Source organism: Pseudomonas sp. NPDC090201 (assembly GCF_044746825.1).
Lineage (GTDB): Bacteria > Pseudomonadota > Gammaproteobacteria > Pseudomonadales > Pseudomonadaceae > Aquipseudomonas > Aquipseudomonas putida_AD.
The window spans coordinates 332,749-390,419 of the sequence record NZ_JBIVCX010000002.1 but is presented as its reverse complement, the minus strand read 5'-3'; the positions used below and the strand labels follow the sequence as shown (position 1 = coordinate 390,419).

38 protein-coding genes (1 of these 38 running past the window's edge) are annotated in these 57,671 nt (G+C 62.3%); 19 read left to right on the top strand and 19 right to left on the bottom strand.

Annotated elements, in window-relative coordinates; all coding sequences use genetic code 11:
• From yccS to ACIPOO_RS07910, 12 genes are all read right to left on the bottom strand, one after another.
• On the bottom strand, positions 1 to 626 hold the beginning of the coding sequence (yccS, locus tag ACIPOO_RS07965; RefSeq protein ID WP_400605701.1) for a YccS family putative transporter. Its footprint begins 1,582 nt before the window's first position; 626 of the gene's 2,208 nt are visible here — the first part of the coding sequence; the start codon lies at positions 624 to 626; its stop codon lies beyond the left edge, outside the window.
• A gap of 224 nt (positions 627 to 850) precedes the next feature.
• Positions 851 to 2,029: an NAD(P)/FAD-dependent oxidoreductase gene (locus tag ACIPOO_RS07960; protein ID WP_400605698.1), complete on the bottom strand. Its 1,179-nt coding sequence runs from the start codon at positions 2,027 to 2,029 to the stop codon at positions 851 to 853.
• A gap of 145 nt (positions 2,030 to 2,174) precedes the next feature.
• Positions 2,175 to 3,554: an ATP-dependent RNA helicase DbpA gene (gene dbpA / locus ACIPOO_RS07955; RefSeq protein WP_274131761.1), complete on the bottom strand. Its 1,380-nt coding sequence runs from the start codon at positions 3,552 to 3,554 to the stop codon at positions 2,175 to 2,177.
• A 206-nt stretch (positions 3,555 to 3,760) separates the two neighbouring features.
• Positions 3,761 to 5,203, bottom strand: coding sequence for a multidrug transporter subunit MdtD (gene mdtD / locus ACIPOO_RS07950; RefSeq protein ID WP_274131760.1), 1,443 nt, complete (start codon positions 5,201 to 5,203; stop codon positions 3,761 to 3,763).
• Positions 5,204 to 5,339: 136 nt separating this feature from the next.
• Entirely contained in the window at positions 5,340 to 6,665 is a 1,326-nt protein-coding gene (locus tag ACIPOO_RS07945) for a TldD/PmbA family protein (protein ID WP_400605693.1), read from the bottom strand.
• On the bottom strand, positions 6,665 to 8,107 hold the full coding sequence (locus ACIPOO_RS07940; protein ID WP_400605691.1) for a TldD/PmbA family protein: 1,443 nt from the start codon (positions 8,105 to 8,107) through the stop codon (positions 6,665 to 6,667). Before ACIPOO_RS07940 ends, ACIPOO_RS07945 begins: the two co-directional genes overlap by 1 nt.
• Positions 8,108 to 8,339: 232 nt before the next feature.
• Positions 8,340 to 10,043 carry a choline dehydrogenase gene (betA, locus tag ACIPOO_RS07935; protein WP_400605689.1) on the bottom strand — a complete coding sequence of 568 codons (1,704 nt, stop codon included), beginning with the start codon at positions 10,041 to 10,043 and terminating at the stop codon, positions 8,340 to 8,342.
• Positions 10,044 to 10,180: 137 nt separating this feature from the next.
• Positions 10,181 to 11,653, bottom strand: coding sequence for a betaine-aldehyde dehydrogenase (gene betB, locus ACIPOO_RS07930; protein WP_400605687.1), 1,473 nt, complete (start codon positions 11,651 to 11,653; stop codon positions 10,181 to 10,183).
• An 85-nt stretch (positions 11,654 to 11,738) separates the two neighbouring features.
• Positions 11,739 to 12,338 (bottom strand): transcriptional regulator BetI, encoded by a 600-nt coding sequence (betI, locus tag ACIPOO_RS07925; protein ID WP_274131754.1) that lies wholly within the window; start codon positions 12,336 to 12,338, stop codon positions 11,739 to 11,741.
• A 267-nt stretch (positions 12,339 to 12,605) separates the two neighbouring features.
• Positions 12,606 to 13,787 carry a choline ABC transporter ATP-binding protein gene (choV, locus tag ACIPOO_RS07920; RefSeq protein ID WP_274131753.1) on the bottom strand — a complete coding sequence of 394 codons (1,182 nt, stop codon included), beginning with the start codon at positions 13,785 to 13,787 and terminating at the stop codon, positions 12,606 to 12,608.
• Positions 13,784 to 14,632 carry a choline ABC transporter permease subunit gene (choW, locus tag ACIPOO_RS07915; protein ID WP_274131817.1) on the bottom strand — a complete coding sequence of 283 codons (849 nt, stop codon included), beginning with the start codon at positions 14,630 to 14,632 and terminating at the stop codon, positions 13,784 to 13,786. Before choW ends, choV begins: the two co-directional genes overlap by 4 nt.
• A gap of 66 nt (positions 14,633 to 14,698) precedes the next feature.
• Positions 14,699 to 15,646, bottom strand: a complete 948-nt coding sequence (locus tag ACIPOO_RS07910; RefSeq protein WP_274131752.1) for a choline ABC transporter substrate-binding protein — start codon at positions 15,644 to 15,646, stop codon at positions 14,699 to 14,701.
• A gap of 495 nt (positions 15,647 to 16,141) precedes the next feature.
• Between ACIPOO_RS07910 and ACIPOO_RS07905 the strand changes: the two genes are divergently transcribed.
• Positions 16,142 to 17,518 carry an L-serine ammonia-lyase gene (locus ACIPOO_RS07905; protein ID WP_400605683.1) on the top strand — a complete coding sequence of 459 codons (1,377 nt, stop codon included), beginning with the start codon at positions 16,142 to 16,144 and terminating at the stop codon, positions 17,516 to 17,518.
• A 687-nt stretch (positions 17,519 to 18,205) separates the two neighbouring features.
• Positions 18,206 to 19,309 carry a GlxA family transcriptional regulator gene (locus ACIPOO_RS07900; RefSeq protein WP_274131748.1) on the top strand — a complete coding sequence of 368 codons (1,104 nt, stop codon included), beginning with the start codon at positions 18,206 to 18,208 and terminating at the stop codon, positions 19,307 to 19,309.
• A 118-nt stretch (positions 19,310 to 19,427) separates the two neighbouring features.
• Here ACIPOO_RS07900 and ACIPOO_RS07895 read toward each other — a convergent pair whose 3' ends face one another.
• A complete protein-coding gene (locus ACIPOO_RS07895) occupies positions 19,428 to 19,691 on the bottom strand; it encodes a hypothetical protein (RefSeq protein ID WP_400605681.1) in 264 nt (87 codons plus the stop codon).
• 328 nt (positions 19,692 to 20,019) lie between these two features.
• Here ACIPOO_RS07895 and ACIPOO_RS07890 point away from each other — a divergent pair, with 328 nt between their 5' ends.
• The gene (locus ACIPOO_RS07890; protein WP_274131744.1) at positions 20,020 to 20,862 is read left to right on the top strand and encodes a 23S rRNA (adenine(2030)-N(6))-methyltransferase RlmJ; all 843 of its coding nucleotides are present in this window, start codon (positions 20,020 to 20,022) and stop codon (positions 20,860 to 20,862) included.
• A gap of 188 nt (positions 20,863 to 21,050) precedes the next feature.
• Here the strand turns inward: ACIPOO_RS07890 and msrA are convergent, their stop codons facing one another.
• The 4 genes from msrA to aceE all read right to left on the bottom strand — a co-directional run bounded on the left by msrA (position 21,051) and on the right by aceE (position 29,391).
• Positions 21,051 to 21,710 carry a peptide-methionine (S)-S-oxide reductase MsrA gene (gene msrA / locus ACIPOO_RS07885; RefSeq protein WP_274131742.1) on the bottom strand — a complete coding sequence of 220 codons (660 nt, stop codon included), beginning with the start codon at positions 21,708 to 21,710 and terminating at the stop codon, positions 21,051 to 21,053.
• 123 nt (positions 21,711 to 21,833) lie between these two features.
• The gene (locus tag ACIPOO_RS07880) at positions 21,834 to 24,527 is read right to left on the bottom strand and encodes an EAL domain-containing protein (protein ID WP_400605678.1); all 2,694 of its coding nucleotides are present in this window, start codon (positions 24,525 to 24,527) and stop codon (positions 21,834 to 21,836) included.
• 427 nt (positions 24,528 to 24,954) lie between these two features.
• On the bottom strand, positions 24,955 to 26,598 hold the full coding sequence (gene aceF / locus ACIPOO_RS07875; RefSeq protein WP_400605675.1) for a dihydrolipoyllysine-residue acetyltransferase: 1,644 nt from the start codon (positions 26,596 to 26,598) through the stop codon (positions 24,955 to 24,957).
• 144 nt (positions 26,599 to 26,742) lie between these two features.
• Positions 26,743 to 29,391 (bottom strand): pyruvate dehydrogenase (acetyl-transferring), homodimeric type, encoded by a 2,649-nt coding sequence (gene aceE / locus ACIPOO_RS07870; protein ID WP_400605673.1) that lies wholly within the window; start codon positions 29,389 to 29,391, stop codon positions 26,743 to 26,745.
• Between the two features lie 387 nt (positions 29,392 to 29,778).
• On the opposite strand from aceE, the gene glnE reads away from it, so the two are divergent.
• The 8 genes from glnE (at position 29,779) to ACIPOO_RS07830 (ending at position 40,089) form a co-directional block, all read left to right on the top strand.
• Positions 29,779 to 32,730 (top strand): bifunctional [glutamate--ammonia ligase]-adenylyl-L-tyrosine phosphorylase/[glutamate--ammonia-ligase] adenylyltransferase, encoded by a 2,952-nt coding sequence (glnE, locus tag ACIPOO_RS07865; RefSeq protein ID WP_400605671.1) that lies wholly within the window; start codon positions 29,779 to 29,781, stop codon positions 32,728 to 32,730.
• A gap of 234 nt (positions 32,731 to 32,964) precedes the next feature.
• The gene (waaF, locus tag ACIPOO_RS07860) at positions 32,965 to 33,999 is read left to right on the top strand and encodes a lipopolysaccharide heptosyltransferase II (protein ID WP_400605669.1); all 1,035 of its coding nucleotides are present in this window, start codon (positions 32,965 to 32,967) and stop codon (positions 33,997 to 33,999) included.
• 1 nt (position 34,000) lies between these two features.
• Entirely contained in the window at positions 34,001 to 35,065 is a 1,065-nt protein-coding gene (gene waaC / locus ACIPOO_RS07855; RefSeq protein ID WP_400605667.1) for a lipopolysaccharide heptosyltransferase I, read from the top strand.
• Positions 35,065 to 36,189, top strand: a complete 1,125-nt coding sequence (locus tag ACIPOO_RS07850) for a glycosyltransferase family 4 protein (RefSeq protein ID WP_400605665.1) — start codon at positions 35,065 to 35,067, stop codon at positions 36,187 to 36,189. Before waaC ends, ACIPOO_RS07850 begins: the two co-directional genes overlap by 1 nt.
• Positions 36,186 to 36,992 carry a lipopolysaccharide core heptose(I) kinase RfaP gene (gene rfaP, locus ACIPOO_RS07845; RefSeq protein WP_400605662.1) on the top strand — a complete coding sequence of 269 codons (807 nt, stop codon included), beginning with the start codon at positions 36,186 to 36,188 and terminating at the stop codon, positions 36,990 to 36,992. The genes ACIPOO_RS07850 and rfaP overlap by 4 nt, the downstream gene beginning before the upstream one ends.
• Entirely contained in the window at positions 36,992 to 37,726 is a 735-nt protein-coding gene (locus tag ACIPOO_RS07840; protein ID WP_400605660.1) for a lipopolysaccharide kinase InaA family protein, read from the top strand. The genes rfaP and ACIPOO_RS07840 overlap by 1 nt, the downstream gene beginning before the upstream one ends.
• Positions 37,723 to 38,478, top strand: coding sequence for a lipopolysaccharide kinase InaA family protein (locus tag ACIPOO_RS07835; protein WP_274131731.1), 756 nt, complete (start codon positions 37,723 to 37,725; stop codon positions 38,476 to 38,478). The genes ACIPOO_RS07840 and ACIPOO_RS07835 overlap by 4 nt, the downstream gene beginning before the upstream one ends.
• Before the next feature lie 171 nt (positions 38,479 to 38,649).
• Positions 38,650 to 40,089 carry a lipopolysaccharide kinase InaA family protein gene (locus ACIPOO_RS07830; RefSeq protein ID WP_400605657.1) on the top strand — a complete coding sequence of 480 codons (1,440 nt, stop codon included), beginning with the start codon at positions 38,650 to 38,652 and terminating at the stop codon, positions 40,087 to 40,089.
• A 40-nt stretch (positions 40,090 to 40,129) separates the two neighbouring features.
• Here ACIPOO_RS07830 and ACIPOO_RS07825 read toward each other — a convergent pair whose 3' ends face one another.
• Entirely contained in the window at positions 40,130 to 46,207 is a 6,078-nt protein-coding gene (locus ACIPOO_RS07825; protein WP_400605655.1) for a dermonecrotic toxin domain-containing protein, read from the bottom strand.
• A 270-nt stretch (positions 46,208 to 46,477) separates the two neighbouring features.
• On the opposite strand from ACIPOO_RS07825, the gene ACIPOO_RS07820 reads away from it, so the two are divergent.
• The 6 genes from ACIPOO_RS07820 to ACIPOO_RS07795 all read left to right on the top strand — a co-directional run bounded on the left by ACIPOO_RS07820 (position 46,478) and on the right by ACIPOO_RS07795 (position 53,914).
• The gene (locus ACIPOO_RS07820) at positions 46,478 to 48,235 is read left to right on the top strand and encodes a carbamoyltransferase (RefSeq protein ID WP_274131727.1); all 1,758 of its coding nucleotides are present in this window, start codon (positions 46,478 to 46,480) and stop codon (positions 48,233 to 48,235) included.
• On the top strand, positions 48,219 to 49,349 hold the full coding sequence (locus tag ACIPOO_RS07815; protein WP_400605653.1) for a glycosyltransferase: 1,131 nt from the start codon (positions 48,219 to 48,221) through the stop codon (positions 49,347 to 49,349). The genes ACIPOO_RS07820 and ACIPOO_RS07815 overlap by 17 nt, the downstream gene beginning before the upstream one ends.
• Complete coding sequence (locus ACIPOO_RS07810; protein WP_400605650.1) at positions 49,349 to 50,245, top strand: antimicrobial resistance protein Mig-14; 897 nt, start codon at positions 49,349 to 49,351, stop codon at positions 50,243 to 50,245. Before ACIPOO_RS07815 ends, ACIPOO_RS07810 begins: the two co-directional genes overlap by 1 nt.
• Entirely contained in the window at positions 50,242 to 51,651 is a 1,410-nt protein-coding gene (locus ACIPOO_RS07805) for a PIG-L deacetylase family protein (protein WP_400605647.1), read from the top strand. Before ACIPOO_RS07810 ends, ACIPOO_RS07805 begins: the two co-directional genes overlap by 4 nt.
• A gap of 64 nt (positions 51,652 to 51,715) precedes the next feature.
• Positions 51,716 to 52,672 carry a glycosyltransferase gene (locus ACIPOO_RS07800; protein WP_400605645.1) on the top strand — a complete coding sequence of 319 codons (957 nt, stop codon included), beginning with the start codon at positions 51,716 to 51,718 and terminating at the stop codon, positions 52,670 to 52,672.
• Between the two features lie 138 nt (positions 52,673 to 52,810).
• The gene (locus ACIPOO_RS07795; protein WP_400605643.1) at positions 52,811 to 53,914 is read left to right on the top strand and encodes a glycosyltransferase; all 1,104 of its coding nucleotides are present in this window, start codon (positions 52,811 to 52,813) and stop codon (positions 53,912 to 53,914) included.
• Between the two features lie 18 nt (positions 53,915 to 53,932).
• Here ACIPOO_RS07795 and ACIPOO_RS07790 read toward each other — a convergent pair whose 3' ends face one another.
• Positions 53,933 to 54,541 carry a toluene tolerance protein gene (locus ACIPOO_RS07790; protein ID WP_274131816.1) on the bottom strand — a complete coding sequence of 203 codons (609 nt, stop codon included), beginning with the start codon at positions 54,539 to 54,541 and terminating at the stop codon, positions 53,933 to 53,935.
• A 145-nt stretch (positions 54,542 to 54,686) separates the two neighbouring features.
• On the opposite strand from ACIPOO_RS07790, the gene ACIPOO_RS07785 reads away from it, so the two are divergent.
• Positions 54,687 to 55,832, top strand: a complete 1,146-nt coding sequence (locus ACIPOO_RS07785) for an O-antigen ligase family protein (protein WP_400605641.1) — start codon at positions 54,687 to 54,689, stop codon at positions 55,830 to 55,832.
• Positions 55,833 to 55,840: 8 nt separating this feature from the next.
• Positions 55,841 to 57,649 carry a lipid A export permease/ATP-binding protein MsbA gene (gene msbA, locus ACIPOO_RS07780; protein WP_274131720.1) on the top strand — a complete coding sequence of 603 codons (1,809 nt, stop codon included), beginning with the start codon at positions 55,841 to 55,843 and terminating at the stop codon, positions 57,647 to 57,649.
• Positions 57,650 to 57,671 lie beyond the last annotated feature (22 nt).

Here is a 57,671-nt window from a genome sequence, read left to right as displayed (position 1 = left end):
AGGCGCCGGGCCTCGACGTCCAGCGTGCGGATGGGTTCGAACAGCTCGGATTTGAGCTTGAGGTACAAGCCCAGTTCGCGGAACAGCCGGGCGAGCGCCTGTTGCACCGGCTGGTTGGAAAACAGCATTTGCCACAGCACCGAGAGCAGGCCATACCAGGCCGCGCCCGCCACCAGCAGCATGGGTTCGTGCCAGAAATCGGTCACCTCGCCGCCGCGCTGGTCCACGCCGATCATGGTGTAGACCGAGAGAATCAGGGTGGCGTAGGCGATGGCGCCGTAGCGTTCGCCCAGGGCGCCGAGCATCGTCAGGCAGAACGCTGCGAGGGCGAAGGCGCAAATGAAGATGACGGGGTAGGGGAACAGCAGTTCGACCGACAGCGCGGCGATGCTGAAGCACACCAGGGTCACGGCCAGCGCGTTGAGACGGCCCTGCCAACTGTCATCGGTCTCGGCCAGGGCGCTGGCGATAATCCCCAGGAACAGCGGGATGACCAGCGACATTTCGTTCTGGTACCAGCACAGGGCCATGCTGCCGGTGAGTGCGATGAATACCCGCACGCTGTAGGAAAACTTGTCCAGCGCCCAGAGGCGGCGGAAGGTGTTACGCCACGATTTCGATGCCATGTACGCCGACGGCCTGTTCGCTAGTCAATCTGCACAGAGATATGTACAGCGCCAGATGAGCGCTGTACATCTGCTTAGCAAAATTTATTCCGTGTCGCGATCCTCTGCGCACCGAAATCGTAGGAGCGCGCTTGCCCGCGACGGCGGCGTGTCAGCCAACCCATCTGTCACAGGCACACCGCAGTCGCGGGCAAGCGCGCTCCTACAGAATTTCGCCGCTTGAATCAGACGTACTGCGCCGCCGCGTACGCCGAGGCCCAGGCCCACTGGAAGTTGAAGCCGCCCAGGTGACCGCTGACGTCCAGCACTTCGCCAATGAAATATAGCCCCGGCGATTTCAGCGATTCCATGGTCTTGGATGACACTTCACGGGTATCGATGCCGCCCAGCGTCACTTCGGCGGTGCGATAGCCCTCGGTGCCGGCCGGAACCACCTGCCAGCTCGCCAGTTTTTCGGCGATGTCGGCCAGTTCCGCGTGGGTGTACTGCTTCATCGGCTTGGATACGAACCATTGCTCGGCAATCAGGTTGGCCATCTTCTTGGTGAAGATCTCGCCGAGCAGGGTTTTCAGTTCGCTGTTGGGGCGCTGGGCCTGTTGTTCGGTCAGCCAGGCGTGGGCATCGTGGTCGGGCATCAGGTTGATTTCAACCGCGTCACCCGGATTCCAGAACGAGGAAATCTGCAGGATCGCCGGGCCGCTCAGGCCGCGGTGGGTGAACAGGATGTTCTCGCGGAAGCTGATCTCGTTGCAGCTCACCAGGCAGTCCACCGAAGTGCCGGTCAGCTCGGTGCACAGCTCCTTCAACTGATCGGTGATGGTGAACGGCACAAGCCCTGCGCGGGTCGGCAGCAGGGTGTGACCGAACTGCTTGCCAACCTGATAGCCGAATCCTGTGGCGCCCAGTGTCGGAATCGACAGCCCGCCGGTGGCGATCACCAGCGACTGGCAACTGATGTCGCCCAGCGTGGTTTGCAAAAGGTAACCGGCTTCGGTTTTCTCGATGGTCTGCACCGAGGTGTCCATGTGCAGTTTCACGCCTGCGTCATCGCATTCGCTGAGCAGCAGGCCGAGGATGTCGCTGGACTTGTTGTCGCAGAACAGCTGGCCGAGTTTCTTCTCGTGGTACGGCACGCCGTGCTTGGCCACCAGTTCGATGAAATCCCACTGGGTGTAGCGGGCCAGTGCCGATTTGCAGAAGTGCGGGTTCTGCGAGAGGAAGTTTGCAGGCTCGGTGTACATGTTGGTGAAGTTGCAGCGACCGCCACCGGACATGAGGATTTTCTTGCCCGGCTTGTTGGCGTGATCGATCAGCATCACCTTGCGGCCACGATTGGCGGCGGTGAAGGCACACATCAAACCGGCGGCGCCGGCGCCGATGATCACAACGTCAGTAACGGGCAAAGCGGTGTCCTCGGGGTATGAAGGGTATTGAGGCTGGACGTGTAGGAGCGCGCTTGCCCGCGACGGGGCAGGTCAGACACATCGAGGGCGTCTGGCACTACGTCGTCGCGGGCAAGCGCGCTCCTACAAGGGAAAGGCGGTGTGCTTAGAGAATCCGCACCCGCAACGACTTGCCCTTGATCTTGCCGTTGTTCAGACGCTCCAGCGCCTGTTTGGCGATGCTGCGCTCCACGGCCACGTAGGCCTGGAAGTCGAAGATCGCGATCTTGCCGACCTGGGTGCCGGGGATGCCCGCCTCGCCGGTCAGTGCGCCGAGGATATCGCCTGGGCGCAGTTTGTCCTTGCGGCCCGAACCGATGCACAGGGTGGTCATCGGCGGGAGCAGCTTGCCGCCTTCCTTGCGCTTGAGGTCGTCGATCTGCTGCCAGTTCAGCGAGGCTTTCTGCAGTTCTTCGATGGCGCGGGCGCGTTGGCTTTCGCCGGGTGCGACGAGGCTGACGGCAATCCCGGTTTCGCCTGCGCGACCGGTACGGCCGACGCGGTGGATGTGGATTTCCGAGTCCCGGGCCAGCTCGACGTTGATCACCATGTCCAGCGCGTCGATGTCCAGGCCGCGGGCGGCCACGTCGGTGGCGACCAGCACCGAAGTACTGCGGTTGGCGAACATCGCCAGCACCTGGTCGCGATCACGCTGCTCCAGATCACCGTGCAGGCCGACAGCCGACATGCCTTTGGCGGTCAGGTGATCGACCACCTCCTGCACCTGCTGCTTGGTGAAGCAGAACGCCACGCAGGACTGCGGACGGAAATGGTCGAGGACCTTGACCACCGCTTCCAAGCGCTGCTCAGGGGAGATTTCGTAGAAGATCTGCTCGATCTGGCTGTCGGCGTGCAGCGCTTCGACCTTCACGGTCTGCGGGTCACGCATGAACTTGGACGCCAGTTGCTTGATGCCCACAGGGTACGTGGCCGAGAACAGCAGGGTCTGACGGCGCTCTGGGGTCTGCTGGATGATGTCTTCGATGGCGTCGTAGAAGCCCATGTCGAGCATGCGGTCGGCTTCGTCCAGCACCAGGGTGTTGAGGCCGTCGAGCACCAGCGAGCCTTTGCGCAAATGCTGCTGGATGCGCCCCGGCGTGCCGACGATGATGTGCGCGCCATGCTCCAGCGAGCCGATCTGCGGGCCGAACGGCACGCCGCCGCACAGGGTCAGCACCTTGATGTTGTCTTCGGAGCGGGCCAGACGGCGGATTTCCTTGGCGACCTGATCCGCCAGCTCGCGGGTCGGGCACAGCACCAGGGCCTGACAGCCGAAGTAGCGCGGGTTGATCGGGTTGAGCAGGCCGACACCAAAGGCTGCGGTCTTGCCCGAGCCGGTCTTGGCCTGGGCAATGAGGTCCATGCCCTTGAGCATCACCGGCAGGCTCTGCGCCTGAATCGGCGTCATCTGGGCATAACCAAGGGACTCCAGGTTAGCCAGCATGGCGGCGGAAAGGGGCAATGAGTTGAACGCGGTGTTAGTCACAAGGGTGGCCTGCAAAACAAAATGTCGCGCAGTGTATCAGGTCGCAGCCCCTGTCTTGGGGCCGCGGGCGATAAATGGTTGGACTGACAGTTCCGGCGATACTCCCGTAGGAGCGCGCTTGCCCGCGACGGCGGTGTGTCAGGCACCGTGGGCATGTCTGACACACCACCGTCGCGGGCAAGCGCGCTCCTACAAAAGCAACAGCATTACGCTTCGATCTCGGGCTCGGTCTGTGGCTTGCGTGGCGGATTTTCCGGGGGCATGCGCGGTGACAGTTGCAGGAAGATCGACGCGGCCAGCATCGCCAGCACGCCCACGCAAAGGAAGGTCAACTGGAACGCACCGAGCACGCTGCTGACTTCGCCGGTGGCGACGTCATCGGTAAAGCCACCCAGCAATGCCGCCGCACAGGCGACGCCCAGGCTCAGGGACAACTGCGCGACCACCGACAGCAGGCTGTTGCCGCTGGCGGCGCTGGCGTCATCGAGGTCGATCAGGGTCACGGCGTTCATGGCCGAGAACTGCAGCGAGTTGACCCCGCCCAGGAACGCCAAGTGAATCAGCAGCACCCAATAAGGCGTATCGGCATCGATCAGCGCCATGCTGGCCAGCAGCGCACCCAGCAGCAGTGTGTTGCCGGTGAGCACGATGCGATAGCCCAGGCGCTCGATGGCGCGGGTCGCCAGCGGTTTGGCGAACATGGCCGCCAATGCCAGCGGGATCATGCTCATCCCGGCATGGGACGGCGAATACCCCAGCGCCACTTGCAGCATCAGCGGCACCAGAAACGGCAGCGCGCCGCTGCCAAGGCGGGCGAACAGGTTGCCCATGATGCCCACCGCGAAACTGCGGGTACGAAACAGCGAAGCGGAAAACAGCGGCGACTCCACGTGCCCGGCTCGCAGCCAGTAGGCCGCCAGGCACGCCATGCCGCCGAACAGCAGCATCACCACGCGCAAATGCGGCAGGTGCAGTTCGCCCAGGCCTTCGAGGGCGATAGTGATGAGCACCATCGACGCGCCGAACAGCGTGAAGCCGACCAGATCGAACGGCGTGCGGCCGCCGCCTTGCAGGTCCGGGATGAACTTGCGCACGGCAAAGCAGCCGAGGATGCCGACCGGGATGTTGATCAGGAAGATCCAGTGCCAACTGAGGATTTCCACCAGCCAGCCGCCCACGGTGGGGCCCATCAGCGGGCCGAGCAGGGCAGGCATGGTGATGAAACTGAGGATGCGCACCAGCTCGGTTCGCGGGTAGGCGCGCAGCACGATCAGCCTGCCGACCGGCATCATCAATGCGCCGCCCAGGCCCTGGACCACTCGCGCCGCGACCAGCATGCCGAGGGAATTGGCCGCCGCGCAAAGCAGCGAGCCGAAGCTGAACAAGAGGATGGCGCTGAAGAAAATCCGCTTGATCCCGAAACGGTCGGAGATCCAGCCCGAGGCCGGGATCAGCAGGGCGATGGTCAGCATGTAGGCGATGATGACCGACTGCATGCGCAGCGGGTCTTCGGACAGCGAACGGGCCATGGACGGCAGCGCGGTATTGAGGATGGTGCCATCCAGGCTTTGCATGAAAAACGCGATGGCGATCACCCAGGGCATCCAGCGCAGGGTGCGGGCGTCCAGTTGCGGCGTCGAGGTCGGCATGTGAGTCCTGGGTCCTTGTGATTATATTTGGCGAACGCAGCCTTGTAGGAGCGCGCTTGCCCGCGATGGCGGTGTGTCAGATAACGCAATGTCGCATGACACACCGCGGTCGCGGGCAATCGCGCTCCTACGGGTTCTACAACGTCAACGTCAGCTTGCTGACCAGCGCCCCCGGCAGCAGGTTGGAGGCTGTCTGACGTTGACTGTAGGTACTCGTCGACAGGATGAGTTCCCTCTGCGTGGTCAATTGTTCCAGTGCGCTGCCCAGCAGGCTGTAGACGCTGTCGTCGAAACGCATGGTGCTGACCGGCGCCTTGATCTTGCCGTCTTCGACCCAGAACGTCGCGAAGCGGGTCATGCCGGTCATGCGCCCGGCCGTGCGGTCGGAGAAGTTCAGGTACCACAGGTTGCTGATGTACAGCCCCGTGCCCAACTCCTTGAGCACGTCGTCCAGTGCCAGCGAGCCACCGCTCATGCTCAGCGCGCTGGGCGATTCACCCCAACCGGCGCCGTTGGCGGTCAGGCCGTATTCGGCGGCGCTGCGCGAGTCCACCAGGCGATCACGGGCTGCGCCTTCGGCCACCAGCGCAAGGTCCGAGCGCGGGTAGCCCTCGCCGGAGAACGCAGGCGACAGCGAGCCGCTGACCTGTTCGTCGATGCTCACCAGCGGGCTGAGCGCGGCCTGACCGTCGTACAGGCGCTGCAAGGGGCTGGTCTTGTCGGCCAGCGACTGCGCCGAGAAACCGCCCCAGCACAGCATGCCGGTCACTTCTTCCAGTGCAGCCGGGGCCAGGTAGGCGCGGTATTGGCCGGGTGCCAGGGTGCGGGCTGGCTGACCGAGAAAGGTCAGTTGCTCGCGGGCCAGGGCAAAGCGGCTGCTGAACGCGGCGTCATCCCACTGGTGGCCGGCGTAGTTGGCTTTCACCGCCTGGCCGTTCTCGTGGAACAGGCTCCAGTCGAAGTTGAAGCTGTTCGCCTGATGCCAGCCCAACGCGCCGCTGGAACTGGCGAAGCCGCGATAGATCGGCCCGGCGGCGTAGATGCCCACCAGATCCAGGCCTTCGCCCAGATGCGCAATCTGCTCGACCACATGGGCGCTGTCAGGCAGCGGCAGGTCCTGCACGTTGCTGCTTTGCCAGGCGTCGTCGTTGAGCAGCAGGTAGGGATCGGCCGGCAGCAGCGGCAGGGTTTCGCGCAGTTGCTTCAGGGCATCGCCCAAGCGTTGGCGATCCACTTCGCTGTCGCCCGACAGCGTCAGGTTCAGGTCGGCATGGCGGCCGTCTTCGATCAGCTTGAAGTACACGCTGGCCTGCTGCACCTGCCCGGCCTGCCGCACCTTGGCGTGGTTGAAGCGGATGAAGTCCGATGCCTCGGCGTTGTAGCTGAGGGTAAAGCGCTCTGTTGCGGTGACCGCGCTGCGCAGCCATTCAACCAGGCGGTGGAACTGATCTTGATGGGACATCAGGCGTCACCTCCGAAAACGTCGACACGGGAGAACACGCACGCAGGCGAGGCGTGCCCCACGCGTACCACCTGGTTGGGCTCGCCCTTGCCGCAGTTCGGCGTGCCGAGCACCTTGAACGTGCTGGCATCGCCCACGGCGCTCAGGTTGCGCCAGAACTGCGCCGAGATGGCGCGGTAGTTCGGGTTTTTCACCACGCCCTTGAGTTCGCCATTCTCGATCAACTGACCCCACTCGCAGCCGAACTGGAATTTGTTGCGGGCATCGTCAATCGACCACGAACGATTGGTGCTCATCAGAATGCCGTGTTCGATGCCGCCAATCAGTTGCTCCATCGACCGGTGACCCGGTTCGATGTTGAGGTTGGCCATGCGGTCGATCGGCGCGCGGTTCCAGCTGCAGGCGCGGCTGTTGGCGACGCCGTCCATGCCGCTGCGGTACTGCGACAGCGCACCGCCCAGCGGACGTTCGAGTACGCCGTCCCTGATCAGGAACTGCTTGCTGGCCTGGGTGCCGTCGTCGTCGAAAGCGTAACTGGCCAGTTGTTCGGGGATGTCCGGGTCGAAGGTCACGTTGAGCAGGTTCGAGCCGTATTGCAGGCTGCCGAAGTCGCTGGCCTTCACGAAACTGGTGCCCGCGTAATTGCGCTCGTCGCCCAGGATGCGGTCCAGCTCCAGCGGATGGCCGATGGACTCATGGATCTGCAGGATCATCTGGTCCGGGGTCAGCAGCAGGTCACGGGCACCGGTCGGCGTGTTGGGCGCCATCACCAGTTGCAGCGCCTGATCGGCCACGTGGGTCGCCGCGCCGATGATCCCGCAGGAGGTGATGACTTCCGCGCCACCTTGCTGGCCGAAGTTTTCCCGGCCCAGGCTGCGGGTCTGGCTGTCCTGGCCGTCGTAGGCGGTCACGCTCAATCCCGGGAAGACGAAGCGCTGGGCCTGACGCAGTTCGGCACCGGCGCTGTTGAGGTAGATCTGCTCGACGTTTTCCAGCCCCAGGCTGACTTGCCAGTTCACCAGCCGCTCATCCTTGGGCACCGCCGCCGACTCGCTGCCGAGCAGGGCATAGCAGTCGCCGAGGGAGGCGAAGGCGCTGTCCAGGTTGGGTGACAGGTAGTCGGCGCGAGCGGTGGCCACCGGCTGCTCGCTCAGGTCGAGCAGTGCGTGGGGCGCCAGCATGCGCGCGAGGGTTTCGGCGCGTTCAAGGGCCGCTTGCAGGCCGCGCTGGGAGATGTCGTTGGTGGCGGCGTAGGCTTCGACCCCATTGACCCGCGCCGTCAGCATCGCGCCTTCGTCGCTGCTCAGTTGCGGCGGTTCGGCGACGTTCTTGCGCACCGAGAGGTGCTGGCTGGTCTGTTTGACGTAACGCAGGGAGAAGAACTGTGCGCTGCTCTTCAACGCAGCGAACCGCTGCTTGAGCTGAGCGGAGAAATCGAACATGCGCGAAGGCTCCTGGCTGAATTCGGACGGGCAATGGGCCGAATCATAGCGCGGATACACCGACTAGCGCGGCCCTTGGTAACGCATCGTGGGGCGACGCGCAGCGCGGGAACGATCATCACTCTGTAGGAGCGCGCTTGCCCGCGACGGCGGTGGGTCAGACATGAAGACGGTGCCTGACACGACGCCATCGCGGGCAAGCGCGCTCCTACGGGCGGAGGTGTTTGCGGGATCAGCGAGCGTTCTCGCCAACCTCACGCATCGGCTTGCCACGCACCGGTGCATCGCCTGCCACGTAATACCTGGCCGTGCTGCGCGGCAATGGGGTGCGGCCGCGGATCTTGTCGGCAATTTTCTCGGCCATCATGATCGTCGGTGCATTCAGGTTGCCGGTGGTGATGATCGGCATGATCGACGCATCGACCACCCGCAGGTTCTGCAACCCGTGAACCCGGCCCTGACCATCGACCACTGCCATCTCATCGGTGCCCATCTTGCACGAGCACGAAGGGTGGAAGGCGGTCTCGGCGTGTTCGCGCACAAAGGCGTCGAGCTGCTCGTCGGTCTGCACGTCCAGGCCCGGGCTGATCTCCCGGCCACGGTACTGGTCCAGCGCGGGCTGGGCCATGATTTCGCGGGTCAGGCGAATGCCGTCGCGAAACTCCTGCCAGTCCTGCTCGGTGGCCATGTAGTTGAAGAGGATGCTCGGGTACTCGCGCGGGTTCTTCGACTTGAGCTGCACGCGACCACGGCTCGGCGAGCGCATGGAACCGACGTGGGCCTGGAAACCGTGTTCTTTCACGCCATTGCTGCCGTTGTAGTTAATCGCCACCGGCAGGAAGTGATACTGAATGTTCGGCCATTCGAACTCCTCGCGGGAACGAATGAACCCGCCGGCCTCGAACTGGTTGCTTGCGCCGATGCCCTTGCCCAGGAACATCCACTTGGCGCCGATGGCCGGCTGGTTCCACCACAGCAGCGACGGATATAGCGACACCGGCTCCTTGCAGGCGTATTGCAGATACATCTCCAGGTGGTCTTGCAGGTTTTCACCTACGCCTGGGAGGTCGTGTACCAGCGGGATGTCCATCTTCTTTAGGAGATCGGCAGGGCCGACGCCGGAGCGTTGCAGGATCTGCGGCGAGGCGATGGCGCCGCTGCACAGCAGCACTTCCTTGCGGGCACGGGCCTCGATGCGGGTGTCGCTGTCGCCTACCAGATAGGCCACGCCGACCGCGCGCTTGTTGTCGAACAGAATGCGGTCGGTCAGGGCGTGGGTGACGATGGTCAGGGTGTCACGCTGCTTGGCTTCATCCAGATAACCGCGCGCGGTGCTGGCGCGACGGCCCGCCGGGGTGACAGTGCGGTCCATCGGGCCGAAGCCTTCCTGCTGGTAGCCGTTGAGATCGTCCGTGCGTGGGTAACCGGCCTGTACGCCGGCTTCGACCATGGCGTGGAACAGCGGGTTGTTGCCGGCCTTGGGCGTGGTCACGCTGACCGGGCCTTCGCCGCCGTGGTAGTCGTTGGCGCCGATGTCGCGGGTTTCGGCCTTGCGGAAATACGGCAGGCAATCCAGGTAGGACCAGTCCTCAAGCCCCGGGTGTTTCGCCCACCCGTCGTAGTCCATGGCGTTGCCGCGGATGTAGCACATGCCGTTGATCAGCGACGAGCCGCCCAGGCCCTTGCCCCGGCCACATTCCATGCGGCGGTTGTTCATGTGCGGCTCGGGCTCGGTTTCGTAAGCCCAGTTGTAGCGACGCCCCTGCAGCGGGAAGGCCAGCGCGGCGGGCATTTGCGTGCGGAAGTCAGCGCGGTAATCCGGCCCGCCGGCTTCGAGCAACAGCACGGTGACGCCCGCGTCTTCGGTGAGACGGGCTGCCAGGGTGTTACCGGCCGAGCCGGCGCCGATGATGATGTAGTCGAATTCCTGAGGCATGAGATCCTCCGTTCAGAAAAGGGGTGGCGACTGTAGGAGCGCGCTTGCCCGCGACCGCGTCATGTCAGCCACCTCCATGTTGAAGGTGCTGACGTCGTCGCGGGCAAGCGCGCTCCTACAGGGGAGAGTGGGGCGGGTTAGAACACCGAGGCGTAATCGCCCAGCTCGACCTGTACCGATTTGATGCGCGTGTACTGCGCCAGCGAGCTGATGCCGTTTTCGCGGCCGACGCCCGACTGCTTGTAGCCACCGACCGGCATCTTGGCGTCGGACTCGCCCCAGGCGTTGATCCAGCAGATACCGGCTTCCAGTTGATGAATGACCCGGTGCGCGCGGTTGATGTCGCGGGTGACCAAGCCTGCTGCCAGGCCGAACTCAGTGTCGTTGGCGCGGCGGATCACTTCTTCTTCGGTGTCGTAGGTGAGGATGCTCATGACCGGGCCGAAGATTTCCTCTTTGACGATGGTCATCTCGTCGGTGCAATCAGTGAACACGGTCGGCGCCACGAACGCGCCGTTGGCGAATTCACCCTCGGTCATGCGATCGCCGCCGATCAGCAGGCGTGCACCTTCTTCCTTGCCCTTGGCGATGTAGCCCAGCACGCTTTCCATGTGCGCGAAGCTCACCAGTGGGCCGAAGTTGGTGTTGTCGTCCTGCGGGTTGCCGACGCGGATGCGCTTCGTGCGCTCGACAATCTTCGCTTCGAACGCGGCCTTCAGTGCGGTCGGGACGAACACCCGGGTGCCGTTGGTGCAGACCTGCCCGGAGCTGTAGAAGTTGGCCATCATGGCGATGTCGGCGGCGCGGTCCAGATCGGCGTCGTCAAAGATGATCAGCGGCGACTTGCCGCCCAGTTCCATGGTCACTTCCTTGAGGGACGAGCTCGAAGCGCTGGCCATGACTTTCTTGCCGGTGTCGGTACCGCCGGTGAACGAGACTTTCTCGATGCGCGGGTGCTCGGTCAGCCAGGTGCCGACTTCGCGGCCGCTGCCGGTCAGCACGTTGAACACGCCGTCCGGCAGGCCAGCCTGGGTGTAGATTTCAGCGAGTTTCAAGGTGGTCAGCGAAGTGACTTCGCTTGGCTTGAAGATCATCGCGTTGCCTGCGGCCAGTGCCGGGGCGGATTTCCACAGGGCGATCTGAATCGGATAGTTCCAGGCACCGATACCGACGGTCACGCCCAGCGGCTCGCGGCGGGTGTAGACGAACGAGGAGTTGCGCAGCGGAATCTGCTCGCCTTCGATGGCCGGCACCAGGCCTGCGTAGTATTCGAGTACGTCGGCACCGGTGACGATGTCCACGTATCTGGTTTCGGAAATCGCCTTGCCGGTGTCCAGGGTTTCCAGTTCGGCCAGTTCATCGTTGCGCTCGCGCAGGATGTCGACGGCGCGACGCAGGACGCGGGAGCGTTCCATGGCGGTCATGGCGGCCCAGATTTTCTGGCCTTTTTCCGCACTCTCCACGGCGCGTTCGACGTCAGCCTTGCTGGCGCGCTGAACCTTGGCGAGGACTTCGCCGGTGGCCGGGTTGATGGCTTCAAAGGTTGCGTCGCTGCTGGCGTCGACGTAACCACCGTCAATGTAGAGTTTTTGCAGTTCGAAACGGGCCATAGAGTCCTCGCAGTTGTCTGTGATGGGCGTTGATCCCGGGCGCCGGGCGCTGTCGGGATCGATGTTCGGCGGCCTGCCGTCTGTATCAGGAGCAGCGCGCCGCTTTTGCCAGTTGCATGTCCATGTATTCGTAGGCGATCTGTTGCGCCTGTTGGGTGTCGAAGCCGTCGCCTGACAGCGCGCCGCGCAGCCACAAACCGTCGATCAGCGCGGCCAGGCCGCGGGCTGCGGTGCGTGCCTGATCCAGCGGCAGTACGCGGCGGAACTGGCAGCACAGGTTCGAGTACAGGCGGTGATCGTTGATGCGCTGTAAACGATGCAGCGACGGCGAGTGCATGCTGGTGGCCCAGAAGGCCAGCCAGGTTTTCATTGCCGGGCCGTTGACCTGGCTTGCATCGAAGTTGCCCTCGATGATGACCATCAGGTGCGCCCTGGGGCTGTCATCGCCCAACGCCTGACGGCGTTCGGCGACATTAACGATCAGTGCATTCATCAGATGGCGCATGGTCGCTGCGATCAGGCCGTTCTTGTCCTGAAAGTAGTGACTGATGATGCCGTTGGAGACTCCCGCCAGCTTGGCGATCAGCGCGATGCTCGCGTCCCCCATCCCGACCTGATCGACCGCCGTGAGGGTGGCCTGGATCAGCTGTTGACGACGAATGGGTTGCATACCGACCTTGGGCATCTGTGAGTCTCCTTGGCTCGCCGGGTGATCGTGAACGACTGAAAAACGGCCTTCAGTCTAGTGCTTTTTAATTGAACGTTCAATCAACAAAAAATCATGGGCGTGCGGAAAAGCCACTAACACCACCGATTTAAAGGTTGAAAACGGTCACCTGTAGGAGTGCGCTTGCCCGCGAATGCGTTGTGTCAGACACCTTCGTATTGAAGGTCTGACGCCGTCGCGGGCAAGCGCGCTCCTACAGGGATTGCGTTGAAGCGTGAGCTGCGTTTAGCCGTGGTTCTTGCCCAACAGCGCGTGATACAGCTCGCTGTCGCCAAGAATGCCGACCAGCTGGTTGTTCTCTTGCAGCACCAGCTTGTTGCCGGTGTGGTAACGGATCTGCAGGGCTTCGCGCATGCCGATGTTCGAGTGCACGACCGTCGGTTTGCGACCCAGGTTTTCCACCGCCTGGCCCGGTTCCCAGCTTTGCAGGTCAACAGGCGCGCCGTGCTGATGCAGGCCTTTGATGGTGTTGCCGTCGGCCAGATCGATCCACGAATCGTTGCCCGGGTCCAGGCACACCTGGGAGCCGTTGATGCGGGTGCAATCGTTGATCGGGCGCATCAGGCTGCGACCGCACAGCACGTTCAGCGGGTTGGTGTGGGCCACGAAGGTACGCACGTATTCGTCCGCCGGGTTGAGCACGATTTCTTCCGGCACACTGTACTGGATGATCCGGCCGTCCTTCATGATCGCGATCCGGGTACCGAGCTTGAGGGCTTCGTCCAGGTCGTGACTCACGAACACGATGGTCTTGCTGAGTTTCTTCTGCAGTGCCAGCAGTTCATCCTGCAGGCCCTGGCGAATCAGCGGGTCGAGTGCCGAGAAGGGTTCGTCCATCAGCAGGATGTCGGCGTCCATCGCCAGCGCACGGGCCAGGCCCACACGCTGCTGCATGCCGCCGGACAGCTCGTCGGGCTTCTTGTTGCGCCATTGGGTCAGGCCCACCAGTTCGAGTTTCTCGTCCACCAACTGGCGACGCTCCTTCTCCGGGCGACCCTGCATTTCCAGGCCGAAGCTGATGTTCTCGCGAACGGTCAGCCAGGGCATCAGCGCGAACTTCTGGAACACCATGGCGATACGCTTGGTGCGCATCATTTTCAGCTCTGCCGGTGTGCAGTTGGCGATGTTGATCTGCTTGCCTTCGTGCTCGACGAACAGCGATCCGCGGCTGACGGTGTTCAGGCCGTTGATGCAGCGCAGAAGGCTGGATTTGCCCGAGCCGGACAAGCCCATCAGTACACAGATTTCACCCTTGTTGATTTCCAGGCTGGCTTTTTCCACGCCAACGATCTGGCCGGTTTTCTTCAGGATTTCTGGCCGCGCAAGGCCTTGATCCAACAGCTTGAGTGCCTCACGCGGGTCTTTGGAGAAGACAACGTCTACCTGGTCGAATTTGATGATGCTCATGCGTCAGCCCTCACTTTAGCGTCGGGTTGTTTGCAGATACGGTCGAGCATGATCGCCAGCAATACGATCGCCAGGCCCGCTTCGAAGCCCAGAGCGATATCAGCAGTGTTCAGTGCGTTGACCACGGGTTTACCCAGACCGTCGGCGCCAACCAGTGCTGCGATCACCACCATCGACAACGACAGCATGATGCACTGGGTGATACCGGCCGCGATGCTTGGCATGGCGTGGGGCAGTTCGATACGGGACAGCAGTTGACGACGGGAGCAGCCGAAGGCCTTGCCGGCGTCGAGCAGTTCTTGCGGGACATCGCAGATGCCCAGATACGTCAGGCGGATCGGCGCTGCAATCGCGAAGACCACAGTCGAGATCAGGCCTGGCACCACGCCCAGCCCGAAGAGGGTCAGGGTTGGAATCAGGTAAACGAAAGTCGGGACGGTCTGCATCAGGTCAAGGACCGGGCGGATCGCGGTGTAGAACCACGGCTTGTGCGCCGCGACGATGCCCAGCGGCACGCCGATGACCACGCACACCAGGGTGGCGAACAACACCTGGGCCAGGGTTTCCATGGTTTCCTGCCAGTAACCCAGGTTCAGGATCAACAGGAAGGAGGCCACGACGAAGGCGGTCAGGCCCCATTTGCGCTGAATGAAATGAGCAAGCAGAGCAATCAGGCCGATCAGGACGAAAGGATTGAACCAGGTCAGACCTGCGGTCAGCCCGTGGATCATGGCTTCCAGTGACGAAGCGATGGCGTCGAAGGTGCTGGCGCCGTGTTGGGTCAGCCATTCGACAAAGCCGGCAATGTACTGGCCTAAGGGGATTTTATGATCAGTCAGCATGATATCGATTGTCCGCGTGCGGGATGAAAAGAGGACAGCAGGCGGGCGCGAACCCGCCTGGGTGTCTGTTTACTTAGTCAGCTCGGCTTTAGCGGCTTCCAGGCCAGGTTTACCGTCCACTGTGGTGACACCCGCCAGCCAGGTGTCGAGGATTTGCGGGTTCTTCTTCAGCCACGCCTTGGCGGCTGCATCAGGCTTCATCTTGTCGTCCAGGATGTTGCCCATCAGAGAGCTTTCCATTGGCAAGGTGAAGGACAGATTCTTGAGCAGTTGGCCAACGTTCGGGCACTCTGTGGCGTAGCCTTTGCGTACGTTGGTGTAGACCGTGGCCTGGCCGAAGTTGGGGCCGAAGGAGTCGTCGCCGCCGGTCAGGTATTTGATCTTGAAGCGGGTGTTCATCGGGTGCGGTTCCCAGCCCAGGAACACGATGGCCTGATTGCGCTTGATGGCGCGGTCGACCTGCGCCAGCATCCCGGCTTCACTGGATTCGACGACCTTGAAGCCTGCATCCTTGAGGCCGAACTGGTTCTTGTCGATCACGCTTTGAATGGTGCGGTTGCCGTCGTTGCCTGGCTCGATGCCGTAGATCTGGCCTTTGAGCTCGTCCTTGAATTTGGCGATGTCAGCGAAGTCTTTCAGACCCTTGTTGTAGAGGTCTTCGGGAACGGCGAGGGTGTACTTGGCGTTTTCGAGGTTAGGACGGATGGTTTCGACGGTACCGGCATCGCGATAGGCCTTGATGTCGTTTTCCATCGTCGGCATCCAGTTGCCGAGGAACACGTCCATGTTCTTGCCATCGGCCAGCGACTTGTAGGTCACGGGCACGGAAATCATCGTGGTCTTGGTCTTGTAGCCCAGCGACTGGAGCACGGCGCTGGTAACGGCGGTCGTTGCGGTGATGTCGGTCCAGCCGACATCCGAGAAATTGACCATCTTGCATGCTGCCGGCTCTGCGGCCTGTGCCAGCATCGGCAGACTCAACGCGACGCCCAGCAACAGCTTTTGTGAACCTTTCATGGTTGGGACTCCTCAGGTGTTTTCTTCTCGTCATCAACCTTTTTGGCTGATGCGCTTTCTTGGTGTCGGCGAGTCAAAAGGGAAAACAGCTCTATCACTGCGTTGGCGATCGAGTCGCTAACGATCATGGAACAGCGAAAACCAAACGCCTACAGGGTGCGTCGTAACCAGTACAGAGGGAGTCGCATCCAGTGTGTGTGACGTCGCTTCCAGCTTTTTTCCCCGTTTGTCGACCGGCAGTTGGGCTAGAGAGCCGAGTGGCTTTACGGCAAAAAGTGTCGAAAACAGTGACAGGTTTTGTGGGGGACGTGCTCCTGTGCGCCAGCGTCGGGGCGCGGCGTTTGTGGGCATGATTGAGTCGGTTGTAGACGCCGCCCCTCGCGATAAAAGGCTGATGATGCCCCTATCTCGACGGACCGCAGCTAGAAGCGTAGCAGCTCCGTCGCCGGCCGCCTGGCGCGCCGGAAACCCCCTGTTTTCGGAGGCTTGCGGTTAATGGCTATCAGCGTTTTCGACCTGTTCAAAATCGGTATCGGACCTTCCAGCTCACACACCGTCGGCCCCATGCGTGCCGCAGCGCTGTTCGTGCAGACCCTGCGTGAGCGCGACCTGCTGGCGCAGGTCAATCGTGTCGAAGTGCGGCTGTATGGCTCGCTGTCTGCCACCGGCGTCGGGCACGGCAGCGACAAGGCTGTCGTCATGGGCCTGATGGGTGAGTGGCCGGACGCAATCGACCCGACCCAGATCGACCAGCGCATCGCCGAGCTGCGTGAAACCGACACCCTGAAACTCAGCGGCGATCACCGCGTGACGTTCATGTGGCAGCGCGACATGCTGCTGCTCGACGAAAACCTGCCGTATCACCCCAATGCCATGCGCCTGATTGCCTTCTCCACCGAAGGCGAGATTCATCGCGACACCTATTACTCGGTCGGCGGCGGTTTCGTCGTCGATGAAGCCCAGGCCGCCAGCGGCGTGCTGGATGCCGACACCACCGTGCTGCCTTATGACTTCTCCAGCGCCGACGAACTGCTGCGGTTGTGCAAGCAACACGGCTTGCGGGTGTCGGAACTGATGCTGGCCAACGAGAAAGTGTGGCGCAGCGAAGAGGAAATTCGCGCAGGCCTGATGCGCCTGTGGCGTGCGATGCAGGATTGCGTGGACCACGGCCTGAAACATGAAGGCACGCTGCCGGGTGGTTTGAATGTACGTCGCCGTGCGGCGCGTCTGCATCGCAGCCTTCAGGAACTGGGCAAGCCGAACGTGATCGGCTCGACGCTCAACGCCATGGAATGGGTCAACCTGTTCGCCCTGGCGGTCAACGAAGAGAACGCCGCCGGCGGGCGCATGGTCACCGCGCCGACCAATGGCGCGGCGGGGATCATCCCGGCGGTGCTGCATTACTTCGTCAAGTTCAGTGATGAAGTCAGCGAAGCCAACGTGGTGGACTTCTTCCTTGGCGCGGCAGCCATCGGCATCCTGTGCAAGAAGAACGCCTCGATTTCCGGCGCCGAAGTGGGCTGCCAGGGTGAAGTCGGTTCGGCCTGTGCCATGGCTGCGGCCGGGCTGGCGGACATCCTGGGCGCCACGCCTGCACAGCTGTGCAACGCCGCCGAGATTGGCCTTGAACACAACCTGGGCCTGACCTGCGACCCGGTCGCGGGGCTGGTGCAGGTGCCCTGCATCGAGCGCAACGCAATTGCGGCTGTGAAAGCCATCAACGCCGCCCAGATGGCCCTGCGTGGTGACGGTGAGCACTTCATCTCCCTGGACCGGGTGATCCGCACCATGCGCGACACCGGGGCCGACATGCACGACAAATACAAAGAAACGTCGCGCGGCGGGTTGGCGGTCAGCGCGGTGGAGTGTTGATCCCTTAAACTGATGGTGACTGGTCTGGCGCCTTCGCGGGCAAGCCCGCTCCCACAGAAGATATGTGTCGTGACCGGAACTTGCGAACGCCCCCAATCCTGTGGGATCGGGCTTGCCCGGTCCTACTGTGGATATGTGTCGTGACCGGAACTTGCGAACGCCCCCAATCCTGTGGGATCGGGCTTGCCCGGTCCTACTGTGGATATGTGTCGAGACCGGAACTTGCGAACGCCTCCAATCCTGTGGGAGCGGGCTTGCCCGCGAATGGGTTTCACAGCTCTGCTCGCTTTTAGCTCACGGCCTAGAGCCTTCGCCACGTTTTGGCGCGTGAACCCTGTGGCATAGCGCAACGCCATGCCACACCTGTGTAACCCCCACGACCGCCCGTCACCTGTGCATAGGGTGACACTCTCCTGTTGGCAAATATTTCGGCGTGTCACACAAGTGCTACCGATTTGCTCACCTCTCCAATGCCTGCGCGGCTTTTGAATCGATAGGTCGCTAACTGAACGGCCATGTCGCTCCCGAATAGACGCATCACGACGTCGCAAACGAGAGTAATTGAATGCTCATTCAACTTTAGGCATGGCATTTGCGTTGCAATAGGCATAGCTCTCCAGTGAGAGGGCAGAACAACAAGAGCCCTGATTGGGGCCATCAGCCGCTTTCGTGTGAGGAGATACCGTGATGACTTCGTTCAACTCCGGGGCCCAACCCCAGAACCGTGCGCCTCAATCCATCGGCTTTCTGCTGCTGGACAATTTCACACTGATTTCCCTCGCATCTGCGGTAGAGCCACTGCGCATGGCGAACCAGTTGTCCGGTCGCGAGCTGTATCGCTGGACCACCCTGAGTGTCGACGGTGGCCAGGTCTGGGCCAGCGACGGCCTGCAAATCACCCCTGATGCGGCCATGCACAAGGCGCCGGTGCTGGACACCGTGATCGTCTGCGGCGGCGTCGGCATTCAACGCACCGTGACCCGCGAGCACGTGAGCTGGCTGCAAAGCCAGGCCCGTCAGTCCCGCCGCCTGGGCGCGGTGTGCACCGGTAGCTGGGCGCTGGCGTGCGCAGGCCTGCTGGACGGTTTCGATTGCAGCGTGCATTGGGAATGCTTGGCAGCGATGCAGGAAGCTTTCCCTCGCGTTGCCATGAGCACCCGTCTGTTCACCCTGGACCGCAACCGTTTCACCAGCTCCGGCGGCACCGCGCCGTTGGACATGATGCTGCACCTGATCAGCCGCGATCACGGCCGTGAACTGTCCGCTGCGATCTCGGAAATGTTCGTGTACGAGCGCATCCGTAACGAACAGGATCACCAGCGCGTGCCGCTCAAGCACATGCTCGGCACCAACCAGCCAAAACTGCAGGAAATCGTCGCGCTGATGGAGGCCAACCTCGAAGAGCCGATCGACCTCGACGAACTGGCTGTCTATGTCTCGGTTTCCCGCAGACAGCTCGAACGTCTGTTCCAGAAGTACCTGCACTGCTCGCCGTCGCGCTACTACCTCAAGCTGCGCCTGATCCGCGCGCGTCAGCTACTCAAGCAGACGCCGATGTCGATCATCGAAGTGGCGTCGGTCTGCGGCTTCGTGTCCACGCCGCACTTCTCCAAGTGCTACCGCGAATACTTCGGCATTCCGCCACGTGACGAGCGCGTAGGCTCCAACACCGCGCAACAGGTGGCGATGCTGCCGATTCCGCAGGCCATGGTGCTGGCGCCGCTCTCAGGCCCGCTGTCGGCGTTGAGCCAGGCGCGCAATGAGTCGACGTTTGCGAGTGTGAGGTTGTAAGAGAAGGGAAGCAGCGCCCTCTTGTAGGAGCGCGCTTGCCCGCGACAGCGAAGTGTCAGTCACCAACGATGTTGGACATGGCGACGCCGTCGCGGGCAAGCGCGCTCCTACAGGGGAGTCAGTGAGTCTTGCTTTTGTTGTAGGTCGCCAACGCCGGCAGCAACTGCTGGTCAATGGCCTGGCGCACGGCCGGAAGGATGGTCGCGCCGCCGCTCAGCAGTCTCTCCACCAGTTGGCGCAATGCTCGGGCACGGTCGTCGTTCAGGCCGCACACGGCCTGGGCGCAGGCTTGTTCGGCGGTGGCCCCTGATGGCATTTCAAAGCCGATGGATCTGAGTTGACCGAGAAGATCGTCCTGGTCGATCAGGTCTGCATGCATCATGACGCTCGCTCCTTTTATTGGGGTTGGGCCGATTCTGGTAGCGCGCCGCACGCTCGGCAATACCTGCCGTCGGCAATGTCTGGGATGCACATCAGTGTGTCGGTTTTGGCTATGTAACCGTTTAGTTAACTGGGCATAATGGCCTCATTCATACTTGCGCGGGCCATGGTTTGGTCACCCTCTAGCCCACGCAACTCCCTCAACCCCGGTTTTGTAACGGCTTAACCGGGGATTTTTTTGCCCGGGTTTTTTGTCAGGCCCAAGGGGCATGAGCGGTCTGCGCAGGCGCGGCGGTTTTGTTAAACTGCCCGGCCTTCCAGGAGCCGCCATGAACTACCGTCACGCCTTCCACGCCGGCAACCACGCCGACGTCTTGAAACACATCGTCCTGACTCGCCTGATCGCACTGATGTCGCGCAAGGAGCAGCCGTTCGCCTACCTCGACACCCACGCAGGGCTGGGGCTGTATGACCTGCAGGGCGACCAGGCCACGCGCACCGGTGAGTGGATCGAAGGGATCGGCCGCCTGTGGGACGCCGAAGATGTGCCGGCCATGGCCCAGGGCTATCTGGACGTGCTGCGGCACATGAACCGCAAGACCGGCGAGCTGCGTTACTACCCAGGCTCCCCGGAGCTGGCCCGGCGCCTGACCCGCGAGCAGGACCGCGTGCTGCTCAACGAGAAGCACCCCGAAGACGGCGCGCTGCTCAAGGACAACATGAAATACGACAAGCGCGTGGCCGTGCACCTGGGCGAAGGCTGGCACGTGCCCCGTGCCTTGCTGCCGGTGCAGGAAAAGCGCGCCGTGATGCTGATCGACCCGCCGTTCGAGCAACTGGACGAGATGAAGCGCTGCTCGGTGGCGCTCAAGGAAACCATCGGCCGCATGCGCCAGACCGTCGCGGCGATCTGGTACCCGATCAAGGACCAGCGCGCGCTCAAGCGTTTCTATCAGGAACTGGCCGAAACCGGCGCGCCTAAGCTGCTGCGTGTGGAGCTGCTGGTGCATCCGGTGGATACGCCCAACACCCTGACCGGCTCGGGCCTGGCGATTGCCAACCCGCCGTGGGGGCTGGAAGAGGAGCTGCGCGAGTTGCTGCCGTGGCTGGCCAAGACATTGGCGCAGACCGGTGGTGACTGGCGGCTGGATTGGTTGATTGCCGAGGCTTGAGGCTGTGGCGGATTGGAGGGCGCTGTCGCCGGCAAGCCGGACTGCTACGGGTATTTGGATGTATGAAAGGTTTGAATGCACCCCGCTGAATCTGTAGGAGCGCGCTTGCCCGCGACAGCGCAGTGTCAGTCGCCGACGATGTTGGATATGCCGACACCGTCGCGGGCAAGCGCGCTCCTACAGGATAATCAGGGATTCAGGCTCGGTGGCATGCACACGCCGGTGCCGCCGATGCCGCAATAACCCTGCGGGTTTTTCGCCAGGTATTGCTGGTGATACGCCTCGGCGAAGTACACGGTCGGGGCCTGGTCGATTTCGGTGGTGATGTCGCCCAGGCCGGCCTTGGTCAATTCGGCCTGATACACCTGGGCGCTGGCTTTGGCCGCTTCCAGTTGTTCCGGGTTGGTGGCGTAGATCACCGAGCGGTACTGAGTGCCGATGTCATTGCCCTGGCGCATGCCCTGGGTCGGGTTGTGCAGTTCCCAGAACATCGCCAGCAACTCTTCGTAACTGACTTTCGCAGGCTCGTACACCACCAGTACCACTTCGCTGTGGCCGGTCAGGCCGGAGCACACTTCTTCATAAGTCGGGTTCGGCGTGAAGCCGCCCGCGTAGCCGACGACTGTGCTGACAACGCCATCACGTTGCCAGAAACGACGCTCGGCGCCCCAGAAGCAACCCAGGCCGAAAATCGCGAATTCGACGTCTTCAAAGAAGGGGCCGAGCAGCGGGGTGTCGTTGACGAAGTGCTTCTCCGGCAGGGCCATCGGTGTTTCGCGGCCCGGCAAAGCCTGCTGGGCGTTAGGCAGTTCAGTTTTGTTCACAAGAATTTCCGAGCGCAAGACCATGGGGCAAATCCTCAAGGGGCAGGATGACCGACAGGGTTTGTCAGTGAAAAAGGTATATGGGGGCAGCGATGACAAATCAAAGAACGGCAGTGTGCCGCACATCGCCTGGGTGGGGAAGGGGCGTCAGGCCTGGGAGGCTTTCGGGTAGCGGCGCAGCTTGCTGATGAGCTCTTCGCCGGGAATCGGCTTGTCGAACAGGTAGCCCTGGCCCACGTCGCAACGGTGGCGGCGCAGGAATGCCAGTTGCTCGGCGGTCTCGATGCCTTCGGCGACCACCGTCAGCTTGAGGTTGTGCGCCATGGCGATGACCGCCGAGGTGATTTCCATGTCGTCCTGGTCATCCGGAATGTCGCGGATGAAGCTGCGGTCGATCTTGATCACGTCGATGGGGAATTTCTTCAGGTAGCTGAACGACGAGTAGCCAGTACCGAAGTCGTCCATGGCCAGGGTCAGGCCCAGGGTTTTCAGCGATTCGAGTTGCAGGCGCGTGTCTTCGGTCGCCTCCAGCAACAGGCCTTCGGTCAGTTCCAGCTCCAGCAGCGACGGGTCGAGCTGTTCTTCGCGCAGGATATTGGCCAGGGAGCTGACCAGCTCGGGGTCGGAGAACTGCTTGGGCGAGACGTTGATCGCCACGTGCAGCTTGCCGTAACCGGCGGCGGTCAGCTGCTTGCTCATGCGGCAAGACTGGCGCGCCACCCACTTGCCGATCGGGATGATCAGGCCGGTTTCTTCGGCGACGCTGATGAACTGGTCCGGGCGGATCATGCCCTTTTCCGGATGGTTCCAGCGCAGCAGCGCTTCCATGCCCAGCAAACGGCCCGTACGAAGGCACAGTTTGGGCTGATAGAAGACTTCCAGTTCGTTCTGGGTCAGGGCCCGGCGCAGGTTGTTCTCGACGAACAGCTTGTAGCTGGCTTCGGCGTTGAGCGCTTCGGTGAACACCTGTACCTGATGCTTGCCGTTGGCCTTGGCCTTGTGCAGCGCAAGGCCTGCGTTTTTCATCAGGGTCTGTGGATCGCGGCCGTGCAGGGGCGCGCAGGCCAGGCCCACGGAGCCAGTCACGCTGATCAACTGGTTATCGACGAACATCGGCTTGTCGAGGGTGGTCAGCACCTGGCTGGCAATGCGCTGGCCGTCTTCGGGGCCGGTGTCGTCCAGCAGCACGGCGAATTCGTTACTGGCGAAACGCGCCAGAATGCCGGTCGGGCTCAGGCTGTTGCGCAGGCGCCGGGCCAGGCTGATCAGTAGCTTGTCGCCGGTCTGGTGGCCGAGGCTGTCGTTGATGCGCTTGAAGTTGTCGATGTCGACCAGCAGCAGGCTGATGGGCGTTTCGATGTCCCGGGCAAAGTGCTCGTCCAGGGTGCGAATGAACGCCGGACGGTTGCCCAGATTGGTCAGGTTGTCGGTGTACGCCAGGCGCTCGATCCGCTGCTGGGAGAGCTTGGCCTGGGTGATGTCTTCGTAGATGCCGATGTAATGGGTCAGCTCGCGGTTGTCACCGTAGACCTTGGAAATCGACAGCTGGCCCCAGTAGGGCTCAAGGTTCTTGCGCCGGCTCTTGAATTCGCCCTGCCAGCTATTGCTGGTCGCAAGGCTCGAGTTGGCATCGAGCAGCAAGGAACTCAGGTTTTCCAGCGCCGGCAATTCCGACAGGCGGTGGCCGTGGACTTCGTCGGCGCTGTACTGGGTAATCTCGGTGAAGCTTGGGTTGACGTATTCCACCACGCCGTCGCAATTGACTAGCAGAAAGGCGTTGGCGCTTTGCTCGACGGCCCGCTGGAACAGGTGCAGGGCGCTGGTGGCGGTACGGCGGTTGTGGTTGTTGATCGCGTGGGCGAACTGGTCGGCCAGCTCACCGGCGAAGGCGATCTCGTCCGCCTGCCATTCCCGTGGCGTGCCGGTCTGTTCCAGGCACAACACGCCCACCACGTGGCCATCGATGCGCACGCTGGCGTCGAGGATGGCGTTGATGTCACGCGGCAGCAGGCGTTCGGCCAGCTCCCGGGTGCGCGGGTCCTGGGCCACGTCGTTGGCATCGATGGCGCGGCTGGTGTGCAGCGCGTCCAGGTAGCTGGGGAAATGGCTGATGTCGATCGGCGCGGGCTTGAGGTATTCGTCGGTCTCTCGCCGGTACTCGGCGATGGGCTCGAGGATCTTGCCGTTGAGGTTCCAGATCGCCGCCCGGGCAATGTCGTAGATTTCGCAGGCGTTCTTGGTGATCAGCTCGGCGGCTTCCTGCAGCGAGTTGCTCGAACTATAGCGGTGCCGCGCCAGGCGCAGGATCAGGCTCTGCTGGGCACGTACTCGCTCCAGGTGCTGCAACTGTTCGTACTGGGCGCGCTGGTTCAACTCAAGCGCCATTTGCAGGCGCGAGTTCTGGATTTCCAGGTCAGGTGTGAAGCTCAGGCCACTGGCTTCGAACACATCGTCGACCACCATCAGGTAGCCGCGCAACAGGTCGCGATTGTGCTGGCGATAGCCCTCACCGATTTCCATCAGACCCAAGGGGCCACGGGCGGTGTGCAGGGTGTAGCGGATCACGTAATGGGAATTGCTGGCCAGTTGCTGCGCGATGGCGTCGTGCAACTGGTAGCGGGCCTCGGGCTCCATCAGGCTGGCGTAGGGCGCACCAATGAGGGCGCACAGCTCGATGGCGGGCATGTCGAACTGCTTTTCGCAACTTGGGTCCAGGTACAGCATGGCCCAGCTGGGTTCATTCAGCCGCTCGAAACGCAGCATGCCGAGCCGCGAGGGCACCGGCAATTGCGTCACGACCTCGGCTGCCGATCGGGCGGCAGCATCAGGTTGGCTTTTCATGAAGGAACTCGCTTTAAGAGTACGGTCGCGCGTGGGCAAGGAGCCCATCGTTAAATCGCGTGTCGCAAGGTTGCATCATGGCGAACGGGCTGACAAGTGAGCGCGATGGCTTAGTGCTATAAATCTGTCGGCAAATCGGGGATTAACTGAAGGTTATTGGTCGGATTTGTCGGGAAAGAGGTGTAAGTGGTTGTTTTTGGCGCTTCTGGTTATCGGCAGCGACGCCATTCTCTGTAGGAGCGCGCTTGCCCGCGACGGCAGGGTGTCAGTTGCCAACGATGTCGGATTGGCCGCCGCGGTCGCGGGCAAGCGCGCTCCTACAAAAAAAGGCAAAAAAAGCCCCGCCATATAAGCGGGGTTGAGGTACGAGCGTGGCAGCTCGAAAAACAGCGAAGGCCCGTCTCGCGAGAAACGGGCCTTGTACGGCTTACAGCAGGATGGTGCGGATGTCGGCCAGCAGGTCGCCCAGACGCTTGGTGAAGCGAGCAGCTGCGGCGCCGTTGATCACGCGGTGATCGTAGGACAGCGACAGCGGCAGCATCAGGCGTGGCTGGAAGGCCTTGCCGTCCCAGACCGGTTGCATGGTGGCCTTGGACACGCCCAGGATCGCGACTTCCGGCGCGTTGACGATCGGCGTAAAGCCGGTGCCGCCAATGTGACCCAGGCTCGAGATGGTGAAGCAGGCGCCTTGCATGTCGTTGGCCGACAGCTTTTTGGAACGCGCTTTTTCAGCCAGCTCGGCCGCTTCGGCCGCCAGTTGCAGCAGGCTCTTCTGGTCGACGTTCTTGATGACCGGAACCAGCAGGCCGTCAGGAGTATCCACCGCGAAACCGATGTGGAAGTACTTCTTGCGAATCACAGCCTTGCCGCTTGGCGCCAGGGAGCTGTTGAAGTCCGGCAGTTCCTTGAGCAGGTGCGCGATGGACTTGAGCAGCAGTGGCAGCACGGTCAGCTTGACGCCGGCTTTCTCGGCGACAGCTTTCTGCGCAACGCGGAAAGCTTCCAGGTCGGTGATGTCGGCCTGGTCGAACTGGGTGACGTGCGGGATGTTCAGCCAGCTGCGATGCAGACCGGACGCGCCCAGTTGCATCAGGCGGGTCATCGGCACTTCTTCGATTTCGCCGAAACGGCTGAAGTCGACTTCCGGAATCGGCGGGATGCCCGCGCCGCCGGTAGCGCCGCCAGCAGCAGGCGCTTCCTTGGCCTTGGTCATCATGGCCTTGACGTACACCTGCACGTCTTCCTTCAGCACGCGGCCGTGTGGACCGGTTGCGGTCACAGCGCTCAGCTCGACGCCGAACTCGCGGGCCAACTGACGAACAGCCGGGCCTGCGTGAACCTTGGCGCCGTTGTTGGCTGGCGCGGCGACAGGAGCAGGTGCTGCTTCAGCTTTCGGCGCTGGAGCTGCAGCCGGTGCTGCGGCAGGTGCTTCAGCCTTGGCCGGAGCCGGAGCCGGGGCCGGTGCAGCAGCAGGCGCAGCGCCGGCCACTTTCAGTTTCAGGATCAGGTCGCCAGTGCCGACTTCGTCTTCGACCTTGACGCTGATGGCTTCGACCACGCCAGCGGCTGGAGACGGGATCTCCATCGAGGCCTTGTCGGATTCCAGGGTGATCAGCGATTGATCAGCTTCGATGCTGTCGCCCACCTTGACCAGCAGCTCGATGATGCGAGCCTTGCCCGACGAGCCGATGTCCGGCACGTGGATGTCTTGAACGCTTGCGGCCGCCGCAGGGGCAGGAGCAGCAGCTGGTTCCGGAGCAGCAGCTTGCGCAGGCTTTTCAGCAGCTGGTGCAGGTGCGGCAGCAGCAGGCTCGGCAGCAGGAGCAGCGGCGGCTTCGCCTTCGACTTCCAGCTCCAGCAGTTCGTCGCCTTCTTTCAGGCGGTCGCCCAGCTTCACTTTCAGCGCCTTGACGATACCGGCCTTCGGCGCCGGGATTTCCATGCTCGCCTTGTCCGACTCCAGGGTCAGCAGGCTCTGGTCGGCTTCGATGCGATCGCCAACCTTGACGAACAGCTCAATGACTTCACCGTCACCGCTGCCGATGTCGGGTACACGAATTAACTCACTCACAATGTCTCTCCTCAGGAGAACCTGTTCACTCGACTGCGCTGGTGCACCAGCAACGAAACAGCCGGAGATGCTCATTTACCGAAGTAAATTCCGCATCGGCGGCTGTTTCGCGCATGGCTTTCAGCGCTCTTCTCGATTTACGGCTCAGCAGTCCAGCGGGTTACGCTTCTCAGGATCGATGCCGAACTTGGTGATGGCTTCAGCCACGACCTTAGGTTCGATATCGCCACGATCAGCCAAGGCTTCCAGAGCGGCCAGCACCACGAAGTGACGATCGACTTCGAAGAAGTGACGCAGCTTCTTGCGGCTGTCCGAACGGCCGTAACCGTCAGTGCCCAGGACCTTGTATTCCTTGGTAGGAACCCACTGACGGATCTGGTCAGCGAACAGTTTCATGTAGTCGGTCGACGCGATCACCGGACCCTTGCGGCCATTGAGGCACTCTTCAACGTAGCTCAATTGTGGCTTCTGGCCTGGCTTCAGGCGGTTGCCGCGCTCAACGGCCAGGCCGTTGCGACGCAGTTCGTTGAAGCTGGTGACACTCCACACATCGGCGCCGATGTTGAATTGCTCGCGCAGGATCTTCGCTGCTTCGCGCACTTCGTTGAGGATGGTGCCGGAGCCCATCAGCTGAACGTGGTGAGCCGCTTCGCGCTTGTCTTCTTCGAGCAGGTACATGCCCTTGATGATGCCTTGCTCTACACCGGCCGGCATTGCTGGCTGGTGGTAGTTCTCGTTCATCACGGTGATGTAGTAGTAGACGTTTTCCTGCAGCGTCATCATGCGATGCGTGCCTTCCTGCATGATCACTGCCAGCTCATAGGCATAGGCAGGGTCATAGCTGCGCACGTTCGGGATGGTGCTGGCCAGGATGTGGCTGTGACCGTCTTCGTGTTGCAGGCCTTCACCGTTGAGCGTGGTACGCCCGGAGGTGCCGCCCAGCAGGAAGCCGCGGGTCTGGGCATCGCCCGCCGCCCAGGCCAGGTCGCCGATACGCTGGAAGCCGAACATCGAATAGAAGATGTAGACCGGCAGCATCGGGGTGTTGTAGTTGCTGTAGGCAGTACCCGCCGCGATGAACGAGGAGAACGCGCCTGCCTCGTTGAGGCCTTCCTGCAGGATCTGGCCGTCTTTCTCTTCGCGGTAGTACATGACCTGGTCGCGGTCGACTGGCTCGTACAGCTGGCCGACTGGCGAGTAGATACCCAACTGGCGGAACATGCCTTCCATGCCGAAGGTACGGGCTTCGTCGGCGAGGATCGGAACGATGCGCTTGCCCAGTTCCTTGTCCTTGACCATCGAGGCCAGGATACGACCGAACGCCATGGTGGTGGAGATTTCGCGGTCGCCCGAGCCGTCCAGGACAGACTTGAGGGTGTCCAGCGAAGGCGTCGGGATGCTGATGTTGCCGCGGTTACGCTGTGGCAGGGAGCCGCCCAGCTTCTCGCGGCACTTGCGCAGGTACTTCATTTCCGCGCTGTCTTCGGCCGGACGGTAGAACGGCAGCGATTCGAGTTCGGAATCGTTGAGCGGGATGTCGAAGCGATCGCGGAATTTCTTCAGCGACTCGATATCGACTTTCTTGGTGTTGTGCGCGGTGTTCTTCGCTTCGCCCGCACCGGTACCGTAACCCTTGATGGTCTTGGCCAGGATGACGGTAGGCTGGCCTTTGTGGTTGACCGCCTGGTGGTACGCTGCGTAGACCTTGTACGGGTCGTGGCCGCCACGGTTGAGTTTCCAGATCTCGTCGTCGGACAGGTTCTCGACGCGCTTGAGCAGCTCTGGATCGTCGCCGAAGAAGTGCTTGCGCACGTAGGCGCCGTCTTTGGCCTTGTAGTTCTGGTACTCGCCGTCGATGGCTTTGTCCATGCGGCGCTGCATGAGGCCGTCTTCGTCCTGGGCGAACAGTGGGTCCCACATGCGGCCCCAGATGACCTTGTTGACGTTCCAGGCGGCGCCACGGAACACGCCTTCCAGTTCCTGGATGATCTTGGCGTTGCCGCGAACCGGGCCGTCGAGGCGCTGCAGGTTGCAGTTGATGACGAAGATCAGGTTGTCCAGGTTCTCACGGCCAGCCAGGGAGATGGCGCCCAGGGTTTCCGGCTCGTCACACTCGCCGTCACCGATGAAGCACCAGACCTTCTGCTTGCCGGCCGGGATGAAACCACGGTTTTCCAGGTACTTCATGAAGCGTGCCTGGTAGATCGCGGTGATCGGGCCCAGACCCATGGAAACGGTAGGGAACTGCCAGAAGTCCGGCATCAGGTGCGGGTGCGGGTACGAAGACAGACCGCCGCCGTCCACTTCCTGACGGAACTTGAGCATCTGCTCTTCGCTCAAGCGGCCTTCCAGGAAGGCGCGAGCGTAGATGCCTGGCGATGCGTGACCCTGGTAGTAGATCAGGTCGCCGCCGTGTTCTTCGGTCGGAGCCTGGAAGAAGTAGTTGAAGCCGATGTCGTAAAGCGTCGCACTGGAGGCAAAGGTGGAGATGTGGCCGCCCAGATCGGGGTCTTGCATGTTGGCGCGCATCACCATCGCCAGGGCGTTCCAGCGAACGATCGAGCGAATGCGGCGTTCCATGAACAGGTCGCCTGGCATACGCGCTTCGCGGGTAACCGGGATAGTGTTGCGATATGGCGTGGTGATGGAGTACGGCAGCTGTGTACCACTACGTGTGGCCAGCTCACCCATACGGGTCATCAGATAGTGAGCACGGTCTTCGCCTTCTTTGTCGAGAACCGATTCCAGGGCGTCCAGCCATTCCTGGGTTTCGACGGGATCGAGGTCTTGCATGGCTTGCTCCAGGGCGGAAAGGCTTCCAGAATCGGTCGCCTGAGTTTGTTGCGACTGGCCTTGTGGGCAGACGGTATAAAAATTCTTGGATCGCCGGCGTTGTACCCGGCGTTGTGTAGTTTTACTACAAATCTTTGGCCGTTTCAGCTTTTCGACTTGTATATACAGTAGTAAAACTACAGCTGAACGATGTTTTCGCTCGTGTGAAGCTGTGAAACGAATCGCTGATTTTGGTTGAAACAACAAACAGATCAAGTGAAACGTTATGCTGACAACCAATAAATATCTTTAGTCAGCAATTTTTAACCTTTGTTCGACAGTCCAGCCTGTTATGTAGGTAAAACCACCACATCGGGTAGTCTTTTGAACGCCGATCAAGGATAGACCATGAGCCTTCCCTTGCTGGCTGACCTGCCGGCCATCCTGCTGCCGTTGGTCACACGGGCACAACAATCCTTTGGTGTCGCTCTTGAATCCATGACTGACATGGATCAGGCGGCTTTCGCTGCCTGGCCCGTCGAGCGCCGTGGTGCGTTCGACCGCGTCTGTGCGGCCAGTGACTTTGTTGCCGAGCACATCATCCGTGATCCGCAGATGTTGCTGGAGCTGGCCGAATCCGGCGAGCTGGAGCGCAGTTTCGCGCCCGGGGAGTTGCGTGGGCAGATCGCCGCGGCAGTGGATCTTGCCACCAGCGACGATGAGCTGGGGCGTAATCTACGTCGTCAACGCACGCGCCAGCAAGTGCGAATTATCTGGCGCGACCTGACCCGCCAGGCGGATCTGGTCGAAACCTGCCGTGACCTTTCCGACATGGCCGATGGCAGTATCGACCTTGCTTATAAATGGCTGTACGCGCGCCATTGCCAGCAATTCGGCACGCCGACTGGGCGGCGCAGCGGCGAGCCGCAGCAGATGGTCATCCTCGGGATGGGCAAGCTGGGGGCGGTGGAGCTGAACCTGTCTTCGGACATCGACCTGATCTTCGCCTACCCCGAGGGCGGCGAAACCCAGGGCGTGAAGCGCCCGCTGGACAACCAGGAGTTCTTCATCCGCCTGGGCCAGCGGCTGATCAAGGCGCTGGATCCGGTCACGGTGGACGGGTTTGTGTTCCGCGTCGACATGCGCCTGCGCCCCTACGGCTCGTCCGGTGCGCTGGTGCTCAGCTTCAATGCGCTTGAGCAGTACTACCAGGATCAGGGCCGCGACTGGGAGCGCTACGCCATGATCAAGGCCCGGGTGGTCGGCGGCGACCAGGCCAAGGGCGCGGAACTGCTGGAAATGCTGCGACCGTTCGTCTATCGGCGTTATCTGGACTTCTCCGCCATCGAAGCCCTGCGCACCATGAAGCAGTTGATCCAGCAGGAAGTGCGGCGCAAGGGCATGGCCGCCAACATCAAGCTGGGTTCGGGCGGCATCCGTGAAGTGGAGTTCATCGCCCAGGCCTTCCAGTTGATCCACGGCGGCCGCGACCTGAGCCTGCAACAGCGCCCCTTGCTCAAAGTGCTGAAAACCCTCGAAGGGCAGGGCTACTTGCCGCCAGCGGTGGTAAGCGAGCTGCGCGAAGGTTATGAATTCCTGCGCTACACCGAGCACGCCATCCAGGCCATCGCCGACCGCCAGACCCAGATGCTGCCCGATGACCCGCAGGACCAGGCGCGCATTGCCCTCATAATGGGCTTTGCCGACTGGGACAGCTTCCATGAAAAGCTGATGTACTGGCGTGGCCGGGTGGACTGGCACTTCCGTCAGGTCATCGCCGACCCCGATGAAGAGGAAAATCCTCAGGACGGTGGCGAAGAGGTTGTCGGCGGCGAGTGGCTGCCGCTGTGGGAAGATTCTCAAAATGAAGAAAGCGCCTGCCGTCAGTTGCAGCAGGGCGGTTTCGCCGACGCCCAGAAGGCGCTCAACCATCTGAACAACCTGCGCAACAGCTCGCAACTGCGCTCGATGCAGCGGCTGGGACGTGAGCGGCTCGATGCCTTCATTCCCCGGTTGCTGGCCCAGGCGGTGGAACACTCCGACCCTGACCTGGTGCTTGAGCGGGTGTTGCCACTGGTCGAAGCCGTGGCCCGGCGCTCGGCGTATCTGGTGCTGCTCACCGAAAACCCGGGTGCATTGCGCAGACTTTTGACCTTGTGCGCAGCCAGCCCGTGGATCGCCGAGCAGATCGCCCGCTTCCCGCTGTTGCTGGACGAATTGCTCAACGAAGGCCGCCTGTTCAGCCCACCCCAGGCGCTGGAATTGGGCGCCGAACTGCGCGAGCGTCTGACGCGCATCCCCGAGGATGATCTGGAACAGCAGATGGAAGCGCTGCGGCACTTCAAGCTGGCCCACAGCCTGCGGGTGGCGGCGTCCGAAATCACCGGCAGCCTGCCGTTGATGAAAGTCAGCGACTACCTGACCTGGCTGGCCGAGGCGATTCTGGAGCAGGTGCTGGCGCTGGCCTGGCGACACACCGTTGCACGCCACGGCGCGCCGCGGCGTCCGGACGGCACCCTGTGCGATCCGGGCTTTGTGATTGTCGGGTATGGCAAGGTCGGTGGCATCGAGCTGGGGCATGGTTCGGACCTGGACCTGGTGTTCGTCCACGATGGCGACCCCCAGGCCGAGACCGACGGTGCCAAGCCCATCGACGGCGCGCAGTTCTTCACCCGGTTGGGGCAGCGCATCATTCACCTGATTACCACCCAGACCAACTCCGGCCAGCTCTACGAGGTGGACATGCGCCTGCGGCCTTCGGGTGCTTCGGGCCTGCTGGTCAGTTCGCTGGGGGCCTTTGCGCGCTATCAGGAGAACGAGGCCTGGACCTGGGAGCATCAGGCGCTGGTGCGGGCGCGGGTGCTGGTGGGCAGCCAGGATGTGGGCCAGGGCTTCGAGAAAGTGCGCGCTGCCGTGCTGGGCCGCGAGCGGGACCCGGACACCCTGCGGGTGGAAGTCAGCGAGATGCGCGCCAAGATGCGCGACAACCTCGGCACCAAGGGTACGGCGGCCGGCAAAGGCCCGAATGCCTTCGACGCCACGTCGTCGTTCGACCTCAAGCAAGACGCCGGTGGTATCGTCGATATCGAATTTATGGTGCAATACGCGGCCCTGGCGTGGTCCAGAGAGCACCCCGAGCTGTCCCGTTACACCGATAACATCCGCATTCTGGAAGGTCTCGAGCAGGTCGGACTGATGCCCGCCGCCGACGCCAGCCTGCTGCGCGAGGTGTATAAGGCGTACCGTTCAGCCGCCCACAAGCAGGCCCTGCAGAAGAATCCGGGGGTGGTCAGTGGCGATCAGTTCGCTGACGAGCGGCATGAGGTGATGCGGATCTGGGCGCAGTTGGGGTTGAGTTGATACAGGCAGGATTGTTTGACGGATCTGCCGGCCTCTTCGCGGGCAAGCCCGCTCCCACAGGTGATCACATGACCCTGTGGGAGCGGGCTTGCCCGCGAAGAGGCCGGAAAGAACACTGAAAGGTCCGCCCAACGGATCTATATAAAGCTATGACAGGGAGGCGTCAGGCTGTGTGGAAGCGTCACGCAGTCTGATAGGCCTCCCTGCTCGTTTCTGGTGGTTTTTGGATTGAGCATGAGAATTCTGATCGTAGGGCCCAGCTGGGTCGGTGACATGGTAATGGCGCAAACGCTGTTCCAGTGCCTGAAACAGCGTCACCCGCAGTGCGAAATCGATGTGCTGGCCCCCGAATGGAGCCGGCCGATCCTTGAGCGCATGCCAGAGGTGCGCAACGCCTTGAGCTTTCCGCTCGGCCACGGCGCGCTTGAACTGGCGACCCGCCGCAACATCGGCAAATCGCTCAAGGGCCAGTACGACCAGGCCATCCTGCTGCCCAACTCGCTGAAGTCGGCGCTGGTGCCGTTCTTCGCCGGGATCCCCAAACGCACTGGCTGGCGCGGCGAGTTCCGCTACGGCCTGCTCAATGACGTGCGCACCCTGGACAAACAGCAGTACCCGCTGATGATCGAGCGCTTCATGGCCCTGGCCTATGACAAGGGCGCCGAGATTGCGCGTCCTTATCCCAAGCCCAGCCTTCGGATTGAAACCGCCAGCCGCGATGCCGCGCTGGCCAAGTTCGGCCTGGCGCTGGATCGTCCGGTGCTGGCGCTGTGCCCAGGCGCTGAATTCGGCGAGTCCAAGCGCTGGCCGTCCGAACACTATGCCAAGGTCGCCGAGGCGAAAATTCGCGAAGGCTGGCAGGTCTGGCTGTTCGGCTCCAAGAACGACTTCCCGGTCGGCGAGAGCATCCGTGACCGGTTGATTCCGGGCCTACGCGAAGAATCGGTGAACCTCAGCGGCGGCACTTCGCTGGCCGAGGCCATTGATCTGCTTTCCTGCGCCGATGCCGTGGTGTCCAACGACTCGGGGCTGATGCACGTGGCCGCCGCGCTGAACCGCCCGCTGGTGGCGGTCTACGGTTCGACATCGCCGGGCTTTACCCCGCCGCTGGCCGACCACGTCGAGATCGTGCAACTGGGCATCGAGTGCAGCCCGTGCTTCGAACGCACCTGCCGGTTCGGCCACTACAACTGCCTGCGCCTGCTGGAGCCTGATTCGGTGATCAACGCGCTGGGCCAGTTGGGCGGCACGCCGGTCGAGGTTGCCTGACTTGCGGGTACTGCTGATCAAGACCTCGTCTCTGGGTGACGTGATTCATACCCTGCCTGCCCTGACCGATGCCGCGCGGGCGATCCCCGGCATCCAGTTCGACTGGGTGGTGGAAGAGGGCTTTGCGGAGATCCCGACCTGGCACCCGGCGGTGGCCGGGGTGATTCCCGTGGCGATCCGCCGCTGGCGCAAGAACCTGTGGCAGACCTTCAAGAATGGCCAGTGGCGCCAGTTCAAGCAGCGTCTGCGCGACACCCGATATGACCTGGTGATCGATGCCCAAGGCTTGCTGAAAAGCGCCTGGCTGACCCGCTACGTAAAGGCGCCGATTGCCGGGCTGGACAAGAATTCCGCCCGCGAGCCACTGGCCACACGTTTCTATGACCGGACCTATGCAGTCCCTCGGGGGCAGCACGCCGTTGAGCGCACCCGCCAGTTGTTCGCCCAGGCGCTGGGCTATCAGGTGCCCCAGGGCGTGGGCGATTACGGCCTGGACCGCAGCCGTTTGCTGGACGCCGAACGCGCAGCGCCGTTCGTGCTGTTCCTGCACGGCACCACCTGGGCGACCAAACATTGGCCCGAGCTGTATTGGCGTCAGTTGGCCGAGCGCATGATCGCCCAAGGGCTTGAAGTGCGCCTGCCCTGGGGCAACCCGGTGGAGAAGGCCCGCGCCGAGCGTATCGCCCAGGGCCTTGATAAAGCCCAGGTGCTCCCCAAATTGAACCTGGCCGGCGTCGCCAAAGTGCTGGCCAGTGCCCAGGGTTGCGTGGCGGTGGACACCGGGCTTGGCCATCTGGCCGCGGCGATGGACGTGCCGACCCTGTCGCTCTACGGCCCGACCAACCCGGGGTTGAGCGGCGCGTATGGCAAGTCCCAGGTTCACCTGGCAGGCGATTACCCGGCGTGCGCGCCGTGCCTGCAAAAGAAATGCACCTATCGGCCTGACGCTTCCGACCAGCGCCGGTTCGATACCGAACGCGAGTGGCCGCTGTGCTTCACTCGCCTTTCTCCCGAGCGCGTCGCGACCGAACTGGTTGCGCTGCTGCCGGCAAAGGAACATCCCTGATGCAACTGGCATTCGTGCTTTATAAATACTTTCCCTTCGGCGGCTTGCAGCGCGACTTCATGCGCATTGCCCTGGAGTGTCAGCAGCGCGGCCACTCGATCCGCGTCTACACCCTGATCTGGGAAGGTGACGTGCCCCCTGGCTTCGAGGTGCTGGTGGCGCCGGTCAAGGCGATCTTCAACCACCGCCGCAACGAAAAGCTCACCGACTGGATGAACTCCGACCTGGCCAAGCGCCCGGTTGACCGTCTGATCGGCTTCAACAAGATGCCTGGGCTGGACGTGTATTACGCCGCCGACGGCTGCTATGAAGACAAGGCGCAGAACCTGCGTCACGGCCTGTACAAGTACTGGGGCCGTTATCGTCACTTCGCCGACTACGAGCGCGCGGTGTTCGCCAAGGATGCGAAAACCGAAGTGCTGATGATTTCCGAAGTGCAGCAGCCGCTGTTCATCAAGCACTACGACACCCCGCTTTCGCGCTTCCATCTGCTGCCGCCGGGGATTTCCCAAGACCGTCGCGCGCCGGCCAATGCCGCCGAGATTCGTGCCGAGTTTCGTCGTGAGTTCAAGCTGGGCGACGATGACCTGCTGCTGGTGCAGATCGGCTCGGGCTTCAAGACCAAGGGCGTGGACCGCAGCCTCAAGGCGCTGGCGGCCTTGCCCCAGGCGTTGCGCAAGCGCACTCGTCTGTTTGTCATCGGCCAGGACGACCCTAAGGTCTTCCAGCTGCAAAGCACCGCGCTGGGCCTGGGCGACAACGTGACCTTCATGAAAGGGCGCAGTGACATCCCGCGTTTCCTGTTGGGCGCCGATGTGCTGATTCACCCGGCCTACAACGAAAACACCGGTACCGTGCTGCTCGAAGCGCTGGTAGCAGGTTTGCCGGTGCTGGTGAGCGCAGTCTGCGGCTACGCCCATTACATCGCCGAGGCCGACAGCGGGCTGGTGCTCGACGAGCCGTTCGAACAGAACCAGCTCAACCAGTACCTGGCGCGCATGCTCACCGACGATGCCGCGCGTACGGCCTGGGGCCAGAACGGCCTGGCATTCGCCGACACGGCTGACCTTTACAGCATGCCGCAGCACGCTGCGGATGTGATTCTGGCGGAGCACAACGGATGAAACTGATCCTTGCTGAACCCTTCAAGTCCCTCTGGGCCGGGCGCGATGCGTTCGACGCCGTGGAGCAGTTGCAGGGCCAGGTCTATCGCGAGCTGGAAAACCGCCGCACCCTGCGTACCGAAGTCGACGGGCGTGGCTATTTCGTCAAGATCCATCGCGGCATCGGCTGGGGCGAAGTCGCCAAGAACCTGCTGACGGCCAAGTTGCCGGTGCTGGGCGCGGGCAAGGAATTCGAAGCGATCAACCGCCTCACCGAAGTCGGCGTGCCGACCATGACCTCCGTGGCCTACGGCGAGCGTGGCAGCAACCCGGCGGCGCAGCATTCGTTCATCGTCACCGAAGAGCTGGCGCCCACCGTCAGCATGGAAGACGTCAGCATCAATTGGGTCAAAGAGCCGCCCGAGCCGCGCATGAAACGGGCCTACATTGCCGAAGTGGCGCGCCTGGTGGGCATGATGCACCGCGCCGGGGTCAACCACCGCGACTGCTACCTGTGCCACTTTCTGCTGCACACCGACACGCCGGTCACCCCTGACAGCTTCAAGCTGTCGGTGATCGACCTGCACCGTGCCCAGACCCGCCCGGCGATCACCATGCGCTGGCGCAACAAGGACCTGGCCGCGCTGTATTTCTCGGCGCTGGACATCGGCCTGACCCGCCGCGACAAGCTGCGTTTTCTCAAGGGCTACTTTCAGCAGCCGCTGCGCAAGATCCTCGCCGAGGAGTCGGCGCTGCTGGTGTGGCTGGAGGCCAAGGCCGAGAAGCTGTATCAGCGCAAACTCCGCTACGGGGACGCGCTCTGATGGCGGGTTGGAACCTTGAACCTGAATACGCCGGGCTGGCTGACGACTTCGGCTCGCTGGATGCGGTGTTTGCCTTGCAGGGCGAGCGCCTGACCCGTGACCCTCTGTCCGAGGTGATTCGCGTCGAGCGCGGTGGCGTGAATTACTACGTCAAGCGCTACGTCGCGGCGGGCAAGGGCCTGCGCCGTTATCTGGGGCGCCCTCGGGTCAAGTCCGAGTGGCAGAACCTAAAGCGCTTCGCCAAGTGGGGCATTCCCACTGCCGAAGTGGTGGCCTGGGGGCTGGAGCGCAATGGCGCGTCCTATGATCGCGGAGCTTTGATTACCCGTGAATTGCCACGCACCGAGGATTTATCGGAAATTGCCCGGCATCACGATGAGCGTCTCAAGGACCGTTCGTGGGTCAACCGCATCAGTCAGCAGGTGGCTCGTTACACGCGCACCATGCACGACAATCACTTCACCCATAACGATCTGAAGTGGCGCAACCTGCTGGTGGACGATCAGTCCACTGTGTTCCTGATCGATTGCCCCAACGGGGCTTTCTGGGTCAGCTTCATGCTGCGCTACCGGATCACCAAGGACCTGGCGTGTCTGGACAAGGTGGCCAAATATCACCTGTCCGCCACTCAGCGCCTGCGTTTCTATCTGCAATACCGCGGGCGCGAGCGCCTGAATGACTCGGACAAGAAGCGCATTCGTCATATCGTCAGCTTTTTCGAGGGGCGCGAATGAGCCTGTTCATTGCCGACGCCGACCGTGCGCTGCTGGAGCGCCATGGCCTGGCGGATTTCGATTCACTGTGGGACGTCGAGCTCGATGCCGTCGATGAGCCCAACACCGGCCGTGGCGGCTGGAGCAGCGTGTTTCGTCTGGAGCTCGAGGGCTCGGGGTATTACCTCAAGCGCCAGAGCAACTACCTGACCCACACGCTGCATCATCCGTTCGGCGAGCCGTCGTTCTCCCGCGAGTTCCGCAACATCAGCCTGTACCAGAAGCTCGGTATTCCGGCGCTGCATGCGGTGTTCTACGGCGAGAAAAAGGTCAACGGCGAGCGCCGCGCGATCCTGATGACCCGCGCCCTGGACGGCTGGACCGACCTGGATGCGCTGCTGACGCAGTGGGCCGAACTGTCCGCGACCCAGCGCCTGGCGATCCTGCAGGCCTGCGGCCAACTGGCGCGCACGCTGCACAAGGCCGGGCAGGTGCATGGCTGTTTCTATCCCAAGCACATTTTTCTCAAGGCCCGCGGCGGCGCGTACCTGGCGCAGTTGATCGACCTTGAGAAAACCCGCAAGTCGATCTTCGGCCAGCGTGACCGGGTCAAGGACATCGAGCCGCTGCTGCGCCGGGCGCCGATGTGGAACGAAGCCGAAATCCGCGAACTGCTCGCCGCTTATCTGCATGCGCCGAGTGACAGCGGGCTGGTGGATTCCTGGTGGCAGCGGCTGGCCCGGCGCGGCAGCCATAAACGCAGCGGCCGATAGACATGGTGTGGAATGGAATGCGGACCTGTGGGAGTGAGCTTGCTCACGAAGGGGCCGGTGCATCCCATACACCTTTTGTGTTAGATCGACCGTCTTCGTGAGCAAGCTCACTCCCACAGGTTATGCGTGGCCTGTAATGTCACCGATCTCGCTTGAATAAAGAGGACGCCGATGCGTTTGTCTGAACTGAAAAACGCCGGTCGTACGCCAGCGCTGCCGTTGAGCATCGAGCTGGCCGATGCGGCGGGTCCTGCGCAGTTGCAACTGCTCAGCTTGCTGCGTGTACTGCCGGGGCAGCGTTACGTGGGCGCCGGCGTCTGGCGGGGTCGCCCGGTGCTGGCCAAGTTGCTGGTGGGCAGCAAGGCGTCCCGGCATTTTCAGCGTGAGCGCGCCGGTGTGCAGTTGCTGGCCGAGCAAGGCCTGACCACGCCACTGCTGCTGGCTGAAGGGTTGCAGGAAGGCGAAGGCGGTTGGCTACTGTTCGAGTTTCTCGATCAGGCGCAAAGCCTGGGCGATGCCTGGAAATCCGTCGAATCGTTGCCGCCCCTGGCTGACGAGCAACAGGCGGTGATTGGCGAGGCATTGGGCGCCGTTGCGCAGATGCACGCCAAGGGCCTGTGGCAGGACGACCTGCACCTGGACAACCTGCTGCGCCATGACGGCAGGCTGTACCTGATCGACGGTGCCGGCATCCGGGCTGAAGAAGCAGGCAAGCCGCTGTCCCGGCAGAAAGTGCTGGAAAACCTCGGCGTGTTTTTCGCTCAGTTGCCCAAGTCACTTGAGCCCTTCACCGAAGAACTGCTGGTCTATTACCTGCTGGGCAACGGCGAGCATGCGCTGCCGGTCGAGGCCCTGCAAAAGCAGATCGACAAGGTCAGCAGCTGGCGCCTGAAGGATTTCCTGACCAAGGTTGGCCGCGACTGCAGCCTGTTCAGCGTGGCCGATGGCCCGTTCGCCCTGCGCGCCATTCGCCGTGAGGAAGAGCCCGCGATGCTGCCGGTGCTCGACCAGGCCGATGCGCTGATCGACGGCGGCCACCTGTACAAGACCGGCGGTGCCGCCAGCGTCGCCAAGGCCGACGTGGCCGGGCGTGAACTGGTCATCAAGCGCTACAACATCAAGAATTTCGCTCACTGGCTCAAGCGTTTCTGGCGCCCCAGCCGTGCCTGGCACTCCTGGCGCGAAGGCAACCGCCTGATGTTTCTCGGTATCGCCACGCCCAGGCCGCTTGCGTTGCTGGAACAGCGATTCTTCTGGTTGCGGCGCAAGGCGTACCTGGTCACCGAGTACCTGCCGGGGCCGGACATCATCGAGCGCTTCGCGCCCTATGTCGCACAGGGCGATGCACCGGAAAGCGAGTTGCAGGCGCTCGACGAGCTGTTCGCGAGATTGCTGCGCGAGCGAATCAGCCATGGCGATCTGAAGGGGCATAACGTGTTCTGGCATCAGGACCGCTGGGCGCTGATCGATCTGGACGCGATGTGTCAGCACAGCTCCCAAGGCACTTTCGCTGCGGCCTTCGCCAGGGACCGCGCACGCTTCATGCGCAACTGGCCGGCGGACAGCGCGCTGCACCAATTGCTGGAACAGCGCCTGCCCAAGGCTCCTTGAGGGGTGGGTGGCCGCCCGTGAGGGTCGCCACCCTGATGGGTTACTTGATGAGGGTCAGGTTCATGCCTTGCAGGGCCTGCACCAGTGCGTCGATGTCGTCATAGGGTTGCATATGCACGGCTGTCCAGGTCGGGCGGTCCAGGAAGAGCTTGCCAGCGTCGTCAATCTTCACTGGCGTGGTATGAATCGCCAGATCCCGTGAGCGGTGAACGATGAGCGGAACATCGCCCTGGCGATCCACGATGAACATCCCTGGCAGTGGAAGCTTTGCTTTGGCTCGCTCAATCGGTCCGACAGGTATCGGAATGGGCGTTTCCATCACCTCGACCCGCACCTCGAAATCCCCTTTGATGAACTGCTTCTGAAGGCTCAGGTGGAGCCCGACGTTCTCGCCGGCGTCAACGCTGATTCCCGCTTCGGATGCGACCGACACATCGTTGACCCGCACGCCAATCGCAGCCTCCAGCTCAGCCAGGCCCGGCACGGTGTCGGCAAAGGTGTTGCTGTGGCTGTTACCCACCAGTGCCACCCATTTGTGCTTCCCAAGCGCCGCCTGTTGCCTGCGGATGGTGCGCGAGGCGAAGTAGCTGAACATTTCCTGGCGAGCGGTCGTCGTTGCGTTGCGCATCCCCTTGAGGTGGTAGCTGGCAGCACAATCGATCGCGCGCACTTCGACACCGTGTTCACGGGCCTTCACCACCAGCCTCTCGAAGGTATACACCTTGGCCGGATCGGTCATATGGCCGGTGTCGAGTCTTCGCAGGGCTAGCAGCAGGTGCTTGTTCATCACGCCGGTCTCGGCGAAACGGTCGAGATCCAACTGGTGCAGGTCCGTCAGCAAATGTTCCAGATACAGCGTCTGGACTTTCTGCTCGGCCAGCAGCGGCAGGTTGTCGATGATGAGCTTCTTGCTGCCGATCGAGCTGTGATACTCGCCGATGACCATGCCGTCGGTTTGCTGATACAGGCGCTCAATGAAGGTCGGCGTGCTGATCTGCGGTTCGATGGCTGGCATCGTCGGGCGAGGTGTTGGCTCGACGTTGAGGACTTGCCGGGCGTCCTCTCTGAGCTTGTCGCGTAATGTGGAGAAATGGTCCTCCACGGCTCGCAGCCGAGCATCGGGGTCCGCGTAGTTGGTGTTCAAACCTCGGCGGTTGTAGAGCGTCAATTCGTACAGCGCGTTGCGGGAGGTAACCGGAAGCTCATAGGTGGCGTCGGCCAGCGAGAGTTGCAGTGGCGTTTGCGGACCCACGGGTACCCACTCCTTAGGCGAGATGCGCTGCCATCCAGACATACCGTCCCAGCGCATGCCGCCGTCGGTGATGCCGGTGCTTTCGCTTCCGGTGCCACGGCCGCCGGACGTTTGTGGCGCCTCTGTCGGTGCGGATCGAGCATAACCAATGGAGAAGTCACTGCGTACCGGTCCGCCATCCTGCCGGGGGTGGTCAGCGTCCCGGCGGATAATCGTTGCGTGCTCGTCAGGCAGGTCGTAGATGTGGACGTTGATCGCACCTTCCAGTTGCGCAACTCCCGGCACATGGTCGTCGGTGTCCGCGAACCTGCGTTCCAGCAGCGCTACCCAGCGTCTTGACGGGTTGCTTGCGACATCATCGCTGATGACCCTGTGAGCGTAATAGTTGCTCATTTTCTGCGTCGCAGTGCTGTCATCGGCGGCGGCAGCGAGAGGCAGTGCGTCCACCGGGTAGCTCGTCGAAGCGCTCAGCGGGCGGATCTCGATGTTGTGACGGTGCGCCTGTTTGATGAGGTGGTAGTAGTCGAATTCCTGGCTGAGGTTGTCCAGCGCTCCATCGTTGATGGAGGCCAGGTGATTCCTGAGCTCATGGGATCCGGAGCGGAATTTGCTGCCCTTTGCGCGGTATTTGGCCAGCTTTTTCACGTGTTTGTCAGTGAACAGATGCGGCAGGTAGATAACCTCCACGCGTTGCTCCACCAGTGTCTGCATGTGGCTGATCAACAGGCGTTTGCTGGCAACGGACTTGGGCCCCTCACTGAGCACCAGGCCGTTGCTGTGGGTAAACAGGTTTTCCAGAAGGCTACCCACGGAGGTCGAGGGATCGACGGCAGGCAGCGTTGGCCTGGGCGCCAGCACGGGGGGTGTTGAGAAAAACGCCTGGGCATCGCGGTAGAGATTGCCTTTGAGTCTGGCGTAGACCTGGCGCATTTCTCCGTAGTAGATCGCGAAGAATTCACCCAGTCCCAACCCCAGCTGATCATCCTCGACTGTTTTCAGGATCACATCAAGATCACGCCGGACGTCGGCCGGCATTTCATACTCGACCCGACTGACGCCGGCTGCCTGATCGCCAGCGCTGTCCTGGGCCAATGGGCGGTAGGTGCCGTGCCTGCCGTTGACGCCACCGCGCAGCGCCGGGGCCTGGCGCAACTGCCACCCACCCTGGTCGTTCAGGCTCACCGGCTGGCGAGCGAAAAAGGCATAGGGGTTGGCAGGGTCGACGATGTACCAGCTGCGCAGATGAGTGTCGTAGTTGACCTGATAAACCAGGCCGTCCAGCTCGATGTAGGACTTGCCATTGATCCCCAGGCTGACACCTCGGGCGTGGCCTTCGGTGATCCGAGGCAAACCTTCCAGCGAGATGTCCACTACACGGTCAGCGTTGATCCCCCTCGGCCCCTGGGGGCGTGGCATAGCGGGGGCCTGGCCCAGAGGGTGCCATGCGCCGTTGTTATCCATAACCGCGTAGTGCCGGGTGGCATAGGCCTCGTCGGAACCGGAACCTAATGGTTTGTAGACCTCGACGTGGCGATTGACGTTGGGCCGGGTGACGTACGCCACTTCATCCTGAAGCTGGACCGGGAACAGTTCGTCATAGGTCGGCAGGCTCGAAGCGCGTTGCAGCGTGACGGGCAGGGGCGCCGCAGAGGGCTCGCTCGAAAGTTTGCGCATGACGCCACCAAAGCCTTTCAAGCCGCTGGCAAGGTCGCCCATGGCACCCACGCTGTTTAAGACCGAAGCGATGACGTGCATGCCGGCCTCTTCGGGATTCGACCCCGTCAGCGCCTTGAGTGCACGCAGGCTGTCACGCAGGGACAGGGCAATGCCGACCGCGAAGCTGGCAGGCGGAAAGGGCAGAGTCACCACGGTGGCGATGACATCGATGCTGTTCCAGATCAGGCGTTCGAGCATGTCGCTGCGGCCGGTGGTGGTATCAGCCACATCACGCAGCTTGCGCTCGATGGGGCGGTCGAAGCAGGCCCGGGCGAACTCCGGAATCGCGTCCTTGAGCAGCGGAGCCTTGGTGGCGTTGCCTTGTTTCATGTCATTGAGGAAGAACGACAGGATGCGGCGCGCGTCGACCCGGCAGCGGTCCTTGTAGTAGTCGATCATTCCCGGCTGGGCGAGGGACTGCTCGAAGCTGCTGAACAGCCGGAATTCGTGCCCGTCAGGCGCTTGCGGGGTGTAGAGCAGCGCCGCCAGGTTGATGCTGGTCGGCAGCAGGGCGAAGCAGCCTTGCACAGTCTCTATGTAGCTCAGGTCGGTGTCCGAGATGACCAGGTGCTCGAACAGGTGCGTGCGCGAGGCGATGAACGGCTTGTCGATATGAATCTGCAGCGGGTAGACCGGATGGCTTTCGCGGGTGGACGGTTCATCGTCGTGCAGGTTTTGCAGTGAGGGCAGCAGCCACTGGTAGTGGGATGCATCGATGTGCCCTTTGAGAACACTGCGCAGCGCTGCGGCTTTCATCTGCAACTGGGTAATCAGGGTGCTGGCCTGGCGGCGATAAAGGTAGCCGGCAGAGACGGGATCGAGCAGGGTGCTCCTGATGTGCTCGATGTAGCCGTCGGCCAGCCACCGGCCGCGCACCGAGCCTGCAACGATGGCCGGCGTCAGGGAGCTCAGATCGACGCCTTCGGGGCCGCTGAACGTCGCCACGGTGTCGGCGGTGGGGGTGAGCGGGCCGATGGAGTCGTCGTAGCCGTCGCGGATCATCTGGGTGTAGGTCAGCGTCTCGCGTTCCGAGGTGATGATGATCTGGTCGGGGTCCACTGAGCCTGTCGGCGTGTTAAGCAGTCTGTTGATGCTCTCGCTGGCGCGCCGGTGCACGTAGGCCTCGAAGGCCTCGACATGGGTGTGGGGCTTGGCGGTGTAGTTATCGATTGCGCCTTTGACCGCATCCTCCAGGGCCACCAGTTCCTGGCGCTGGGCGTCGTCTGCCGTGATCAGCCAGTCCGGTGTGTGGGCTTCCTGATTGGAATGCATCACGCCGATCAGTTCATTGACCTGTGCCTGCAAGGCGCCCTCGTAGCTGTCCAGCGGGACGAGCTCGAGGAATTCCTTTTCGGGGAAGGGTTTGTTGCGCAGCGATTCAAGTATCGCCTCCAGCGCCGGGCGGTTGGTGGCGGCCGCCTGTTGCAGCAGGTACTGGCTCATGTCGGGGCTGGCTGTCCAGCCGACCAGTTCGTGCAGCAACTGTGTCTGGTTGTGGAAGCCATGGAACTGCTGCTTTGGCGAGTGGGAAGTGAACATGACCAGTCGTTCGAGATTGCCCTGGCTGTCGGCAATCCTGAACACCAGCATGCGCCCCATGATGTCAGTGCCGTTGATGCGGATCTGCTGGGCGGTCACCTGTCTTGCGCTTTTGCCGGCGGACGCCGTGAACTGCTCGATGTGCTCGAAATCCTCAGGGGTGATATGCCCTTGCAGTTTTGCAGCGAGGATCGACTCGCCCAGTTGCAGGCGCATCTGCTCGGCCAACAGTGTCTGGTTGGCTTGCTTGGCGTAGGCCGCACGCTGGTACTGGCCGAAGCTGACGCGCAGCTTGAGCTGGTTGATCAGGCGGGCGATGTAGGTCGGGGTCAGAGCGGGATGGCTGGCATCGGCCGGTGCATTGCCGATGCTCAGGGTGGTTCGCGTCAGAAATGCCGAGCCAGCCTGCTCATCGCCGGGATGCAGGCCATGCAGTGCCAGTTGCAGCAGGTTATTGCTGACGACGTAGTCCTCGCCAGTGACAGGCAGGGTGCGGTGGGTGCTGACGGTGATGGCCTCGGGTGCCAGGTCGTAGCCCAGGTCGCTGGCCAGGTGAGTGCGCAGGGTGACTTGCGCGTACTCAGTGGCTGAACCTGCGCCGTTCAGGGCGCCCGACAGGGCGATGCGCGCCAGGTCGTAACGCTCCATGCGCTTCATGTATTCCTTGCGGTCATCCAGGGAGGCCAGCTTGATCCAGTCCGGCAGGCTCTTGCTCAGTTCGCGCTCGTCGAGCACCTGCTGCCAGCGCACGAGCATGCCCGAAGGGCCGAACAGCCCGTCCATGGCCGCAGCGCTCTCGATCTGGCGGGCATGCAGAGCCGTATCGGCGAGCAGCCCTTCGCCGCACACGTAGCGGACGTCCTTGCGCTGCTTGCTGGCCTGGCGGGCCAGCGCGTGACGATAGGGATCGACGGAGATGGCTTGCAGTTGCACGTCAGACAGACTGAAGGCCTCGATGAACAGCTGGCTGTCCTCGAGCACCGCCAGGGCGGCTTCCTGATGGCGTTGATCGGCATTCACCAGCAATGCCCAGCGCAGCACCGGGTCGTTGAGCCAGGCGACGACTTTTTCCAGCATGGCGTCCCGTGTCGCGAACTCGATCAGGCCGCTGCCTGGCAGTGCCAGCAGGGTCTTCCCGGATTCTGCACTCATGACCAGTGCACCCTTGATTTCGGCGTGGGTCTGGTCGTTGATTCTGATGTGCAGCGAATGGCTGTTCCTCGAGTCTTGCGGGTTTTCCTGCCCGGCCTTCGGTAAGGCAGGCAGGCACTGCGCGGCGGCTCGGCTCAATTCCCGTTCATGGGCCTTGAACGCGACTTCATCGCGAAAACTCCGGGCCAGGGAGGTGGCGAACCACCTGCGCCGCGGGCTGTTGAAGGCGCTGGGAGCGAGCCAGAATTCGTTGAGTTGCTGGAGGAACGCTTCGACCTGTGTTTCGATCTGGCCGGCGTCTTTCGCTTTCAAGGCATCGAGCAGCGCCTGGGGCGCCTTTGGCAGATTTGCGAGTTCAGTGGACAGTTCGGTTTGCCAGCGCTTGAGTGATTGCAGCGCGGCTGCGGGATCCTGCGGGGGGGTTAGGGTTATGACGTTGTCTGGATCAGGTGTTTGCATGTTGGGTACTTCCTGACGGGCCCATTTTGCCATGGGCATGTATGGCGCGGAACGGTCCGCGTGATTGGCCTCTAATCAATCACGTGCGCGTCATGTCAGTGCGGTACTTATGTATTGCCAGGCTGCGGGCGCAGGTTTTGTTCGCCCAGCGCCATATCGGTCTTCATTACGCTATAATCCCGCCCTTTAGCTGCCCGCCGCCGTTGTGCCGGGCACACTTATTGATCAGGCGCACGACGCCTGCCAGCAGACTTAAGAGGCTAGACCCTAGTGGCATTGACGATCCTTGGCCTGTCCGGCGCCCTTAGCCATGATCCTTCCGCGGCCCTGTACATCGACGGCAAACTGGTTGCCGCCGCCGAAGAAGAGCGCTTCGTGCGCGACAAGCACGCAAAGAACCGCATGCCGTACGAGTCGGCGAAGTTCTGCCTGGAGCAGGCCGGCATCAAGCCGTCCGATGTTGACGTAGTGGCCATCCCGTTCGCCCCGATCAGCCTGTTCGGCGAGGCGCGCTGGCACTATGCCAAGCGTTACTGGTACGCCCCGGACCGTGCGCTGGACGCCATCCTGATGGGCAACCGTCGCTACAAACGCTACCGCAACAAGATCGTCTGGTGCCTGGAGCAACTGGGCTTCGATCCGAAGAAGATCAAGATCGAGCCGGTCGAGCACCACTTGGCCCACGCTTCCAGCGCCTACCACTGCTCCGGTTTCAAAGAGAAGACCGCGATCCTGGGCATCGACGGCAAGGGTGAGTACGCCACCACGTTCTTCGGCTATGGCGAGAACGGCAAGATCCACAAGATCAAGGAATTCTACGATCCGGATTCGTTGGGCGGCCTGTACGGGGCGATCACCGAGTTCCTGGGTTTCGAAATGCTCGACGGCGAATTCAAGGTCATGGGCATGGCGCCGTACGGCGACGCCAGCAAGTATGACTTCTCGCGTCTGGCCAGCTTCGAAAACGGCGAACTGGTGATCAACACCGAGTACGCCAACGTCATCGGCCTGCGCCGCTACAAAGAGAAGGGCAAGGGTTTCTACTTCTCGCCGAAGCTGATCGAGTGGCTGGGTCCCAAGCGCGAAGGCGACATCGCCGACGAGCCGTACATCCACTACGCGGCCAGCATGCAGGCGCTGTTCGAGAAGCTGGCCTTGCAGATGATGGATCACTACCTGGGTGACATCCTCAAGGAAACCGGCAAGATCGCTTTCGCTGGCGGCTGCGCGCTGAACGTCAAGCTGAACCAGAAGATAATCGCCCGTCCTGAGGTCAAGGAGCTGTTCGTTCAGCCGGCCTCCGGTGACGCCGGTACCGCAGTCGGTGCCGCGGCCTACGTTTCCCACGCTCGTGGCGTGCCGGTCGAGAAGATGGAACACGTCTACCTCGGCCCTTCGTACAGCAACGAAGACGTGATCGCGGCCTGCGCCCGTCACCCGAGCGCGCCGAAGTGGCGCAAGCTGGACAACATGCCCGAGCAGATCGCCAGAATCATGGTCGATGGCAACCCGGTGGCCTGGTTCCAGGGCCGCATGGAGTTCGGTCCGCGCGCACTGGGTGGTCGTTCGATCATCGGCTGCCCGAGCGTGGCTGGCGTGGCTGACCGCATCAACCATCAGATCAAGTTCCGCGAGCGCTGGAGGCCTTTCTGCCCGTCCATGCTCGACACCGTCGCACCGCAGATGATCAAGATCGATCACCCGGCGCCGTTCATGACCTTCACCTTCGAAGTGGCTGAAGAGTGGAAGACCCGCGTGCCGGAAGTCGTCCACGAAGACGGCACTTCCCGTGCCCAGGTGCTCAAGCGCGAATACAACCCGCGCTACTACGACATGATGAAAGCGCTGGAAAACCTGACCGGCAACGGCGTGTCGCTGAACACCTCGCTCAACCGTCGTGGCGAACCGATGATCTGCTCGCCGACCGACGCGCTGAACATGTTCTTCGGCTCGGACCTGCAATACCTGATCATGGAAGACATCCTGGTGGTCAAAGACGGCGCGGACACCTATGACACGCTCGGCTGAGCGTCATGTGCTCCAGTTCTGCCACGGCTATGACGGGCCGTTTCTCGACTGCGCCCGTCAATACGCCAGCCTGTTTGCGGGCAAGGGGTACCGTGTCACCACGGTATTCCTGACCGGCGCGGCTGACGCCGGTGTGGCGGACGGTTGCGCCTCGGACGAGGTGCTGTTCCTGGAGTACAGCTCCAAGGCCATTCGCGGCCTGAAGCTGGGCGCCATCCGCGATCTGCGCAAGATCGTCGCTTCGCGCAACTTCACCTTCTGCATCGCCCACCGCTTCAAGCCGATCTACATCGCGCTGCTCGGTACCCGCTTGCCCGTCATCGGCGTTCACCACGCCTTCGGTGACTACCAGCGCCGCAGTCGCAAACTGTTTGCCCATCTGTTCCGCCAGCGCCTGAGCCTGCTGGGCGTGTCCGACGCCGTGCGCGACGACATGCGCCAGTGCCTGCCCAAGTGGCCGACCGGGCGCATCCAGACGCTGTACAACCGCATCGACGTCGATCAACTGGCCAAGACCCAGTTGCCCCGCGAGCAGGCCCGGGAAGTGCTGGGGCTGCCGCAGGATGCCTGGATCGTCGGAAACGTCGGGCGTCTGCACCCGGACAAGGATCAGGCCACGCTGCTCGGCGGTTTTGCCCGGGCCCAGTCCAAACTGCCGGCCGACAGCCTGGTGGTGATCATGGGCAAGGGGCGTCTGGAGCAGGACCTCAAGGAGCAGGCCATGGAGCTGGCGATCGGTCGCCAGGTCATGCTGCTGGGCCAGGTGCCGGAGGCCAGCCGTTACTTCAAGGCGTTCGATGCCTTTGCCCTGAGCTCGGACCACGAACCGTTCGGCATGGTCCTGCTTGAAGCCATGGCCGCCGGCGTGCCGCTGATCGCCACCTCGGCGGGCGGTGCGAAAGAAGTGGTCGAGGGGGTCGGCATCTTGTTCCCGCTGGGCGATGCCGAGCACCTGGCCCAGGGCCTGGTGCACCTGTCGCGGCTCGATGCCGGACAGCGTCAGTCCTGCGCCGACATGATGCTGGAGCGTCTGCGCGAGCGATTCTCCGATGAGGCGGTGCGCAAGGTGTTCTGGCGTCTGCCGCAAGTCACCGACCTGACTGCGGAGTCCTGATGTTCAATCGTTTTCAAGCCATTCGTGAACGCGGCTGGACGCAGATCGACGCGCCTGCTTATGCACAGGCCTGGCAACGTTTCGGCGGCAGCGTCGCGACTCACCCGCTGGTGGTCGAACGGCTGGCCGCACTGGCCGATATCCCGGTGCGTTACCTGGGTTTTGAACAGGGTGGCGAGCTCAAAGCCGCGATCCCGACCTGGGGCCGCTCGCTGGCGCTGTCCAAGGACGTGCTCAAGAGCCACGGCAAGAAAGGCCTGTTCGACCTGGGCAATGCCGAGCTGATCCTGCCGGCCGCTGTCGATGCCCAGGCGCCGCTGCGTCATCGCGGCCGCTACCTGTCGGAGTTGAATCAGGGGCGCTTCACCGAGCTCAAGCCGCAGGCCGAGTCGTTGGCGATGGCCCGCACCCCGGAAGACCTGTCGAAGAAGTTCCGCTACAACCAGCGCCGCGAACTGCGCCTGCTGGAAGAGGCGGGCGGAGTGGTGCGGCCAATCACCGATTTCTCAAGCGCCGACATCGCGCGCATGTACTGCGACCTGTTCCAGCGCCGCTGGGGCTTCGCGGCCACGGGTGCCGAGCGCATGGCCGAGGTGGTCGAACTGCTGCGCGAATTGCTGATCGGCTCGGTGATCTTCCTCAACGATGCGCCGATTGCCATTCAACTGATCTACCGCGTCGAAGCGCCGCAATGGGTCAGTATCGAATACATCAACGGTGGCGTTGACCCCGAAACCCGCGACTTCAGCCCCGGCAGCGTGTTGAGCTTTCTCAACACCCAAAGCGCCTGGGAAGATGCCCGGGCCCGTGGCAAAACGCTGCGTTTCTCCTTTGGTCGCGCCGATCGTGAGTACAAGGATCGTTGGTGCAACCCCGTGCCGGTGTTTCAGGTGTGAGCCGCAAACAGGAGTTGCTCAAGCGCCACCGCCGCAACAAGCGGGTGGCGTTGCTGCTGGCACTGGTCATTCTGGTACTGGTCGGTGTCGTGGTGGCCTGGTGGTTGCCGCTGGTGCTGGCGATCCTGGGCTGGGTTGCCCACGAAGCCTGGTTCTCCGATCACCTGTTCTACTCGCCGGCTGACGATTACCAGTACCGGTTCGCCGAGAGCAACCTGGTGCCCGGCGTTCGGTTTGAAGGTGACCGGCTGTGCCTGGACCAGCCCCTGGCGCAGGATCCATCGCAGACCCTGGTCCTGGCCGTGCGCGTGAAAGCCACGCTGCTGGGTCGTTTCTTCGACCCTGCCATCGAGCTGACAGGCGAAGGCGTGAGCGACAGCCAGGCCTTCGAGCGGGGCGTGAATGGCCTGCGTTACCTCAATCTCACAGGTCTGGCTGTGCAGGTGAGCGCCGGGCAGTTGCGCCTTCGGGGCCGCCGCTGTGTGATTCAAGGCACACCGCACTTGTGGTCGTTCCAGCACGCTGACGCTCGCCGCCAGCGGGTGATGGTGATCGCACCCCATGCCGATGACGCTGAGCTGGCTGCGTTCGGCCTGTACAGCCAGGCCGACGAAAGCTGGATCGTCACGCTGACCGCCGGCGAAATCGAAGCCGAGCATTATCAGCAGATGGGCATGAACCGCGCGGATGCTGCGCGGATCAAAGGCCGTCTGCGTGCCTGGGACAGCATCACCGTGCCGCGTTGGGCGGGCGTTCCGGAATCCCGTTGCGTGCAACTGGGCTACTTCTGCCTGCAATTGCCGGCCATGCAGGCCGCGCCGGATCAGCCGATCGCCTCCCGTGAAGCCGACCTGAGCGATACCCGGCTGTTTCGCCAGTTCAACAGCATGACCCTGCCCGGTGACGCCGACGGCGCGCCTACGTGGAACAATCTGATCGCCGACCTGCGCGCCCTGTTGCTGCACGCAAGGCCGGACGTGGTGGTGATGCCCCACGCCACCATCGACCCGCACCCGGACCACATCTGCTCGCAGGCAGCGGTGTTCGAGGCGTTGCAAGGCCTCGAATGGCAGCCGCAGACGGTCCTGGGTTACGCCAATCACCTGCACGACAATGACCGCTGGCCCATGGGCAATGCCTACAGCGGTGTCGCGCTGCCTCCGGTGTTCGATGCATCGGTGACGCTGGTGCCCTACAGTATCGAACTCGATGTTCAACAGCAGCGAGACAAGGCCATGGCCTTGGGTATGATGCATGACCTGCAACCATCGCCGCCGCTCAAGCGTCGCGTGCGAAGGTGGCTGCAGAAAGTCCTTGCGGGCCGACGCTGGCCTGCGGAAGGTGAAAACGAATTTTTCAGAAAAGCCGTGCGTCGCCACGAATTGTTCTGGCGCAGAGAGCTCTGATCGCCCTCGACTCCCTGGAGTCGAGCGGCCGGGCTGACAAAGATCCGGTGTTAAAAGGAAGCCCATGAAGGTTCTATTTCTGGTCCAGAAAGAGCAGCGCGCGATTCTGGATCGTCTCTATGAAGGGGTCGCCGCCAACTGCGAATGCGACCTGCGCTGGCTGAGCTCCGACGAGCAACGCCACCTGCGGCGCTATTTCCGTCAGCACGTGGACGTGACGAAATACGACCGCATCGTGTTCTTCCTGCGCTTCAAGCAGGAGATCCGTCAAGCCAGCTTCATTCGCACCGTGCCCAATCTGGTGATCCTGGAGCACGACGCCTACCAGAATTACATCCCCTGCAAATACACCGGCAAGTTCAGCGCGCACTATCGCAAGCTGCCGTGGGTGCGGGTCTTGAGCTCGGGCTTCGTGGTCAGCGAGCGCTTGCGCCAGGAAGGCTTCGACGCGGTCTTCGTGCCCAAGGGCTACGACCAGACGCTGCTCAGCGACCAGGACCGCGAGCGCGACATCGAGCTTGCGTTCGTCGGCAGCACCAACAGCGTTGCCTACAGCGGGCGCAAGGCGTTGCTCGATGAACTGGGCCAGGTCGAGAATCTGGTGGTCACGCGCACCAAGTCCGGTGAGGAATATTGCGACACCCTGAACCGCATTCGCTTCTTCGTCAGTGCTGACGTCGGCATGGGCGAATACATGATCAAGAATTTCGAGGCGATGGCATGCGGATGCGTGCTCTTTGCCTATGATCAAGGCGATGCGGAAAATCGCGCGTTGGGCCTGCAGGACATGCAGAACGTGGTGTTCTACAGCGATATTCCACAGCTGCGGCAAAAGCTTGCGATACTTCGTAACGATACTGCACGGGCTGCACGTATTGCAGTCAATGGTCGCGATCTGGCAGTGTCGCAGTTCAGCTTCGCAGCTATCGGTGCACGGATCGTGCGCGAGCTCGAACCAGCGTTGCGTGAGCGGGCTCCGTTGAGCTGGGTGGAGCGGGTGCGGGCGGTTTTAGGATTTTGACTGATTTCAAGGGATGACAGGCTGCTGATAGTCTGTGACGCAAGATTAAGCTGCTCTCCTGGGGGGCGCATTGGCTTTACCATTTATTGATTCAGTCTGCATGGATGTAGCGACCTACTCATCGGGACGTGGCGAAAAATGAGCCTCGTAAACGTGATGTGGTCGAGCGGCGCGCCGTTTTCTTCAGTCCATAAGGTTCACCAACAGATCGTCGCGCAGCTCGACCCCTCGACCGAAATCAAGACCTGGTTTCTCAAGGGGAGGCACAGCGAGTCCGCGCGCTCGACCGGTGAGGTCCGCGAGTGGGGTTTCACCTCGCGGCAACTGAAGGGGCGCCACATCTGGCGGCTTTACATGCCGATCCTGCACGCGCGCCTGCGCAAGGCCCTGTCCGACAGCCGCGCCGAAGTGGTGCTGCTCGACGGTCTGGGCGCGTCCCGGGTGCTGTTGCCCGTGCTCATGAACATGCCCGAGCTTCGGGTGGTGGTGGTGTTTCATGGCGCCACGCGCCTGAGTGCAGAGCAGCGCGCGCTGTTCCAGAGCTTTCCGGCTCAGCGGCTGACCCTGGCCGCGGTGTCCATGACCCTAGCTTCATCGATGCAGGCGGCCCTGGGCTTGCCGGTGCGCGCGTTGCGCAGCGCGCTGGACCCCAAGCTGTTCTGCATGGGGTTGCAGGAGCGCGAACAGGCCCGGCGCCTGATGGACCTTCCCGACAACAACGCCCGCGTGCTGGGGGCAATCGGTCGCCTGGTGCCGGACAAGGGCTTCGATTATCTGCTTGAGGCGTTTTCCCGCTCGCTGTCCCATCACCCTGACCTGAAACTGGTCATCGTCGGCGAGGGGCCTGATCGCAAATCGCTGGAAGAGAAAATCAGGCAGCTCAAGCTTCAGGGCAAGGTCTTCCTGCCTGGCCACAAGCCCGGTCTTGCGCAGCTGTATCGAGGCTTTGACTGGGTTGTCATTCCTTCCCGCGAAGAGGGGCTGGGGCTGGTGTTGCAGGAGGCAGTGATCGCTGGTGTGCCGGTGCTGGCCAGCGATCTTGAGGTCTTTCGCGAGCAGCTTGGCACCGCCGGGCACTATGTGCCGGTCGCGGATGTGCCCGCCTGGGCGGCGGCCATCGATCAGTTTGCCAATCAGGAGCGCGACAGCATCTCGACCTCCCAGTACCGCGCCCTGGCGCCAGAGCGGGTGTGGCTTGAGTTCTGCAACGATTCCCGGGCCTTGCTGACCCCTGACCGATAATCCCGGCCCGATGGCGCTCTAGCCGTTGGCGAGCAAAGCCTGCTCAAGATCCCGCAACGGAAACTCGGCGTGCAGGTTTTCACGATCGATATACCGCGCGAAGTGCTGCAGATTGCGTTTTTTCAGGCTCGGCGAAAGCGGGGCCTTGAAGAAGCGCATGTCGGCCACGTCGATCAACCCAAGCTGCTCATTGGGGGTGACGACAATATTCCCGAGATGCAACGAACGGAAATAGATGCCTGAACGGTGCAGTTCGCGGATCAAGCCGATCAGCGCGGGGAGTGCCTGTGTCCAGCTGAAACCCGGCGCCTGCGCCAGTTGACGCAGCGTCTGGCCTGGCAGCGGCTGGTAGAGTACGGCTGTCATGCCTGGCTGATCGAGGGTGTAGTAACTGACGACCTTGAGCGTGGGAACACCCAGTTTTTCCAGCTGGACGGCGTTGTCGATGAAGCGTCTGGAATAAGGTCGTAACAAAGCAGATGAGAACCAGCGCTTACGTCTGAAGAGTTTAAGGATATTGCCGTCCTGCAACCTGTACACTTTCGCGCCGTAGCTGTCGGCTTCCAGGACATTGGCACCGACTATCAGTTGATTTAAGGCGGCCTCAGAGAGCCGAGAGCATTGCATCAGTAGAAAGCCTTGTGGAGATTGCGAGCGGATTGACGGGCCATGATGCCCAAAAGCGAACGCTTTCACCATGCCGGCCGGCTGAGCCACTCGTTTTTAGGGAGATAAAATGCATTCCAGTCGCTGGGCACAAGCTGTGATGTCCATGGGATTCCTTTGGTTTGTCGTCGCGATAGCCTTCGCGCCGACGAACAAGATCTACCAGCAGGGGCTGGTGGCATTGTTGTGGTTGCCCACCCTTGCGCTGGCCTGGTCGGGCCGCGAGTGTCTGGGCACGTTCTGGCGTGAGCAGCGTGCGCTGTGCGTGGCGCTTGTGCTGTTGGCGCTGTGGGCGAGCCTCAGCCTGGTGTGGAGCGCGACCGACGATGGCAACCGTGAGCTCAAGCGGATGCTGTACATCGCCGTGTTCATCCTGTTCTTTCCGATCCTCGCGGCGGGGCGAACGGACAACGTGGTGCGCCTTCTGCAACTGGGCGGCGTGGGCCTGGGTGTGGCGTCTGCCTATTCCCTGTACCGCTACTACGGTTTCCTGCATGCACCCTGGTTCCTGCGCCTGGAGGGGATCGGCGAGCTGAGCCATCCGATCCTGGGCGCTTATGTCATTGGCGTGGCGCTGGTCTGGAGCCTGTTGTTGCCGCCTCAGCGCCGCTTGTCCCAGGTCATTTGGCTTTGCAGCCTGCTGCTGTGCCTGGCGTTCGTGGTGATGTCCCAGAGCCGCGGCGCGTTGCTGGCCCTGGCGCTGACCGTGGCGCTGCTGCCGCTCTGGTGGCGGGATCGACGTGCGTGGATCTTCAGCGGCACGGTACTGGTGTTGGGTGTGATAGGGCTGATCGTGTTCCAGTCGCTGATGACCGATCGCGGATCGTCCTACCGCCCTGAAATCTTCGGCGCGGTGCTGCAGATGATCGAACTGCATCCGCTGAAGGGGCTGGGCATCGGCACCAACTACAGCGTCACCATTGCCGATGGCCAGGTCTTCGACCATTCCCACAACCTGTTCACCCATACCACCATCCTGCTGGGCTTGCCCGGGCTGATGCTCTGGAGCGTGGTCTGGCTGCTGGTGCTGCGTGAGGCATGGCTGGCGCGCTCGACGGCTCTGGGCCGCTGCATGATGGGCGTCTGGATCTTCTCGACGTGCGCCATGCAGTTCGACGCCGCGAGCCTGACCGGGTCGCCCCGGGCCGAATGGTTCATCAGCTGGCTGCCGATTGGCCTGGCCTGCGTTCTGGTATGGGCAAGGGCGCCGCGCCATGCTGTGGTAAAATCCCGCGTTCAATTCAACCAGTGAGCTTTACGATGAGTGACAAAGGGTCCGATAAAGGACAGAGCTCCAGTCTGAAGATCTATCTTCGACTGCTGAACTATGTGAAGCCCTACGTGGGCATTTTCCTGCTCAGCATCGTTGGCTTCGTTATCTTTGCTTCCACCCAGCCCATGCTGGCAGGCATTCTCAAGTACTTCGTCGATGGCCTGACCAACCCGGAAGCTGCGCTGTTCCCCAACACTCCTTACCTCAAGGACCTGCAGCTGTTGCAGGCCGTGCCGCTGCTGATCGTGCTGATCGCCGCATGGCAGGGGCTGGGCTCTTACCTGGGCAACTACTTCCTGGCCAAGGTTTCCCTGGGGCTGGTCCACGACCTGCGCGTGCAGCTGTTCAACAAGTTGCTGGTGCTGCCCAACCGCTATTTCGACACCCACAACTCCGGGCACCTGATTTCGCGGATCACCTTCAACGTGACCATGGTCACCGGCGCTGCGACCGACGCCATCAAAGTGGTGATCCGTGAAGGCCTGACCATCGTCTTCCTGTTCCTTTACCTGGTGTGGATGAACTGGAAGCTGACCATCGTGATGCTGGCGATCCTGCCGCTGATCGCGGTCATGGTCGGCAGTTCGAGCAAGAAATTCCGCAAGCAGAGCAAGAAGATCCAGGTGGCGATGGGCGATGTGACCCACGTTGCCTCGGAAACCATCCAGGGCTATCGGGTGGTGCGCAGCTTCGGTGGCGAAAAGTACGAAGAAGAGCGTTTCGCCAACGCCAGCACCAGCAACACCGACAAACAACTGCGCATGACCAAGACCGGCGCGATCTACACGCCGATGCTGCAGCTGGTCATCTATACCGCCATGGCGGTGCTGATGTTCCTGGTGCTGTGGCTGCGCGGGGATGCAACCGCAGGTGACCTGGTGGCCTACATCACCGCCGCTGGCCTGCTGCCCAAGCCGATTCGCCAGTTGTCGGAAGTCAGCTCGACCATCCAGAAGGGTGTCGCCGGTGCCGAGAGCATCTTCGAACAACTGGATGTGGAGCCTGAAGTCGATACCGGCACCGTGGAGCTGGATCGGGTCAAGGGCCATCTGGAAGTGCGCAACCTGAGCTTCACCTACCCGGAAACCGAGCGCGAGGTGCTGCACGACATCAGCTTCTCGGCGGCGCCCGGGCAGATGATCGCGCTGGTGGGCCGTTCAGGCAGTGGCAAGTCCACCCTGGCCAACCTGATTCCAAGGTTTTATCACCACAATGCCGGACAGATCCTGCTCGATGGCGTGGAGATCGAAGATTATCGCCTGCGTAACCTGCGCCGCCACGTGGCCCAGGTGAACCAGAACGTGACCCTGTTCAATGACAGCGTTGCCAACAACATCGCCTACGGTGACCTGGCCGGTGCGCCGCGCAGCGACATCGAAGCGGCGGCAGCCGATGCCTACGCCAAGGAGTTCGTCGAGCAACTGCCAGAAGGCTTCGATACCCAGGTCGGCGAGAACGGCGTACTGCTCTCCGGCGGTCAGCGCCAGCGCCTGGCGATTGCCCGCGCGCTGCTCAAGAACGCGCCATTGTTGATCCTCGACGAGGCGACTTCGGCGCTGGACACCGAGTCGGAGCGGCACATTCAGGCGGCGCTGGATCACGTCATGAAAGGCCGCACCACGTTGGTCATCGCTCACCGTCTGTCGACCATCGAGCGCGCCGACCTGATCCTTGTCATGGATCAGGGCCGTATCGTCGAGCGCGGCACCCATGCCCAGTTGCTGGCACAGAACGGCTACTACTCGCGCCTGCACGCCATGGGCCTGGATGAGCCCGCACCGGTCGGGGCGGTATAGCAGCAGATTTTCCGACGCATCA

Excerpts from the sequence above, each read along its gene's own strand:
- mdtD (WP_274131760.1), bottom strand. The coding sequence starts at position 5,203 with ATGCCGACCTCGACGCCGCAACTGGACGCCCGCACCCTGCGCTGGATG.
- ACIPOO_RS07945 (WP_400605693.1), bottom strand. The coding sequence starts at position 6,665 with ATGTCCCATCAAGATCAGTTCCACCGCCTGGTTGAATGGCTGCGCAGC.
- ACIPOO_RS07940 (WP_400605691.1), bottom strand. The coding sequence starts at position 8,107 with ATGTTCGATTTCTCCGCTCAGCTCAAGCAGCGGTTCGCTGCGTTGAAG.
- betA (WP_400605689.1), bottom strand. The coding sequence starts at position 10,043 with ATGCCTCAGGAATTCGACTACATCATCATCGGCGCCGGCTCGGCCGGT.
- betB (WP_400605687.1), bottom strand. The coding sequence starts at position 11,653 with ATGGCCCGTTTCGAACTGCAAAAACTCTACATTGACGGTGGTTACGTC.
- betI (WP_274131754.1), bottom strand. The coding sequence starts at position 12,338 with ATGCCCAAGGTCGGTATGCAACCCATTCGTCGTCAACAGCTGATCCAG.
- choV (WP_274131753.1), bottom strand. The coding sequence starts at position 13,787 with ATGAGCATCATCAAATTCGACCAGGTAGACGTTGTCTTCTCCAAAGAC.
- ACIPOO_RS07910 (WP_274131752.1), bottom strand. The coding sequence starts at position 15,646 with ATGAAAGGTTCACAAAAGCTGTTGCTGGGCGTCGCGTTGAGTCTGCCG.
- ACIPOO_RS07905 (WP_400605683.1), top strand. The coding sequence starts at position 16,142 with ATGGCTATCAGCGTTTTCGACCTGTTCAAAATCGGTATCGGACCTTCC.
- ACIPOO_RS07900 (WP_274131748.1), top strand. The coding sequence starts at position 18,206 with ATGACTTCGTTCAACTCCGGGGCCCAACCCCAGAACCGTGCGCCTCAA.
- ACIPOO_RS07895 (WP_400605681.1), bottom strand. The coding sequence starts at position 19,691 with ATGATGCATGCAGACCTGATCGACCAGGACGATCTTCTCGGTCAACTC.
- ACIPOO_RS07890 (WP_274131744.1), top strand. The coding sequence starts at position 20,020 with ATGAACTACCGTCACGCCTTCCACGCCGGCAACCACGCCGACGTCTTG.
- msrA (WP_274131742.1), bottom strand. The coding sequence starts at position 21,710 with ATGGTCTTGCGCTCGGAAATTCTTGTGAACAAAACTGAACTGCCTAAC.
- ACIPOO_RS07880 (WP_400605678.1), bottom strand. The coding sequence starts at position 24,527 with ATGAAAAGCCAACCTGATGCTGCCGCCCGATCGGCAGCCGAGGTCGTG.
- aceE (WP_400605673.1), bottom strand. The coding sequence starts at position 29,391 with ATGCAAGACCTCGATCCCGTCGAAACCCAGGAATGGCTGGACGCCCTG.
- glnE (WP_400605671.1), top strand. The coding sequence starts at position 29,779 with ATGAGCCTTCCCTTGCTGGCTGACCTGCCGGCCATCCTGCTGCCGTTG.
- waaF (WP_400605669.1), top strand. The coding sequence starts at position 32,965 with ATGAGAATTCTGATCGTAGGGCCCAGCTGGGTCGGTGACATGGTAATG.
- ACIPOO_RS07850 (WP_400605665.1), top strand. The coding sequence starts at position 35,065 with ATGCAACTGGCATTCGTGCTTTATAAATACTTTCCCTTCGGCGGCTTG.
- rfaP (WP_400605662.1), top strand. The coding sequence starts at position 36,186 with ATGAAACTGATCCTTGCTGAACCCTTCAAGTCCCTCTGGGCCGGGCGC.
- ACIPOO_RS07840 (WP_400605660.1), top strand. The coding sequence starts at position 36,992 with ATGGCGGGTTGGAACCTTGAACCTGAATACGCCGGGCTGGCTGACGAC.
- ACIPOO_RS07835 (WP_274131731.1), top strand. The coding sequence starts at position 37,723 with ATGAGCCTGTTCATTGCCGACGCCGACCGTGCGCTGCTGGAGCGCCAT.
- ACIPOO_RS07830 (WP_400605657.1), top strand. The coding sequence starts at position 38,650 with ATGCGTTTGTCTGAACTGAAAAACGCCGGTCGTACGCCAGCGCTGCCG.
- ACIPOO_RS07825 (WP_400605655.1), bottom strand. The coding sequence starts at position 46,207 with ATGCAAACACCTGATCCAGACAACGTCATAACCCTAACCCCCCCGCAG.
- ACIPOO_RS07815 (WP_400605653.1), top strand. The coding sequence starts at position 48,219 with ATGACACGCTCGGCTGAGCGTCATGTGCTCCAGTTCTGCCACGGCTAT.
- ACIPOO_RS07810 (WP_400605650.1), top strand. The coding sequence starts at position 49,349 with ATGTTCAATCGTTTTCAAGCCATTCGTGAACGCGGCTGGACGCAGATC.
- ACIPOO_RS07800 (WP_400605645.1), top strand. The coding sequence starts at position 51,716 with ATGAAGGTTCTATTTCTGGTCCAGAAAGAGCAGCGCGCGATTCTGGAT.
- ACIPOO_RS07795 (WP_400605643.1), top strand. The coding sequence starts at position 52,811 with ATGAGCCTCGTAAACGTGATGTGGTCGAGCGGCGCGCCGTTTTCTTCA.
- ACIPOO_RS07790 (WP_274131816.1), bottom strand. The coding sequence starts at position 54,541 with ATGCAATGCTCTCGGCTCTCTGAGGCCGCCTTAAATCAACTGATAGTC.
- ACIPOO_RS07785 (WP_400605641.1), top strand. The coding sequence starts at position 54,687 with ATGGGATTCCTTTGGTTTGTCGTCGCGATAGCCTTCGCGCCGACGAAC.
- msbA (WP_274131720.1), top strand. The coding sequence starts at position 55,841 with ATGAGTGACAAAGGGTCCGATAAAGGACAGAGCTCCAGTCTGAAGATC.